Annotated in this window: 53 protein-coding genes (2 of these 53 cut by a window edge); 24 read left to right on the top strand and 29 right to left on the bottom strand. The window is 71.1% G+C overall.

The features are described 5' to 3' along the window. A protein-coding gene (locus tag ACZ4XD_RS03280; RefSeq protein WP_468037676.1) for an MOSC domain-containing protein crosses the window boundary here: on the top strand, window positions 1–353 show its final stretch. Its footprint begins 478 nt before the window's first position; only the last 353 of its 831 coding nucleotides appear in the window; the start codon falls outside the window, past its left edge; the stop codon is at window positions 351–353. Window positions 354–404: 51 nt separating this feature from the next. Next, entirely contained in the window at window positions 405–968 is a 564-nt protein-coding gene (locus ACZ4XD_RS03275; protein WP_042147818.1) for a DJ-1/PfpI family protein, read from the top strand. A 37-nt stretch (window positions 969–1,005) separates the two neighbouring features. Here the strand turns inward: ACZ4XD_RS03275 and ACZ4XD_RS03270 are convergent, their stop codons facing one another. From ACZ4XD_RS03270 to ACZ4XD_RS03255, 4 genes are all read right to left on the bottom strand, one after another. After that, window positions 1,006–3,144, bottom strand: coding sequence for a protein kinase domain-containing protein (locus ACZ4XD_RS03270; protein WP_468037674.1), 2,139 nt, complete (start codon window positions 3,142–3,144; stop codon window positions 1,006–1,008). Window positions 3,145–3,204: 60 nt separating this feature from the next. Next, window positions 3,205–5,451, bottom strand: coding sequence for a protein kinase domain-containing protein (locus tag ACZ4XD_RS03265; protein WP_468037672.1), 2,247 nt, complete (start codon window positions 5,449–5,451; stop codon window positions 3,205–3,207). A gap of 7 nt (window positions 5,452–5,458) precedes the next feature. Then, window positions 5,459–6,523 (bottom strand): serine/threonine protein kinase, encoded by a 1,065-nt coding sequence (locus tag ACZ4XD_RS03260; protein WP_468037670.1) that lies wholly within the window; start codon window positions 6,521–6,523, stop codon window positions 5,459–5,461. 152 nt (window positions 6,524–6,675) lie between these two features. Then, window positions 6,676–7,140, bottom strand: coding sequence for a hypothetical protein (locus tag ACZ4XD_RS03255; protein ID WP_468037668.1), 465 nt, complete (start codon window positions 7,138–7,140; stop codon window positions 6,676–6,678). A gap of 481 nt (window positions 7,141–7,621) precedes the next feature. Between ACZ4XD_RS03255 and ACZ4XD_RS03250 the strand changes: the two genes are divergently transcribed. Then, the gene (locus tag ACZ4XD_RS03250; RefSeq protein ID WP_468037666.1) at window positions 7,622–9,391 is read left to right on the top strand and encodes an acetyl/propionyl/methylcrotonyl-CoA carboxylase subunit alpha; all 1,770 of its coding nucleotides are present in this window, start codon (window positions 7,622–7,624) and stop codon (window positions 9,389–9,391) included. A gap of 108 nt (window positions 9,392–9,499) precedes the next feature. Here the strand turns inward: ACZ4XD_RS03250 and ACZ4XD_RS03245 are convergent, their stop codons facing one another. Further along, the gene (locus ACZ4XD_RS03245) at window positions 9,500–10,684 is read right to left on the bottom strand and encodes an alpha/beta hydrolase (RefSeq protein WP_468037664.1); all 1,185 of its coding nucleotides are present in this window, start codon (window positions 10,682–10,684) and stop codon (window positions 9,500–9,502) included. 349 nt (window positions 10,685–11,033) lie between these two features. On the opposite strand from ACZ4XD_RS03245, the gene ACZ4XD_RS03240 reads away from it, so the two are divergent. Next, window positions 11,034–11,669, top strand: coding sequence for a TetR/AcrR family transcriptional regulator (locus ACZ4XD_RS03240; RefSeq protein WP_468037662.1), 636 nt, complete (start codon window positions 11,034–11,036; stop codon window positions 11,667–11,669). A gap of 58 nt (window positions 11,670–11,727) precedes the next feature. Here ACZ4XD_RS03240 and ACZ4XD_RS03235 read toward each other — a convergent pair whose 3' ends face one another. Both ACZ4XD_RS03235 and ACZ4XD_RS03230 read right to left on the bottom strand, forming a co-directional pair. Further along, window positions 11,728–12,714: a DeoR/GlpR family DNA-binding transcription regulator gene (locus ACZ4XD_RS03235; protein WP_468037660.1), complete on the bottom strand. Its 987-nt coding sequence runs from the start codon at window positions 12,712–12,714 to the stop codon at window positions 11,728–11,730. Between the two features lie 289 nt (window positions 12,715–13,003). Then, entirely contained in the window at window positions 13,004–14,590 is a 1,587-nt protein-coding gene (locus ACZ4XD_RS03230; protein ID WP_468037658.1) for an NAD(P)H-quinone dehydrogenase, read from the bottom strand. On the opposite strand from ACZ4XD_RS03230, the gene ACZ4XD_RS03225 reads away from it, so the two are divergent. From ACZ4XD_RS03225 to ACZ4XD_RS03215, 3 genes are all read left to right on the top strand, one after another. Further along, window positions 14,589–15,026, top strand: coding sequence for a gamma-glutamylcyclotransferase family protein (locus ACZ4XD_RS03225; RefSeq protein ID WP_042147793.1), 438 nt, complete (start codon window positions 14,589–14,591; stop codon window positions 15,024–15,026). The genes ACZ4XD_RS03230 and ACZ4XD_RS03225 overlap by 2 nt on opposite strands. 155 nt (window positions 15,027–15,181) lie before the next feature. Next, entirely contained in the window at window positions 15,182–16,003 is an 822-nt protein-coding gene (locus ACZ4XD_RS03220) for a purine-nucleoside phosphorylase (protein ID WP_468037655.1), read from the top strand. Between the two features lie 285 nt (window positions 16,004–16,288). Then, window positions 16,289–17,971 carry a phospho-sugar mutase gene (locus ACZ4XD_RS03215; RefSeq protein ID WP_468037653.1) on the top strand — a complete coding sequence of 561 codons (1,683 nt, stop codon included), beginning with the start codon at window positions 16,289–16,291 and terminating at the stop codon, window positions 17,969–17,971. A 400-nt stretch (window positions 17,972–18,371) separates the two neighbouring features. On the opposite strand, the gene ACZ4XD_RS03210 is transcribed toward ACZ4XD_RS03215, so the two are convergent. After that, window positions 18,372–18,995, bottom strand: coding sequence for a PH domain-containing protein (locus tag ACZ4XD_RS03210; RefSeq protein ID WP_468037651.1), 624 nt, complete (start codon window positions 18,993–18,995; stop codon window positions 18,372–18,374). 213 nt (window positions 18,996–19,208) lie between these two features. On the opposite strand from ACZ4XD_RS03210, the gene deoC reads away from it, so the two are divergent. The 3 genes from deoC to ACZ4XD_RS03195 are packed head-to-tail and all read left to right on the top strand — an operon-like array spanning window position 19,209 to window position 22,504. Then, window positions 19,209–20,204: a deoxyribose-phosphate aldolase gene (gene deoC / locus ACZ4XD_RS03205; protein ID WP_468037786.1), complete on the top strand. Its 996-nt coding sequence runs from the start codon at window positions 19,209–19,211 to the stop codon at window positions 20,202–20,204. Window positions 20,205–20,211: 7 nt separating this feature from the next. Continuing rightward, window positions 20,212–21,642 (top strand): aldehyde dehydrogenase family protein, encoded by a 1,431-nt coding sequence (locus ACZ4XD_RS03200; RefSeq protein WP_468037649.1) that lies wholly within the window; start codon window positions 20,212–20,214, stop codon window positions 21,640–21,642. Further along, window positions 21,635–22,504 (top strand): aldehyde dehydrogenase family protein, encoded by an 870-nt coding sequence (locus ACZ4XD_RS03195; protein WP_468037647.1) that lies wholly within the window; start codon window positions 21,635–21,637, stop codon window positions 22,502–22,504. The genes ACZ4XD_RS03200 and ACZ4XD_RS03195 overlap by 8 nt, the downstream gene beginning before the upstream one ends. Window positions 22,505–22,635: 131 nt before the next feature. Here ACZ4XD_RS03195 and ACZ4XD_RS03190 read toward each other — a convergent pair whose 3' ends face one another. After that, complete coding sequence (locus tag ACZ4XD_RS03190; protein ID WP_468037645.1) at window positions 22,636–23,037, bottom strand: hypothetical protein; 402 nt, start codon at window positions 23,035–23,037, stop codon at window positions 22,636–22,638. Window positions 23,038–23,194: 157 nt separating this feature from the next. On the opposite strand from ACZ4XD_RS03190, the gene ACZ4XD_RS03185 reads away from it, so the two are divergent. Then, entirely contained in the window at window positions 23,195–23,839 is a 645-nt protein-coding gene (locus tag ACZ4XD_RS03185) for an ATP-binding protein (RefSeq protein ID WP_468037643.1), read from the top strand. Window positions 23,840–24,075: 236 nt separating this feature from the next. On the opposite strand, the gene ACZ4XD_RS03180 is transcribed toward ACZ4XD_RS03185, so the two are convergent. Further along, window positions 24,076–24,873 (bottom strand): SigE family RNA polymerase sigma factor, encoded by a 798-nt coding sequence (locus ACZ4XD_RS03180; protein WP_251084176.1) that lies wholly within the window; start codon window positions 24,871–24,873, stop codon window positions 24,076–24,078. Window positions 24,874–25,099: 226 nt separating this feature from the next. Between ACZ4XD_RS03180 and afsQ1 the strand changes: the two genes are divergently transcribed. The 5 genes from afsQ1 to ACZ4XD_RS03155 all read left to right on the top strand — a co-directional run bounded on the left by afsQ1 (window position 25,100) and on the right by ACZ4XD_RS03155 (window position 29,077). Beyond that, complete coding sequence (afsQ1, locus tag ACZ4XD_RS03175) at window positions 25,100–25,777, top strand: two-component system response regulator AfsQ1 (protein ID WP_026169550.1); 678 nt, start codon at window positions 25,100–25,102, stop codon at window positions 25,775–25,777. After that, window positions 25,774–27,576: an ATP-binding protein gene (locus ACZ4XD_RS03170; protein ID WP_468037641.1), complete on the top strand. Its 1,803-nt coding sequence runs from the start codon at window positions 25,774–25,776 to the stop codon at window positions 27,574–27,576. Before afsQ1 ends, ACZ4XD_RS03170 begins: the two co-directional genes overlap by 4 nt. Beyond that, on the top strand, window positions 27,573–28,199 hold the full coding sequence (locus ACZ4XD_RS03165) for a hypothetical protein (protein ID WP_468037639.1): 627 nt from the start codon (window positions 27,573–27,575) through the stop codon (window positions 28,197–28,199). The genes ACZ4XD_RS03170 and ACZ4XD_RS03165 overlap by 4 nt, the downstream gene beginning before the upstream one ends. Window positions 28,200–28,304: 105 nt before the next feature. Beyond that, window positions 28,305–28,820 carry a VanZ family protein gene (locus ACZ4XD_RS03160; protein WP_468037784.1) on the top strand — a complete coding sequence of 172 codons (516 nt, stop codon included), beginning with the start codon at window positions 28,305–28,307 and terminating at the stop codon, window positions 28,818–28,820. A 44-nt stretch (window positions 28,821–28,864) separates the two neighbouring features. Then, the gene (locus tag ACZ4XD_RS03155) at window positions 28,865–29,077 is read left to right on the top strand and encodes a PspC domain-containing protein (RefSeq protein WP_468037637.1); all 213 of its coding nucleotides are present in this window, start codon (window positions 28,865–28,867) and stop codon (window positions 29,075–29,077) included. 148 nt (window positions 29,078–29,225) lie between these two features. On the opposite strand, the gene ACZ4XD_RS03150 is transcribed toward ACZ4XD_RS03155, so the two are convergent. Further along, window positions 29,226–29,501, bottom strand: coding sequence for a hypothetical protein (locus ACZ4XD_RS03150; protein WP_468037635.1), 276 nt, complete (start codon window positions 29,499–29,501; stop codon window positions 29,226–29,228). A 141-nt stretch (window positions 29,502–29,642) separates the two neighbouring features. Continuing rightward, complete coding sequence (locus tag ACZ4XD_RS03145) at window positions 29,643–30,803, bottom strand: adenosine deaminase (protein ID WP_468037633.1); 1,161 nt, start codon at window positions 30,801–30,803, stop codon at window positions 29,643–29,645. Between the two features lie 103 nt (window positions 30,804–30,906). Here ACZ4XD_RS03145 and ACZ4XD_RS03140 point away from each other — a divergent pair, with 103 nt between their 5' ends. Continuing rightward, window positions 30,907–31,722: an alpha/beta hydrolase gene (locus ACZ4XD_RS03140; protein WP_468037631.1), complete on the top strand. Its 816-nt coding sequence runs from the start codon at window positions 30,907–30,909 to the stop codon at window positions 31,720–31,722. 166 nt (window positions 31,723–31,888) lie between these two features. Here ACZ4XD_RS03140 and ACZ4XD_RS03135 read toward each other — a convergent pair whose 3' ends face one another. After that, window positions 31,889–32,932, bottom strand: a complete 1,044-nt coding sequence (locus tag ACZ4XD_RS03135; RefSeq protein ID WP_468037629.1) for a LysR family transcriptional regulator — start codon at window positions 32,930–32,932, stop codon at window positions 31,889–31,891. Window positions 32,933–32,967: 35 nt separating this feature from the next. On the opposite strand from ACZ4XD_RS03135, the gene ACZ4XD_RS03130 reads away from it, so the two are divergent. Beyond that, the gene (locus ACZ4XD_RS03130) at window positions 32,968–34,284 is read left to right on the top strand and encodes an MFS transporter (protein WP_468037627.1); all 1,317 of its coding nucleotides are present in this window, start codon (window positions 32,968–32,970) and stop codon (window positions 34,282–34,284) included. A 60-nt stretch (window positions 34,285–34,344) separates the two neighbouring features. On the opposite strand, the gene ACZ4XD_RS03125 is transcribed toward ACZ4XD_RS03130, so the two are convergent. The 4 genes from ACZ4XD_RS03125 to ACZ4XD_RS03110 all read right to left on the bottom strand — a co-directional run bounded on the left by ACZ4XD_RS03125 (window position 34,345) and on the right by ACZ4XD_RS03110 (window position 38,072). Next, a complete protein-coding gene (locus tag ACZ4XD_RS03125) occupies window positions 34,345–34,737 on the bottom strand; it encodes a Uma2 family endonuclease (RefSeq protein WP_468037782.1) in 393 nt (130 codons plus the stop codon). Window positions 34,738–35,062: 325 nt separating this feature from the next. Then, a complete protein-coding gene (locus ACZ4XD_RS03120; protein WP_468037625.1) occupies window positions 35,063–36,340 on the bottom strand; it encodes a thymidine phosphorylase in 1,278 nt (425 codons plus the stop codon). A 152-nt stretch (window positions 36,341–36,492) separates the two neighbouring features. Further along, window positions 36,493–37,449 (bottom strand): S41 family peptidase, encoded by a 957-nt coding sequence (locus tag ACZ4XD_RS03115; RefSeq protein ID WP_468037623.1) that lies wholly within the window; start codon window positions 37,447–37,449, stop codon window positions 36,493–36,495. 242 nt (window positions 37,450–37,691) lie between these two features. Then, entirely contained in the window at window positions 37,692–38,072 is a 381-nt protein-coding gene (locus tag ACZ4XD_RS03110; RefSeq protein WP_468037621.1) for a hypothetical protein, read from the bottom strand. Window positions 38,073–38,460: 388 nt separating this feature from the next. On the opposite strand from ACZ4XD_RS03110, the gene ACZ4XD_RS03105 reads away from it, so the two are divergent. Continuing rightward, entirely contained in the window at window positions 38,461–39,708 is a 1,248-nt protein-coding gene (locus ACZ4XD_RS03105; protein ID WP_468037620.1) for an XRE family transcriptional regulator, read from the top strand. A 2-nt stretch (window positions 39,709–39,710) separates the two neighbouring features. Here the strand turns inward: ACZ4XD_RS03105 and cutA (ACZ4XD_RS03100) are convergent, their stop codons facing one another. Continuing rightward, window positions 39,711–40,034, bottom strand: coding sequence for a divalent-cation tolerance protein CutA (gene cutA, locus ACZ4XD_RS03100; protein WP_468037618.1), 324 nt, complete (start codon window positions 40,032–40,034; stop codon window positions 39,711–39,713). Window positions 40,035–40,060: 26 nt separating this feature from the next. Continuing rightward, window positions 40,061–40,282 carry a divalent cation tolerance protein CutA gene (gene cutA, locus ACZ4XD_RS03095; protein WP_468037616.1) on the bottom strand — a complete coding sequence of 74 codons (222 nt, stop codon included), beginning with the start codon at window positions 40,280–40,282 and terminating at the stop codon, window positions 40,061–40,063. Between the two features lie 265 nt (window positions 40,283–40,547). Here cutA (ACZ4XD_RS03095) and ACZ4XD_RS03090 point away from each other — a divergent pair, with 265 nt between their 5' ends. The 3 genes from ACZ4XD_RS03090 (at window position 40,548) to ACZ4XD_RS03080 (ending at window position 42,442) form a co-directional block, all read left to right on the top strand. Beyond that, on the top strand, window positions 40,548–40,703 hold the full coding sequence (locus ACZ4XD_RS03090) for a tryptorubin family RiPP precursor (RefSeq protein WP_468037614.1): 156 nt from the start codon (window positions 40,548–40,550) through the stop codon (window positions 40,701–40,703). A gap of 77 nt (window positions 40,704–40,780) precedes the next feature. Next, window positions 40,781–41,839: a cytochrome P450 gene (locus tag ACZ4XD_RS03085; protein ID WP_468037612.1), complete on the top strand. Its 1,059-nt coding sequence runs from the start codon at window positions 40,781–40,783 to the stop codon at window positions 41,837–41,839. Window positions 41,840–41,995: 156 nt separating this feature from the next. Continuing rightward, window positions 41,996–42,442 carry a GNAT family N-acetyltransferase gene (locus tag ACZ4XD_RS03080; protein ID WP_468037610.1) on the top strand — a complete coding sequence of 149 codons (447 nt, stop codon included), beginning with the start codon at window positions 41,996–41,998 and terminating at the stop codon, window positions 42,440–42,442. Window positions 42,443–42,567: 125 nt separating this feature from the next. Here ACZ4XD_RS03080 and ACZ4XD_RS03075 read toward each other — a convergent pair whose 3' ends face one another. The 10 genes from ACZ4XD_RS03075 to ACZ4XD_RS03030 form a co-directional block, all read right to left on the bottom strand. Continuing rightward, window positions 42,568–42,987, bottom strand: coding sequence for a cytidine deaminase (locus ACZ4XD_RS03075; protein WP_468037608.1), 420 nt, complete (start codon window positions 42,985–42,987; stop codon window positions 42,568–42,570). Next, window positions 42,984–44,264, bottom strand: coding sequence for an ABC transporter permease (locus ACZ4XD_RS03070; protein ID WP_468037606.1), 1,281 nt, complete (start codon window positions 44,262–44,264; stop codon window positions 42,984–42,986). The genes ACZ4XD_RS03075 and ACZ4XD_RS03070 overlap by 4 nt, the downstream gene beginning before the upstream one ends. After that, window positions 44,261–45,403, bottom strand: a complete 1,143-nt coding sequence (locus ACZ4XD_RS03065; protein WP_468037780.1) for an ABC transporter permease — start codon at window positions 45,401–45,403, stop codon at window positions 44,261–44,263. The genes ACZ4XD_RS03070 and ACZ4XD_RS03065 overlap by 4 nt, the downstream gene beginning before the upstream one ends. Before the next feature lie 23 nt (window positions 45,404–45,426). After that, window positions 45,427–46,983, bottom strand: coding sequence for an ABC transporter ATP-binding protein (locus ACZ4XD_RS03060; RefSeq protein ID WP_468037604.1), 1,557 nt, complete (start codon window positions 46,981–46,983; stop codon window positions 45,427–45,429). Window positions 46,984–47,203: 220 nt separating this feature from the next. After that, window positions 47,204–48,235 (bottom strand): BMP family lipoprotein, encoded by a 1,032-nt coding sequence (locus tag ACZ4XD_RS03055; RefSeq protein ID WP_468037602.1) that lies wholly within the window; start codon window positions 48,233–48,235, stop codon window positions 47,204–47,206. A gap of 228 nt (window positions 48,236–48,463) precedes the next feature. Beyond that, window positions 48,464–49,723, bottom strand: a complete 1,260-nt coding sequence (locus tag ACZ4XD_RS03050; RefSeq protein WP_468037778.1) for an amidohydrolase — start codon at window positions 49,721–49,723, stop codon at window positions 48,464–48,466. 150 nt (window positions 49,724–49,873) lie between these two features. Further along, the gene (locus ACZ4XD_RS03045; RefSeq protein WP_468037600.1) at window positions 49,874–51,082 is read right to left on the bottom strand and encodes a hypothetical protein; all 1,209 of its coding nucleotides are present in this window, start codon (window positions 51,080–51,082) and stop codon (window positions 49,874–49,876) included. A gap of 31 nt (window positions 51,083–51,113) precedes the next feature. Further along, window positions 51,114–52,040 (bottom strand): N-acetylneuraminate synthase family protein, encoded by a 927-nt coding sequence (locus tag ACZ4XD_RS03040; RefSeq protein WP_085924766.1) that lies wholly within the window; start codon window positions 52,038–52,040, stop codon window positions 51,114–51,116. 53 nt (window positions 52,041–52,093) lie between these two features. Continuing rightward, the gene (locus tag ACZ4XD_RS03035) at window positions 52,094–53,311 is read right to left on the bottom strand and encodes a cytidylyltransferase domain-containing protein (protein WP_468037598.1); all 1,218 of its coding nucleotides are present in this window, start codon (window positions 53,309–53,311) and stop codon (window positions 52,094–52,096) included. Window positions 53,312–53,343: 32 nt separating this feature from the next. Next, window positions 53,344–54,663: a DUF6716 putative glycosyltransferase gene (locus ACZ4XD_RS03030; RefSeq protein ID WP_468037596.1), complete on the bottom strand. Its 1,320-nt coding sequence runs from the start codon at window positions 54,661–54,663 to the stop codon at window positions 53,344–53,346. Window positions 54,664–54,850: 187 nt separating this feature from the next. On the opposite strand from ACZ4XD_RS03030, the gene ACZ4XD_RS03025 reads away from it, so the two are divergent. After that, the gene (locus ACZ4XD_RS03025; protein ID WP_468037594.1) at window positions 54,851–55,828 is read left to right on the top strand and encodes a glycosyltransferase family 2 protein; all 978 of its coding nucleotides are present in this window, start codon (window positions 54,851–54,853) and stop codon (window positions 55,826–55,828) included. Beyond that, window position 55,828, top strand: a 1-nt sliver of a protein-coding gene (locus ACZ4XD_RS03020) for a polysialyltransferase family glycosyltransferase (protein WP_468037593.1). It continues 1,355 nt past the right edge of the window; just 1 of its 1,356 coding nucleotides falls inside the window; only part of the start codon is in view: it crosses the right edge, with 1 base visible at window position 55,828; the stop codon falls past the right edge of the window. The genes ACZ4XD_RS03025 and ACZ4XD_RS03020 overlap by 1 nt, the downstream gene beginning before the upstream one ends.

Raw genomic sequence — 55,828 nt, 5'->3', positions numbered from 1 at the left:
ACGACCTCAACCGCCGGATCGCCGCCGCCGGGCGCCCACCGGTCCCGATGGACCGTTTCCGGCCCAACCTCGTGGTGGACGGCTGGGACACCCCGCAGACCGAGGACCGGGTGCGACGGGTCACGGTCGGCGGCTGCGAGCTGGGGTTCACCAAACTCGCCGTCCGCTGCGCGGTCACCCTCGTCGACCAGACGACGGGCGGCAAGGCCGGCCCCGAGCCGCTGCGCACACTCGCCACGTACCGGCGGGTGCCCGAGGGCGGGGTGGCGTTCGGATCGAAGTTCTCGGTGGTGGCGACCGGAAAGGTGACGGTGGGCGACGCATTCGAGGTCACCGAGTGGGGAACCGATTGACCCGAAACGACTCGATCGCCCCGGTCGGGTCCGTCATGAGGAGTCCGCACCATGCCGAAGATCCTGCTCATCGCCGGTGACGCCACCGAGGACCTGGAGTTCTTCTACCCCTACCAGCGGCTGCTGGAGGAGGGGTACGAGCCCTGCATCGCGGCCCTCACCCGCAAGAAGCTCCAGTTCGTCGTCCATGACTTCGTCGACAACTTCGACACCTACGTCGAACGCGAGGGCCACTCCTGGCCGTCCGACCTCGCGCTGTCCGAGGTCGATCCGGCCGACTACGCGGCGCTGGTGCTCCCCGGCGGCCGGGCACCCGAATACCTCCGTAACGACCCCGACTACCGCCGCGTCGTCACCCACTTCTTCGACGCCGACAAGCCCGTCGCCCACATCTGCCACGCGGCCCTCTCCCTGGCCCCGCTCGGCGTCCTCAAGGGCCGCCGCACCTCCGCCTACCCGGCCTGCGCACCGGACGTGGAGCTGGGCGGCGGCACCTTCGTCGACGGCGCCGCGGTGGTCGACGGCAAGGTCGTCTCGGCCCGCGCCTGGCCCGACCACCCCGAGTGGATGCGCGCGTTCCTGGAGGTGCTGCGGGAGCATGCGCCGGTGAAGTAGCAGGCGGGCGGGGAGGGCGGCGCTTGGGGGGCGGGGGTCAGAACACCGGCAGGGCGTAGAGCGAGTCGTCGTTCATGGCGAAGACGCGGTTGCCGTCGGCCACCAGCCACTGGCGGTCGGCCTCGCCCAGCCGGTACTCCACGACCGCGTCGCCGTCCGCCGCGCTCACCGCGTTGACGCGGTAGTCACCGTACTCCTCACCTTCGATCGTCCAGAGGCCGTTCCCCTGCACGACCACGGGCGTGTGGACGTTGGAACTCCCGTTGAGATCCATGCTCTTGCTGCCGTCGCGGGCATTCCACTTGTCGGGGAAGAAGGTTCCATCGTCGACGGACCCCTGGTACGTGGCGTACACGGCGTCCGCGGTGGCGGTCACCGGACCCCACTTGACGATCGGTGGCTTCTCGCGCTGGAACGCGTGTGCCAGCGCCCGCTTCCTGACCGTCCACCGTTCCTTGCCGTCGGTGATCCTGCGGGCCGTCATCGACATGCCGTTGAGGTAGACGGTGTCGCCGAAGAGGGTCGGAATGACGAAGGCTTCGGGCCGGTCGCGCAGGTCCCATGCGCGACGGCCGTCGACAGTGTCGACGGCGAGGGCATTGCCATCGGCAGTGCCCATGACCAGGCGGCCGTGCGCGGCGACACCGGGCATGTTGATCTTGGTGCGGAACGCCTTGTCGAAGGGCACGGTCCAGCGAATCTTGGCGTCGGAATGACTGATGGCGCGGAGCCGGTCGTCCTTCGTCAGCACGTAGACGGCCGTGTCGTCAGCGGCCAGCAGCGATTCCGCCCCGACATCGGCAGTCCACCGGCGCTCCCCCGTGGAGGGGACGAAAGTGCGCAGCGTCCCCTTGCTGTCGACGGCGCCGAGCAGACGGTCCGAAAGGGAGAGATAGCGGCCGGCCCCCTTGATGTCGGGGGCGGCCCAGCGCCGTTTGCCGTCCACGACGTTGTGGGCGGCGATCCCGCCGCCGCGGGTGCCGAAGACGATGACGTCCCGGACGGGCAGGGGTGCGGGGGTGTCCTCGGCAAGGTTGTGCACGGCCCACAGCTCCTTCAGCGTCCCGCCGACGATGAAGTCACCATCATCCGCGTTCAGCAGGTGCGCCTTGGGCGTCTTGACCGCCGGCGGGTAGGCGAAGAGATCGACCTTCTTCTTCCGGGGCTTCGGTGGCCGCGGCCACCAGGCGGCGGCCGCCCCGCCGCCCGCGGTGAGCACCACCCCGCCCGCCGCGAGGCCGGTGAGCAGTCGGCGGCGGGAGACCTGCCCGGGGGCCGCGCCGCCGTCGAGGGCGGTGGTCAGCTCATGGATGCCGCTCTCCCGTTCCTTGATCGCCTGGCTCACCGGGCCGCGCCGCCAGGCCCGTTCGGCGCCGCGCGGTGGTGCGAAGTTCGCGGCGATCCGCGCGGGCGTGGGACGGTCGGCCGGGTCCTTGGCCAGGAGGGGGAGGACGAGCGGGCGCAGCGCCCCCGGGACGCCGGTCAGATCGGGCTCGTCGTGCACGACCTTGTACTGGAGGGCGGCGATATGGCCGCCGTCGAAGGCGCGCCGGCCGCTGGCCGCGTGGACGAGGACGGCGCCCAGTGAGAAGACATCGGCGGGGGCCGCGACCCGGCGGCCCAGGACCTGTTCGGGGGCGCCGTAGCCGGGAGTGACCGGGACCTGTCCGGTGGTGGTGAGGGTCAGGCCGTGCTCGGGGCGGGCGATGCCGAAGTCGATGACGCGCGGACCGTCCGAGGTCAGCACGATGTTCGGCGGTTTGAGGTCGCGGTGGATCAGGCCGGTGGCGTGGATGTCCGCGAGGGTGTGCGCGAGCGACGCGGCCAGGGCGCGGACGGCGGGCTCGTCGAAGGGGCCGTACGCCTCGACGGCCTCGTCGAGGGTCGGACCGGCCAGGAACTCGGTGGCGATCCACGGGCGTCCGCCCTCGGTGTCCGTGCCCAGCACCCGGGCCACGCCCTTGCCGGTCACGGCGGTCGCCGCCTGCGCCTCGCGGACGAAGCGGCGGGCCAGGTTCTCCTCACCGGTGAGCTCGGGCCGCAGGACCTTGACCGCCGCGACAGTGCTTTCGGTGTCCTGGCCGACGTAGACCTTGCCCATGCCGCCCTCGCCGAGCACACCGAGAAGGCGGTACGGACCGAGGCGGAGCGGGTCGCCGGTGCCGAGCGGTTTCATAGCGGGTGTCCTTCACACGAGTTCGCGGCCGGTGCGGGCCTCGGGGCAGGGGCGGCGGGTTCAGCGGAGCGGGTAGGCCGCGAGGAAGTCGGGCCCGGAGGCGATGACCATCCGGCTCTTCTCATGGGCGGTGAACTTCGTCCCGCTGGTCTTGTACAGCTCCTCGGTGGTGTGCGAGGTGAGGCCGACGGCCCGCAGGAACTTGCCGGTGATGCTGTACGAGTAGGCGTACTCGGAGCCGATCACAGGGCGGATGAGATGGTCCGCCGACTTGCCCTCCCAGCTCTTCTCCGTCCACCGCGGCTTCCCGCTGCCGGCGTCGAACGCGACCAGGCCGAGGTCCTCCTCCACCCCGTAGAGCACCCCGTCCTTGAGGGCCGGCGGTCCGTACGTCTTCCCGGGGCGGGTGCGGGAGGTGTCCCACACCTGGCCGCCGTCGCTCAGCCGCAGCGCCCGCAACGGGCCGTAGCCCAGGTAGAGATGCTTGTCATCGGTGGTCAGCGGATCCCGTACGAGCCGCCGGTCGGCGCCCTTCCAGGGCTTGTCCCAGACGGGCTTGCCGGTGCGGAGGTCGCGGGCGACGATCCGGACCGAGGCGTCGTTCATCTGCTGGAGAGTCACCAGGAGGTTGCCGACGACCTTGGCGGACAGGACGTGGTACTCGTGGCTCTTGGCGGAACGGAACGGCAGGGGGTCCAGCCACTTCCGGCTCCCGTTGGTGAGGTCGAGTGCCATCACGAACCAGGGGAGCTGGCGTTCGTACTGCTTGACCTTGCCGCGGGAGACCGCCAGATAGGCCGTGTCGTCGGCGACGGCCAGCAGCCGGCTGATGAGGCCGTAGTAGTCCTGGCGGTCCGACACCGGGGCGAGGTGTCTGCCTTCCTTGCCCGTGGTCAGGTCGACGCGGGCGATGAACCACGAGACGGACTGCGGGAACGCGCTGCCCTCCGCCCGTTCCTCGGCCCGCGCGATCCGGTAGATGTGGGTGCCGTCCGAAGCGACCTGCCAGCCGTCAGTGAAGGCCAGCGGGAACCTCCACCGGGTCTCACCGGTCTTCGCGTCCACACCCTGCGCCCCGTCGGACACCATGACGACCTGGTCGCCGACCGGCAGCGGCACTTCGGGGTTCTGTTCGTCGTCGGGCCCGCTGATCTGCCTCTGCCACACCGAGTCCAGCTTTTTCTTCTTCACCGCGCCGACGCTCGGCCCCGGCTTCGGCTTGGTGTACCCCGGCCCGGTGGCGGGCCCCGGCGTCGACTCGTCCCGTCCCAGCCAGGCCCACACCCCCGCCCCGGCGCCCGCGACACCGAGTACCGAGCCCGCGCCCGCCAGCAGCAGTCCCCGGCGGGACAGCCCGCGGGCGGCGGGGACATCGGCGGACGGCACGGTCGCCGACCGGTCGGACGGTACGGGCAGCCGCTGTGGCACAACCTGCCAGACCTCGCTCGCCCGCCGCCCGATCTCCGCCAGCACCGCATCCGGCAGATGATCGGCGAACTCCCCTCCGCCGTCGTGGAGTTGAGCCGCCAACTCGACGGTGGACGGACGCTCGGCGGGGTCCTTGGCCAGCGCGCGGGACAGGACCGGGACGAGGGCGGCCGGGACGCCGGTGAGGTCGGGCTCGCGGTAGCGCACGCGGTAGAGGAGGTCGGCGGGCTGTCCGTCGCCGAACGGGCCGCGGCCGGTGGCGGCGAAGACCAGGACCCCGGCGAGCGCGAAGACATCGCCGGCCGGGGTGTGCTCCTGTCCGGTGGCCTGCTCCGGTGACATGAACGCCGGGGTGCCGACCGGGGCACCCGTACGGGTCAGCCGATCGTCACCGAGGGCGCGGGCGATACCGAAGTCGATGACCTTCGGGCCGTGCGCCGTGACCATGATGTTCGACGGCTTGAGGTCGCGGTGCACCACATCCGAGTGGTGGAGCTGACCGAGCGCCGCGCACAGCGCCGCCCCCAGGGCACGCACCGACGCCTCGGGCAGCGGGCCGGCCGGCTCCACCGCCTCGTCGAGGGGCGGGCCGAGCACGTACTCGGTGGCCATCCAGGGGGTTTCGGCGAGCGGATCGGCCTCGATGACCTGGGCGCCGTATTGGCCGCCGAGGACCCGGGCGGCATCGGCCTCCAGCCGGAAGCGGGTGCGGAATTCGGTAGTGGTGGCGATCCGGGCGTGCATCGTCTTGAGCGCCAGGGTGCGGCCGCCCGGGGAGCGGGCCAGATAGACGGTGCCCATACCGCCGCTGCCCAGCCGGGCGAGGAGGCGGTAGCCGCCCAGGCCGGGCGGATCGTCGTGGGCGAGGGGGAACGGCATGGCGGCGTCAGTCCTGTGGGGCGGGCGGAACCGGGAGGCCGGCGGCGAGCAGCCCGGCCGACTGGCGGGCGAGGGCCGCGATGATCCGGCCGGGCAGCCAGCCGGGACCGAGCAGGGCGGCGGCGCGCCCGGCCGGGTCCGAGGACCGGAGGAGCACGGTGTCGGGGGACATCGGTCCGGAAGCCGGGGCGGGCGGCGCGGGCGCCGGCTCCGCGGAACGGAGGAGCACGGTGTCGGAGGACTTCGGTCCGGAAGCCGGTGTGGGTGGCGCGGGCGCCGGGGCCGGGTCCGAGCCGCCCGCATCGACGGGATCGAGCAGATCGAGCAGTTCGGCGGGCCGCGGGCGGGCCGCCGGATCCCGGGACAGACAGGCCGTGATGACGGTCCGCAGGGCGGCCGGGAGCTCTTCCCGTTCGGGCACGGTGTGGCCGGTCGCCGCGTAGGCGAGCGTCGCACCGAGCGCGTAGACGTCGCCCGCCGGACGCGGCTGCCCGCCCGTCGCCTGTTCCGGCGGCAGGCTGCCCGACTCCAGGCCCGGCAGTCCGGAGCGCGGGGTGCCGTCCCCGGCGGCGGCCCGTACCGCCCCGAAGCACGTCAGCCGGGGACCGTCGGCCGCCAGCAGCACGGCCGCGGGCGACACGCCGGCATGGGCCAGGTCCTGCCCGTGCCCGATGACCAGGGTTTCGACGAGGGCCACGCCGAGGGCCCGTACGGTGCGCTCGGGCAGCGGGCCGCCGTACACGGTCAGCGCCGCGGGCAGCGGGAGCACGGGCACATACGGGCGGGCGTGCCAGGGCGCGTCACCGGGGGCGGCGACCTCGGTGGCCGGTGAGGACCACGGGCCGAGCAGATAGCGCGAGGTCTCCGCCTCGGCCAGGAACCGGCCGGGGTCGGCGCCCGGCAGCGGCGCGCCGATCAGGACCGTACGGTCGCCGTCCGCGCTCCGTCCGATGAACCGCCGTTCCGGTACGGGTATGCCGGACGCCTCGCCATCCAGCCCCCGCAACACCGCGTAGGGACCTATGGCGCTCCCGCGCGACCGGCCCCCCGCACCCGCAACAGATGCAGGCATGCACCCCATCCCCCGTGTGTCCTACGACATCGCCCGAAGAGCCTACCCAAGCGTGTCGCACGGCCCCGAGGGGGTCGATCCGCCCCGGAACAAGGGGAGTTCGGGCCCGGCCGGGACTGCCCGGCCCCGTCGCCGGACGGGAAGTGAGGGGGTCAGGCGGACGTGGGGGCCACCGGCGGTGCGCCGTTCGGGGTATTTTCCGCGTTTCCGCGCGCATCCCCCGAAAAGCCCTCGCCGTACGCCATGAGCGTCAGCACCAGCAGCCCCAGCACGACCATCATCGCGAGGAAGGCGACCCAGCCGACCAGGCCGACAGCGAAGGCGCCCAGCATGCCGTGCACCACCGCGCAGCTGATGAGGGCGATACGGGTGAAACCGCCGGGGGCGCGGTCGCGCAGGGCGCAGCGGAGCAGGACCACGGCACAGAACACCAGGTAGAGGCCGAAGAGGATGCCCCCCACCCAGGAGCCGGTGGACATCGCGCGGGGCTGGAGTCCGGCCAGCGACATCTGCTGGCGGTCCACGACGATGCTCAGAATCCAGTTCAGCAGCACGATCCCGAACGCCTCCAGGATCAGTACCACCGCCGCGGCCAAGGCCACCGGCCGTCGTGCCACCCGCACCCCGTCCACCTACTTCCGCCGATCGCCCAGCCCGATGCGCCATGTGGGCGCCTGTTGCCGCCGTTACCCCGGTTACCGCGAGTACAGAAGACATCGGGCACGCTACTAATGGGTAATAGCTGGGGCAAGGGTTGTGCACGGGTCGGTATGGACGACTGCGGACAGGAGGGCGACGGCGCGCCGACGGACGAAGTCGACCGCAAAGTTTCCTTCGCCCATTCGTAGGGACTCCACAAAGAATTGACGATCCGCTGGACGCCCGAAGTTCGAGACCTAGGCCACACCAGGACCCGAGCCGGAGCCCAGGAATCCGGGCCTACCCTGGGATACCAGGGGACTTAGGTTCCTCACTGGCGCCCCGAGCACACTCCGTGTGGGCAAGCTCACCCCAGGGAACGGGTCGGCACGCGGTGTCGCCAGTCCCTAAAATCGCCGCATCCAATAGATGCGGCGAAGCGCCAAGGAAGGACCCATCGTGCGCAAGGTGCTCATCGCCAACCGTGGCGAAATCGCTGTTCGCGTTGCCCGTGCATGCCGGGACGCGGGGATCGGCAGCGTAGCCGTCTACGCCGACCCCGACCGGGACGCACTGCACGTACGCGCGGCAGACGAGGCGTACGCCTTGGGCGGTGACACTCCTGCCACCAGTTACCTGGACATCGCCAAGGTCCTGGCTGCCGCCGCCGATTCGGGCGCGGACGCCATCCACCCCGGGTACGGCTTCCTGTCGGAGAACGCCGAGTTCGCGCAGGCCGTCCTGGATGCCGGGCTGACGTGGATCGGCCCGCCCCCGCAGGCCATCCGTGACCTCGGTGACAAGGTCGCCGCGCGGCACATCGCCCAGCGGGCCGGTGCGCCGCTGGTCGCCGGCACGCCCGACCCGGTCTCCGGCTCGGAGGAGGTCGTGGCCTTCGCCAAGGAACACGGCCTGCCCATCGCGATCAAGGCGGCCTTCGGTGGCGGCGGCCGCGGTCTGAAGGTGGCCCGGACCCTCGAAGAGGTTCCGGAGCTGTATGACTCCGCGGTGCGCGAGGCGGTGGCCGCGTTCGGCCGCGGCGAGTGCTTCGTCGAGCGTTACCTGGACCGTCCGCGGCATGTCGAGACCCAGTGCCTGGCCGACAAGCACGGCAATGTGGTCGTGGTCTCGACCCGTGACTGCTCGCTCCAGCGCCGCCACCAGAAGCTGGTGGAGGAGGCCCCGGCCCCGTTCCTGACGCAGGAGCAGAACGCCGAGCTGTACCGCGCGTCCAAGGCCATCCTCAAGGAGGCCGGCTACGAGGGCGCCGGGACCTGCGAATTCCTGGTCGGCCAGGACGGCACGATCTCCTTCCTGGAGGTCAACACCCGGCTCCAGGTCGAGCACCCGGTCACCGAGGAGGTCACCGGCCTGGACCTGGTCCGGGAGATGTTCCGGATCGCCGACGGCGAGAAGCTCGGCTACGACGACCCGGCGGTCCGCGGCCACTCCTTCGAGTTCCGGATCAACGGCGAGGACCCGGGCCGCAACTTCCTCCCGGCCCCGGGCACGGTCACGCGGTTCGACGGGCCGTCCGGCCCCGGCGTCCGCCTGGACGCGGGCGTGGAGTCCGGCAGCGTCATCGGCCCGGCCTGGGACTCGCTGCTGGCCAAGCTGATCGTCACCGGTGCCACGCGGCAGCAGGCCCTCCAGCGCGCCGCGCGGGCGCTGGCGGAGTTCACCGTCGAGGGCATGGCCACCGCCATCCCCTTCCACCGCACGGTCGTCCAGGACCCGGCGTTCGCCCCCGAACTCACCGGCTCCGCCGACCCGTTCACGGTCCACACCCGCTGGATCGAGACCGAGTTCGTCAACGAGATCCCCCCGTTCACCGCCCCCGGCGTGGACGAGGGCGAGGCCGACAGCCGCGAGACGGTCGTCGTCGAGGTCGGCGGCAAGCGCCTGGAGGTCTCGCTGCCGTCCTCGCTGGGCATGCCGCTGGCCCGGGCCGCGGTCGCCGGCGGTGCCAAGCCGAAGCGGAAGGCCGCCAAGAAGTCCGGCAGCGCCGCCTCCGGCGATGCGCTCGCCTCCCCGATGCAGGGCACCATCGTCAAGGTCGCCGTCGAGGAGGGCCAGCAGGTCACCGAGGGCGAGCTGGTCGTCGTCCTGGAGGCCATGAAGATGGAGCAGCCGCTCAACGCGCACCGCTCCGGCACCATCAAGGGCCTGACCGCCGAGGTCGGCGCGGCGCTCACGTCCGGCGCGGTGATCTGCGAGATCAAGGACTGACCTGACGGCATTCCGCCAGACGGACGAGGGGCTCCCGGCACACCGCCGGGGGCCCCTCGCGTCCGTTCAGGGCCCCCTGGGGCGGACGACGGGACTTCGCGGACCCCCCTAGGAGTTCCCCACCACATCATCCGGAAAGCTCAGCGACCGGCCCATCCATTCGAGCGCGGCGGGCAGTTCGCGCCGCCAGGTGGCGAAGTTGTGGCTGCCGTGGTTGAGGACGACGGATTCCGCCCTCATCGGCGGTTTGACGGCGTCGAGGAAGGCCCTGGCCGCCGGATAGTTCTTCTCGCCGGTGCGGCTGGTGCCCACCAGGACACTCACCCGGGGCGCGGGCAGCTGCCGCAGACGCCACATCAGGTCGTATTCCTGGCGGCGGCGCACCCGGTCCCGCCCCTCGCCGAAGAGGTTGCCGGTGGTGGGGTCGTTGCTGACCTTGTAGTCGGGCGACAGGGCGGCCGCAGCGGTGTACGTACGGTCGTGCCGCATGGCGAGCTGGAGGGCGCAGCTGCCGCCCGAGGAGTAGCCCAGCAGACCCCAGGCGCCGGGGTCGTGGCCGACGCGGTAGTGCGAACGGAGCGCGTCCGGCACATCGCGGGCGAAGAACGTCTCGGCCTGCGGTCCGCCCGGCACATCGACGCACTGGGTGTCGCGGGGCGGGGCGATGGTGGGCCGCAGCATCACGATGACCGTCGGCTGCATCTTGCCGGCCCGGATCAGCCGCCCGGCGGTCTGCGGCAGCCGCAGATGCTGGCCCAGCAGGAAGATGCCGCCGGGATAGCCGCTGAGCGCGACGACGACGGGGAACCGCTGGCGGTCGTACCCGTGCTGGAAGTACTGCGGCGGCAGATAGACGTAGGCCGGGTTCACCGCCCGGGTCCGCTTCCCGACGATCCGTACGGTCTCGACCTTCCCGGCCTGCTCCGGCGCCCCCTTGGGTAGACCGTGCACCTTGTCCAGCCCCTCCGGCCCCGAGGGCTGCACCAGGCCCTTCGACGGGTCGCCGACGGGCCCGACCGCCCCCTGGTCGCCCCATTTGCCGACGGCGGCCGGGGCGTCGTCGTACAGGCCGAGCAGTTCGTGCCACGACCCGTAGAACTGGAAGTTGGCGTTCACCACGAGGCCGAGCGCCGCGACGATGGCCAGCTGGGTCGCGAAGATCGAGCCGAGCCGCCCCAGCAGCGCCCGCGGCCCGCGCCCGGCGAACCGCGGCCACAGCCAGAGCGTGAGGCCCACACAGACCACGGCGACCGCGATCATGGCGTACAACAGCGATCGGCTGGTCAGTCCCATGACGTTTTCCCCAGATGTCCCGCGCCGCGCCCGCTTCCCCGGCGGTCCGTCACGGCGTCCTCCCGGCCCTCCGGAAGACCCCGGAAAACCTCATTGCGCCTGGTTTGATGGCGCTTGCCGGCCCGGCGTTGCGGGGCCCGCGAGGTGTTCGGCCGCGCGCCCACCGGAGGATGCCGGGACTTCATCCCCGGTCTGCCGGACGGCCACCGGGCGGGCGCGGCGGGGGCGTTCCGATCATGCGGAGGTGCCCTCCGGTAAGCCTTGCCCACCGCACCGGGACAGCCGCCGAGGACGCAATGGCATCCTGGAGCCACCGGGCCGCAACCGGCCGGGTCAAGGGAGGACGGCGATGGCGACCGAGACGGCAGGGCAGCCGCAGACGACGGGCCCGGCGGCGACCGCACCGGCGCGGACGCCTGACGTACGCCCCATGCGGGCCGATGCCCGCCGCAATTACGAGCGGCTGCTGACCGAGGCCCGTACCGCCTTCACCGAGCACGGCACGGACACCTCGCTGGAGGACATCGCCCGCCGCGCCGGCGTCGGCATCGGCACCCTCTACCGCCACTTCCCCAACCGCACCGCCCTGATGGGCGCGGTCTTCCAGGGAGAGGTGGACGCCCTCTTGGCGCACGCCAGGGAACTGGCCGACGCGCCGCAGCCGTGCGCCGCACTGGTCGAATGGCTGCGCGCGATCATCACCCACGCCACCACCTACCGCGGGCTGTCCCGCGCACTGATGACGGCATCGGCGAACGACAACTCGGGCATGGCCCGGTGCAGCGTGCCGATGCGGGAGGCCGGCGGCGCGCTGCTGACCCGCGCCCAGCAGGCCGGGGCCGTACGCCCGGATGTGAGCATCAGCGATCTGATGCAGCTGACCAACGGCATCGCACTGGCCGTCGAGGAATCCCCGGACGACCCCAAGCTCGCCGACCGGCTGCTGACGCTCACGCTGCGCGGGCTGAAGGGGGAGAACCACTGAGCAGCGGTCCCCCGCGCCGGGCCGGCGCGCCACGGTGACGCGCCCCCGACATCCGTGCTCAGCGCCGCCGCGGTGCCAGGTCAGCGACCCGGCCGCCGGCGGCCTCACTCAGGGACGGGGCCGAGCGGAGCTGTGGACCACCGGCCCCGCCGCCCGGCGCATGGCTGCGCCGCTGACCCGGGAGCGGGACGTCCCGCCGGGGTCCTCTGCGCTCCCCCGGGCCACCGTCCCGCCCCGGCTGCCCCGGCCCGTGGCCCACGCCCGAGCCGTTGGCGACGGCGATCTGGACGCCCTGATCGGCCAGCGCCTGGAGTTCCGTGGCGGCGCGGTCGTCATGGCCCGGCGGCTCGTCCGTGACCAGCCGCGTGATCACATCCGTGGGCACGGTCTGGAACATGGTGTCGGAGCCGAGTTTGGTGTGGTCGGCGAGCACCACCACCTCCCCCGCCGCCTGCACCAGCGCCCGGTCGACGCTGGCGGAGAGCATGTTGGACGTGGACAGACCGCGCTCGGCGGTCAGCCCGCTGCCCGACAGGAAGGCGCGGGAGACCCGCAGGCCCTGGAGGGACTGTTCGGCACCGCTGCCGACCAGCGCGTAGTTGGAGCCGCGCAGGGTGCCGCCGGTCATCACGACCTCGACGCGGTTGGCATGGGCCAACGCCTGGGCGACCAGCAGGGAGTTGGTGACGACGGTCAGCCCGGGGACCCGCGCGAGCCGGCGGGCCAGCTCCTGCGTGGTCGTTCCCGCGCCGACGACGATGGCCTCGCCCTCTTCGACGAAGCCGGCCGCGAGATCGGCGATGGCCGTCTTCTCCGCGGTCGCTAGATGGGATTTCTGTGGGAATCCTGATTCGCGGGTAAAGCCTCCCGGCAGGACCGCACCGCCGTGCCGGCGGTCGAGCAGTCCTTCTGCCTCCAGCGCCCGCACATCCCGCCGTACGGTTACTTCGGAGGTCTGGACGACGCGGGCGAGCTCCCGGAGCGATACGGCTCCATTGGCGCGCACCATTTCAAGGATCAATTGGCGACGTTCTGCAGCGAACACGAAACTGACAGTAACGCCAACGACCGTCTGTTTTCAGCAGGTTGCACCAATTAACGGAAGTTGTGCGCAACGCGGAGCGTGACGTGGTATGCGGTATGCATATGTCGTGCGGGGGTCGAACTACCGGGCGGAACGAGCCGCGTGAGCCCTGGTCAGTCGCCTTGACGGGGCCCGCGGCGGCCGGGAATGGAGCGCTCCGGTCCCGGCCCCGGCGCAGGGACGTTTCATCCCCAGTGCGCACGGCGGGCACAAACATTTGAATCGGCCGCCGCCCGCCCGGCGCCCCCGGTTACTCGCTGGCGGCCTTGCGCGTGTGCAGCTGGCGGGCGACCTCGGCGATCGAGCCGGACAGCGACGGGTAGACCGTGAAGGCGTTGGCGATCTGCTCGACGGTCAGATTGTTGTCGACCGCGATCGAGATGGGATGGATCAGCTCACTGGCGCGCGGGGAGACGACCACACCGCCGACGACGATGCCGGTGCCGGGGCGGCAGAACAGCTTCACGAAGCCGTCGCGGATGCCCTGCATCTTGGCGCGCGGGTTGCGCAGCAGCGGGAGCTTGACGACCCGGGCGTCGATCCGGCCGCTGTCGACATCGGCCTGGGAGTAACCGACAGTGGCGATCTCCGGGTCGGTGAAGACGTTGGCGGAGACCGTCTTGAGGTTCAGCGGGGTGACCGCGTCACCGAGGAAGTGGTACATCGCGATCCGGCCCTGCATCGCGGCGACGGACGCCAGCGCGAAGACGCCGGTGCAGTCGCCGGCCGCATACACGCCCTGGGCGGTGGTGCGGGAGACCTTGTCGGTCCAGATGTGACCGGAGTCCGTGAGCTTGACGCCGGCCGCTTCCAGGCCGATGCCCTCGGTGTTGGGGATGGAGCCGACCGCCATCAGGCAGTGCGTACCGGAGATCATGCGGCCGTCGGCCAGGGTGACCTCGACGCGGTCGCCGACCCGTTTGGCGGACTGGGCCCGGGAGCGCGACATGACGTTCATGCCGCGGCGGCGGAAGACGTCCTCCAGGACGGCGGCGGCGTCCGGGTCCTCCCCCGGCAGCACGCGGTCACGGGAGGAGACGAGGGTGACGCGGGAGCCGAGCGCCTGGTAGGCACCGGCGAACTCGGCGCCGGTGACACCGGAACCGACCACGATCAGCTCTTCGGGCAGCTCGTCGAGGTCGTAGACCTGCGTCCAGTTCAGGATCCGCTCGCCGTCGGGGAGCGCGTCCGGGATCTCGCGGGGGTGCGCGCCGGTGGCGATCAGCACCGCGTCCGCGATCAGGCCCTCCGAGGTGCCGTCGGCGGCGGTGACCGTCACCTTGCGGGAGCCGTCCGGCGCCTGGCCCGGCTCCAGCCGGCCGCGGCCGCGCATGACCCGGCCGCCGGCGCGGGTCACGGACGCGGTGATGTCATGCGACTGGGCGAGTGCGAGGCGCTTGACCCGTCGGTTGACCTTGCCGAGGTCGACGCCGACGACCCGGGCGGGCCGGTCCACGTGCGGAGTGTCGTCCTCCACGATGATGCCGAGCTCTTCGTACGAGGAGTCGAAGGTGGTCATCACCTCGGCCGTGGCGATCAGAGTCTTCGACGGCACGCAGTCGGTCAGCACCGACGCCCCGCCCAGACCGTCGCAGTCGACGACGGTCACCTCCGCGCCGAGAGAAGCCGCCACCAGGGCAGCTTCGTATCCGCCGGGTCCGCCACCGATGATCACGATCCGAGTCACGTACTCCATTGTCCCGCACGCCCGTATGTCACTCTCGCCCGGGGGCGCCCTCGGCCCCTGACGAGCACCGGAGCGCGCCGCACCGGGTCTCCCGTCCGGACCTCCGGTACCACGAGCCCGGCGGGCAACCTCCCGTACCCTCGGAACCATGTCGCTCTACGCCGCGTACGCCGGCAACCTCGACGCGCGGCTGATGTCCCGCCGCGCACCGCACTCGCCGCTGCGCGGCACCGGCTGGCTCAGCGGCTGGCGGCTCACCTTCGGCGGCGAGCAGATGGGCTGGGAGGGCGCGCTGGCGACCGTCGTCGAAGCACCCGGCGCCCAGCTCTTCGTCGCGCTCTACGACATCGCGCCCATGGACGAGGAGTCCATGGACCGCTGGGAGGGCGTCGGCATGGACATCTACCGCCGGATGCGGGTGCGGGTGCACACCCTCGAAGGCGACGAGGCGGCGTGGATCTATGTCCTCAACGGCTATGAGGGCGGTCTGCCGTCGGCCCGCTATCTGGGCGAGATCGCGGATGCCGCGGAGTCGGCGGGCGCGCCGCACGACTATGTGATGGAGCTGCGCAAGCGGCCCTGCTGACGGCGTCACCGCGCCGGCCGGGGCGGGCAGGCCGCCGTACGGGTGCCGCGACGCGCCCGGGACGCCGCTTTTGGCAGATGCCACAACAATCCGATCCCAGCACCGTGAGCAGCGACATCTACGCGCGTAGGGGATTACCGGCTACCCTCGTCCGCGTGAACGCATCTGTTACTCCGGACATCGCGCGCGACCCCCAGGGTGCCGCCGCCGACGCCGCCGCCCGTCTGCGTGAGCTGACCGGCGCCGAGACCCATGACGTCGCCCTGGTGATGGGCTCCGGCTGGGCGCCGGCCGCCGAGGCCCTGGGCGCGCCCGAGCACGAATTCCCCGTCACCGAACTGCCCGGCTTCCCGGCGCCGGCCGTCGCCGGGCACGGCGGCACGATCCGCTCGTACCAGGTCGGCGCGAAGCGGGCGCTGGTCTTCCTGGGCCGTACCCACTACTACGAGGGCCGCGGGGTCGCCGCGGTCGCGCACGGCGTCCGCACCGCCGCCGCGGCCGGCTGCAAGACCATCGTGCTCACCAACGGGTGCGGCGGTCTGCGCGAGGGCATGCGCCCCGGCCAGCCGGTCCTCATCAGCGACCACCTCAACCTGACCGCCACCTCCCCGATCGTCGGCGCGCGCTTCGTCGACCTGACGGACCTGTACTCGCCGCGGCTGCGCGCGCTGTGCAAGGAGGTCGACCCGAGCCTGGAGGAGGGCGTCTACGCCCAGTTCCCCGGCCCGCACTACGAGACCCCGGCCGAGATCAAGATGATCCGGACCCTGGGCGCCGACCTGGTCGGGATGTCCACGGTCCTGGAGGCCATCGCGGCGCGCGAGGCCGGCGCCGAGGTGCTCGGGCTGTCGCTGGTGACGAACCTCGCCGCCGGCATGACGGGCGAGCCGCTCAACCACGAAGAGGTGCTGCAGGCCGGCCGCGACTCCGCGACCCGGATGGGCAGCCTGCTCGCCCAGGTGCTCGGCAAGCTCTGAGCCACCGCGGCGCCACGGCGCCGCCGGACGACGACGGCTGACGGCCACGGCGGGTGCCCCACCCGCCGGGCCGCCCCGTCCGCACCGCACCCGGGCCCGCCGCCTGCCCGCCGGTCCACCCCACCGCGCGGCGCGGCCCCCTCCGCGCGCTGCCATCCAGTGGCATTGGCCGGTTTCGCGGCTCCCCGTACCCGCGTACCGGGTATGCGTGACGAGCCGAGAGGGCCCTGCCTCCTCAGCCGTCCGCAGCGCGCCCCCACCCGCATCCACCGTCAGGAGCATCACGTGGCTACCGATCCCGCGGAGCTGACCCACCGGGCCCAGGCATGGCTGGCCGAGGACCCCGACCCGGAGACCCGGGACGAGCTCGCCAAGCTCATCGCAGCCGAGGACACCGACGAGCTGGCCGCCCGGTTCGCCGGCACCCTCCAGTTCGGCACCGCCGGGCTGCGCGGTGAACTGGGCGCGGGCCCGATGCGGATGAACCGCTCCGTGGTCATCCGGGCCGCGGCCGGCCTCGCCGCGTACCTCAAGGCGCAGGGCCACGGCTCGGGCCTGGTGGTCATCGGCTACGACGCCCGCCACAAGAGCGCCGACTTCGCCCGTGACACGGCGGCCGTGATGGTCGGCGCGGGCCTGCGCGCCGCGGTGCTGCCGCGCCCGCTGCCCACCCCGGTCCTGGCCTTCGCGATAAGGCACCTGGGCGCGGTGGCCGGGGTCGAGGTCACCGCCAGCCACAACCCGCCGCGCGACAACGGCTACAAGGTCTACCTGGGCGACGGCTCCCAGATCGTGCCGCCCGCGGACGGCGAGATCGCCGCCGAGATCGCCGCGGTCCGCTCGCTGGCCGACGTCCCGCGCCCCGAGGCCGGCTGGGAAACCCTCGACGAGACGGTCCTGGACGCCTATCTGGCGCGTACGGACGCGGTGCTGACGCCCGACTCCCCCCGGGACACGAAGGTCGTCTACACGCCCATGCACGGCGTCGGCCGGGACACCCTCGTCGCCGCCTTCGCACGGGCCGGATTCCCGGCGCCGACGGTCGTCGCGGAACAGGCCGAGCCGGACCCGGACTTCCCGACGGTCGCCTTCCCCAACCCGGAGGAGCCGGGCGCGATGGACCTCGCGTTCGCCACCGCCCGCGCGCAGGGCGCCGCCGGCCCCGACATCGTGATCGCCAACGACCCCGACGCGGACCGCTGCGCCGTCGCCGTCCCCGCCCCCGGCACGCCGGACGGCTGGCGGATGCTGCGCGGCGACGAGGTCGGCGCGCTGCTCGCCGCCCACCTGGTGCGCAAGCAGGCGGCCGGCACCTTCGCGACGACCATCGTCTCCTCCCAGCTGATGTCCCGTATCGCGGCCGCCGCCTCGCTCCCGTACGAGGAGACGCTGACCGGCTTCAAGTGGCTGGCCCGGGTGGACGGTCTGCGGTACGCCTTCGAGGAGGCGCTCGGCTACTGCGTCGATCCGGCGGGCGTCCGCGACAAGGACGGCATCACCGCGGCCCTGCTGATCACCGAGCTGGCCGCGGAACTCAAGCAGTCCGGGCGCACCCTCGGCGACCTGCTCGACGACCTCGCGCTGGAACACGGGCTGCACGCCACCGACCAGCTCTCGGTCCGCGTCGAGGACCTGTCGCTGATCGCCGACGCGATGCGCAGGCTGCGCGAGCAGCCGCCGACCGCGCTGGCGGGCCTGACCGTGACCCGCGCCGACGATCTGAACCGGGGCACCGAGACGCTGCCGCCGACCGACGGGCTGCGCTACTACCTGTCCGGTTCGCCGGAGGCCGGGATCGAGGCCGCCCGCGTGGTGGTCCGCCCCAGCGGCACCGAGCCCAAGCTCAAGTGCTACCTGGAGGTCGTGGTCCCGGTGTCCTCGGCCGAGGCCCTGCCAGAGGCCCGCACGAAGGCCGTCACGGCACTGGCGTCGATCAAGCGGGATCTGGCGGGGGCGGCGGGGATCTGAGGGGGGCGGGGCGCCTTGGAGGGGTGCATTGCCTCTCCTGAGTCCGCTCCCGGCGGGCCCTGGACGCCGTACCCGCCACCCCCGGCGGGCCCAGGATCACCCCTCCCGTACCCGCCCACCCCCCGAAGGGGGGTGGGCGGCGGGGAAACAACAACACCGGGGTGGGCGGCGGGGAAACAACCCTGGGGCGCGCCCCCAAACCCCGCCCCCCTAGGGCCCCGCCCCCCTAGGGCCCCGGCCCGCCTAGACCCCCGGGGCGGCCACGGCCCACCATTACGGCCAGGCCGGCCCGCAGTGGCTACACCACCACCACGGCCAGGCCCACAGCGACTACAGCCCCACCCTCACCGCCAGGCCCACAGCGGCTACAGCCCCACCACCACCGCCAGCCCCGCGCCGGCTACAGCGCCACCATCACCGCCAGCCCCACCGCGCCCACCACGAGCGGCGCGAGGACCGCGTACGACCAGCGCACCACCGGCTCGCCCTGGGCGCTCTCGCGGTGGGCCGCGCGCTCCTTGATCTCGCGCAGCTCGTCGAGGGTCTGGTCGGCCATGGCGCGCGGCACCGGGCCGGCGTCGGCGTCGAGCCCGAACCGGGGCCGGGCCGCGGAGCCGCGCGCCGCCTGGCGGCTGACCTTCTTGCGCTGCCGCAGCGAGACCGGGACGGCCCACAGCTGGTACTTGCCGCCGCTGGTGAACACCTCGGCGGAGAACGCCGCCCGCAGGTCCTCCACCGCGCCCCACGGCAGCGTGATCGTACGGAACGGGTTACGCACCGTCAGCCGGTCGTCGCCCGCCCTGACCAGCGGCCGCAGGGTGAAGGCGACCACCAGCGGCACCCCGAGGAGCAGCGCGAACGCCGCCGTGAGCTTGGTGTGCACGTCGCCCCGCAGCAGGGCGTCGCCGCCGAGCCAGAGTCCGAGCAGGAGGAGCAGCGCGCCGCCGGCGAGGGCCGCGGGCGAGCGGTAGCTGCGCTCCGCGTACTGCTGCTGGGGCGAAGAGGTCCGGTCCTGGCTCGTCATGGGGCCGATTCTGCCCGACCGTCCGTATGCCGGACATTGCGTTACGGCATCATTCGGGCGCGGGGTGCGGCCGCGTCGGGCCCCGGTGGCGGGCCTCATCCGGCGCCCCCACCGGGCACGTTGCCCGAAGCCGCCGCCGCCCGCCCGGTCGGATTCGGACGGCTGAAGGGGATGACATGGTGCTACGCGCGTAGATATGCTCCCCTCGTGACCATGCCCATCACTGTTCCCGCATACGGCAAGGAAGCCGCGGGGCGTCTGGCGTCAATGGCGGACGTGACCGCCGACGACGGTGCGCTGCGCCGCTTCCTCCACGGCCTCCCGGGCGTCGACGCGGTCGGCCTCGAAGCCCGCGCCGCCACCCTCGGCACCCGCTCGATCAAGACGACGGCGAAGGCGTACGCCATCGATCTCGCCATCTCGATGATCGACCTGACGACCCTCGAAGGCGCGGACACCCCGGGCAAGGTCCGGGCACTGTGCGCCAAGGGCGTCCACCCGGACCCCACGGACCGCACCAGCCCCAAGGTCGCGGCGATCTGCGTCTACCCGGACATGGTCGCGACGGCCAAGGAGGCGCTCGGCGACTCCGGCATCCATGTCGCGTCCGTCGCCACCGCCTTCCCCGCCGGCCGCGCCGCGCTGCCGGTCAAGCTCGCGGACACCCGGGACGCGGTCGCGGCCGGCGCCGACGAGATCGACATGGTGATCGACCGGGGCGCCTTCCTCTCCGGCCGCTACATGGACGTCTTCGAGGAGATCAAGGCCGTGAAGGAGGCGTGCGCCCGTCCCGACGGAAGCGCCGCCCACCTCAAGGTCATCTTCGAGACCGGCGAGCTCCAGACCTACGACAACGTGCGCCGGGTCTCCTGGCTGGCGATGCTCGCGGGCGCCGACTTCATCAAGACCTCGACCGGCAAGGTCGCCGTCAACGCCACCCCGCCGGTCACCCTCCTCATGCTGGAGGCGGTCCGGGACTTCCACGCCACGACCGCTGTGCAGGTCGGGGTGAAGCCGGCCGGCGGCATCCGGACGACCAAGGACGCGATCAAGTACCTGGTCATGGTCAACGAGACGCTCGGCGAGCCCTGGCTGACCGCCGACTGGTTCCGCTTCGGCGCCTCCAGCCTCCTGAACGACCTGCTGATGCAGCGCCAGAAGCTCAGCACCGGCCGCTACTCCGGCCCCGACTACGTCACGGTGGACTGAGGCTCCCATGACCTTCGATTACGCCCCCGCACCCGAGTCCCGCTCCGTCGTCGACATCGCGCCGTCCTACGGCCTGTTCATCGACGGCGAGTTCGCCCCGGCCTCCGACGGCAAGGTCTTCAAGACCGTCTCCCCGTCGACCGAGGAGGTCCTCTCCGAGGTCGCCCAGGCCACCGGCGACGACGTCGACCGCGCCGTGACGGCCGCCCGCAAGGCCTTCGAGAAGTGGTCCGCGCTGCCCGGCGCCGAGCGCGCCAAGTACCTCTTCCGGATCGCCCGGATCATCCAGGAGCGCTCGCGCGAGCTGGCCGTGCTGGAGTCGCTCGACAACGGCAAGCCGATCCGGGAGTCCCGGGACGCCGATCTGCCGCTGGTCGCCGCGCACTTCTTCTACTACGCGGGCTGGGCCGACAAGCTCGACCACGCGGGCTACGGCCCGAACCCCCGCCCCCTGGGCGTCGCCGGCCAGGTCATCCCCTGGAACTTCCCGCTGCTCATGCTCGCGTGGAAGATCGCCCCGGCGCTGGCCACCGGCAACACGGTCGTCCTCAAGCCCGCCGAGACGACCCCGCTGTCCGCGCTGTTCTTCGCGGACATCTGCCGCCAGGCGGGCCTGCCGAAGGGTGTCGTCAACATCCTGACGGGAGACGGTTCCACGGGCGCCGCGCTGGTCGCGCACCCGGACGTCAACAAGGTCGCCTTCACCGGCTCCACCGAGGTCGGCAAGGCCATCGCCCGTACGGTCGCCGGCACGGACAAGAAGGTGACCCTGGAGCTGGGCGGCAAGGCGGCGAACATCGTCTTCGACGACGCCCCGCTCGACCAGGCCGTCGAGGGCATCGTCAACGGCATCTTCTTCAACCAGGGCCACGTCTGCTGCGCGGGCTCCCGTCTGCTGGTCCAGGAGTCCGTCCAGGACGAGCTGCTGGACGCCCTCAAGCGCCGGATGCGGACCCTGCGGGTGGGCGACCCGCTCGACAAGAACACCGACATCGGCGCCATCAACTCCGCCGAGCAGCTGGCCCGGATCACCGCGCTGGCCGACGCGGGCGAGGCCGAGGGCGCCGAGCGCTGGTCGCCGTCCTGTGAACTCCCCAGCACCGGCTACTGGTTCGCGCCGACGCTGTTCACCGGTGTCACCCAGGCGCACCGCATCGCCCGCGAGGAGATCTTCGGCCCGGTGCTGTCCGTGCTGACCTTCCGCACCCCGGCCGAGGCCGTGGAGAAGGCCAACAACACCCCCTACGGGCTCTCCGCCGGCATCTGGACGGAGAAGGGCTCGCGGATGCTGTGGATGGCGAACAGGCTGCGCGCGGGCGTCATCTGGTCCAACACGTTCAACAAGTTCGACCCGGCGTCGCCCTTCGGCGGCTACCAGGAGTCGGGCTACGGCCGCGAGGGCGGCCGGCACGGTCTGGAGGCGTACCTCAATGTCTGAGCTGACTGGCCGACTCTCCGTCTTCAAGACCTACAAGCTGTACGTCGGGGGCAAGTTCCCCCGGTCCGAGAGCGGGCGGGTGTACGAGGTGACCGACTCCAAGGGCACATGGCTCGCCAACGCGCCCCTGGCTTCCCGTAAGGATGCCCGGGACGCGGTGGTCGCCGCCCGTAAGGCCTTCGGCGGCTGGTCCGGCGCCACGGCCTACAACCGCGGCCAGATCCTCTACCGCATCGCCGAGATGCTGGAGGGCCGCCGCGACCAGTTCACCGCCGAGGTCGCCGCGGCCGAGGGGCTGTCGAAGGCGAAGGCCGCGGCCCAGGTGGACGCCGCGATCGACCGCTGGGTCTGGTACGCGGGCTGGTCCGACAAGGTCGCCCAGATCGCCGGCGGCACCAACCCGGTGGCCGGCCCGTACTTCAACGTCTCCGCCCCCGAGCCCACCGGTGTGGTCGCGGTCCTGGCCCCGCAGGAGTCGTCGTTCCTCGGCCTCGTCTCGGTGATCGCCCCGGCGATCGTCACCGGCAACACGGTGGTCGTGGCGGCCGCCGAGAACGCCCCGCTGCCCGCCCTCTCCCTGGCCGAGGTGCTCGCCACCTCCGACCTCCCGGGCGGCGTGGTCAACATCCTCTCCGGCCGCACCGCGGAACTGTCCGCCCCGCTCGCCGCCCACCAGGACGTCAACGCCCTCGACCTCGCGGGCGCCGACGACGAGCTGGCGAAGGACCTGGAAACGGCCGCGGCCGACAACCTCAAGCGCGTCCTCCGCCCGACCCGGGTCAACTGGACCGCCGACCCCGGCACCGCCCGTCTGCTGACCTTCCTGGAGACGAAGACGGTCTGGCATCCGATGGGTGTTTAGGACTGCTGCGGCGTCCTGGCGGCGTCCGCGGAACGACAGTGCGGGGCCTCTCCTTCGTGGCGGGGCCCCGCACTGTTGTGGCACCGGCACGCGGAGCCGGCCATGTCGCCGAACGCCTCAACGGGGCCCCGTCACCCCGGCAGCACCCTCGTCACCTGCCCGACCAGCGGCAGGTCCTTGAGCGCGGCGCCGTTCGAAAGGGCGCCGGTCAGCAGGGTGGTGCCCACCGGCTTGAAGTCGGCGATCTGGGTGCTCACGGCGTTGGCGAGCGGGTCGACGGAGGTGTTGGCCAGCGGGTCCAGCTTGAGGTTCTTGACCGGGCCGAGGCCGCCGGCCGCGGAGTGCAGCAGGGCGCCGGTCAGTCCGGAGGCCGCGGCACCGGTGTCGGTGGCGAGGTCCGAGGCGGCGGGCGCCGCGCTCGCCGTCGCAGCACCGCCCGCCGCGAGCGCCGCACCGGCGGCGGAGATCACCAGTCCCGCCCGCAGCAAGGCGCGCGGAACACGGCTGGGCTTGGGACGCGCATGGGAGGGCATGTGCCACCTGCCTGTGGATCGAAGGGGTTCGAAGTGCTGTGCGAGACAGCGCAATCGGGTAATCAATTGACTGCGTAGCGTAGTTGAGGGGCGGGAGTCGATCCACCTCGCGCGCCAGGGGTACCCCACACGGCGCAATACGCGACAATGGGTGCCCGTGAGCTCCCACACCACCACCCGGCCGACCGCCGCCCGGGTCGTTCTGCTGACCGGCCCCTCGGGTTCCGGCAAGACGTCCCTGGCCGCCCGCAGCGGCCTCCCCGTCCTCAATCTCGACGACTTCTACAAGGAGGGGACGGACCCGACACTGCCGCAACTGCCCGACGGCGGCGGCGCCGACTGGGACGCACCGCTGTCCTGGGACGCCGGTGCCGCCCTCGCGGCCATCGGCGCACTGTGCCGTACGGGGCGCGCCGATGTCCCGGTGTACGACATCGCGACCAGCGCCCGGGTCGGCGCGTCGGGGCTCGACCTCGGCGGCGCCCCGCTGTTCATCGCGGAGGGCATCTTCGCGGCCGAGGTCATCGGGGACTGCCGGGCCGCCGGGCTGCTGGCCGACGCGCTGTGTCTGCGCGGCCGCCCCACCACCACCTTCCGCCGGCGGCTGGCGCGGGATCTGCGCGAGGGCCGCAAGTCAGCCCCGTATCTCGTCCGTCGCGGCCTGCGGCTGCTGCGCGCCGAGCGGTCGGTCGTCGCCCGGCACACCGCCCTGGGCGCACACCCCTGCGCCAAGCCGGAGGCGCTGGCCCGTATATCGGCCGCGGGGGCGCCGGACGCGGTGGGCGCGGCCGTCCGTTCCTGACGGGCGGGGCGGGGCCGCGACGGCACCTGCACGGACACGACGAGCAGATACGGAGAAGCGGGTTCGGACAGACCCCCCGGCCGTCCGAACCCGCTCTTTTCTTCCCCCTGCTCCCCCGTACTCCCCCCGTATCCCCCGATACGCCCGGCCTCCGTGGATCACTCCGCTTCGGCCGGTTCCCCCGTATCCCCGTTTCCCCCTCGGGCGTTCCCCCTGCCCCCGGGCTCCCCCCGTCCTCAGGCCACCAGCTCGCCGAAGGACTCCTCCTCGTCACGGCCGAAGCTGAGGACCTCGTCCTCACGCAGCCGGCGCAGGGCGCGCCAGATGCTCGACTTCACCGTGCCGACACTGATGTTGAGAATGTCCGCGATCTCCGGGTCCGTACGGCCCTCGTAGTAGCGCAGCACCAGCATCGTGCGCTGCGTCTCGGGCAGCCGGACCAGCGCCTGCCACAGCACGGCGCGCAGCTCGGTCCCGCGCATCGCGTCGGCGTCGGCGGCCGTCTCCGGCAGCTCCTCCGTCGGGTACTCGTTGAGCTTGCGCCGGCGCCAGGCACTGATGTGCAGATTGGTCATGGTGCGGCGCAGATAGCCGCCGAGCGCCGCCTTGTCACTGATCCGGTCCCACGCCCGGTAGGTCGAGAACAGCGCGCTCTGGAGCAGGTCCTCGGCCTCGTAGCGGTCGCCGGTCAGGTGGTAGGCGGTGGCGTACAGGGAGGCGCGGCGCTCCTGGACGTAGGCGGTGAAGGCCGCTTCGGCCTCGGCCGCCTCCGACGCGGAACGCCGTTCCCCCGTGGCCTCCCCGTACTCCGCTCCCCCGGTGTTTCCCCCGTTTTCTCCCCTGTGGGCGGCCTTGCCCCCGTGCCCCGGGTCGATTTCCACCGTCATCGCGTCGATGGCCACCATGAAGGGCGGCCGCTGACGCCCGGTGCTGCGGGTGCAGCCCCGTACGGCACCGGACTTCTCGCCGGACCGGACGACATCGTGGAGTCGCGTGATAACTGCGCTGGAAGTGCTGCCGTGCAGTGTGTTCATCTCGCGCCCCCCGTCGTAGAGCCAGCTCGTTCGGTGTGTCCCGGGTTGTTGATCTCTCCCGGTGCCCAAAAGACTGCCAAGCCAGTTTCATCGCGTTGTCCGTCGACTGTCACAGGCCTGTCACAGGCGTCTGCGCGGCGCGTCGCGGGGGCCTCACACGGTGGGCCTTGTGTACGAGAGCGCCACTGGTCGATGTCCCGGCGTCCCATGGGCCAGAATGGCTGACGTGCCTTTCCTGTTGCTGATCGAGGACGACGACGCCATCCGCACGGCCCTCGAACTCTCGCTGTCCCGCCAGGGTCACCGTGTGGTGACCGCGGCGACGGGCGAGGACGGCCTGAAGCTGCTGCGTGAGCAGCGCCCGGACCTGATCGTGCTGGATGTGATGCTGCCGGGCATCGACGGCTTCGAGGTGTGCCGGCGGATCAGGCGTACGGACCAGTTGCCCATCATCCTGCTCACCGCGCGTAACGACGACATCGACGTCGTGGTGGGGCTGGAGTCCGGCGCCGACGACTATGTCGTCAAACCGGTCCAGGGGCGGGTGCTGGATGCCCGGATCCGGGCCGTGCTGCGCCGCGGCGAGCGGGAGTCCAGTGATTCGGCGACGTTCGGCTCGCTGGTGATCGACCGGTCGGCGATGACGGTCACCAAGAACGGCGAGGATCTGCAACTGACACCGACCGAGCTGCGGTTGCTGCTGGAGCTGAGCCGCCGGCCCGGTCAGGCGCTGTCCCGCCAGCAGCTGCTGCGGCTGGTGTGGGAGCACGACTACCTGGGCGACTCGCGCCTGGTGGACGCGTGTGTACAGCGGCTGCGGGCGAAGGTGGAGGACGTGCCGTCCTCGCCGACCCTGATCCGTACGGTCCGTGGCGTCGGCTACCGGCTGGATTCGCCGCAGTGAGGGAACGTTCCGCGGCCGATACGACGGACGACTGCACGGACGACAGCGCGGGCGCCGAAGCCGGGAACGCGTCCGGGCCCGCGGCGGGCCGGCGGACGCAGCGGGTGCTGCGGGGGCTGCGCCGGGCGTCGGGGCTGCTGCGCTGGACCAGTCTGCGGCTGCGGCTGGTCGTGGTCTTCGGGCTGGTGGCGCTGACCGCGGCGGTCTCGGCGTCGGGCATCGCGTACTGGCTCAACCGCAACACCGTTCTGGAGCGCACCCAGAACGCCGTCCTCAACGACTTCCGCAAGTCGCTGGAGGACAGCACGCGGTCGCTGCCGCTGCGGCCGCGGTGTGCCGAACTCCAGGACGCGGCGCGGCAGATGGCGGCCGGGCCGCAGGACTACGCGGTACTGCTGATCGGGGTCGACCGCGAGGGCAAGGACTGCGCGGCCACCACGAACAAGAACCTGCTGACGCTCAACAGCGTGCCCCTGTCGCTGCGTACCGCGGTCGACGAGGTGCGCCCGGTCGACGAGTCCAACCGCTACGCGCACCACTTGTACTGGCAGCGCAGGGAGGTCGGGGACGCCCCCTATCTCGTCGCCGGGGCGAAGGTGATCGGCGGCGGGCCCACCGGCTACATGATGAAGTCGCTGGCCACCGAGCGGCAGGACCTCAACTCGCTGGCCTGGTCGCTGGGGATCGCGACCGCGCTCGCGCTGGTCGGCTCGGCGCTGCTGGCGCAGGCCGCGGCGACGACCGTGCTGCGGCCCGTACAGCGGCTGGGACACGCCGCGCGGCAGCTGGGCGAGGGGCGGCTGGACACCCGGCTGCGGGTGACCGGTACGGACGAACTGGCGGATCTGTCCCGGACGTTCAACCGCACGGCGGAGCGTCTGGAGCACCGGGTCGAGGAGTTGAGCGGGCGCGAGGCGGCGTCCCGGCGGTTCGTCGCCGATATGTCGCACGAGCTGCGGACGCCGCTGACCGCGATCACCGCGGTCTCCGAGGTGCTGGAGGAGGAGGCGGACTCCCTCGACCCGATGATCGCGCCGGCGGTGCAGCTGGTGGTCAGCGAGACCCGGCGGCTGAACGATCTCGTGGAGAACCTGATGGAGGTCACCCGCTTCGACGCGGGGACGGCCCGGCTGGTGCTGGACGACGTCGATGTCGCGGACCAGGTGACCGCCTGTGTCGACGCCCGGGCCTGGCTGGACGCGGTCGAGCTGGACGCGGACCGCGGCATCGTGGCCCGTCTGGACCCGCGGCGGCTCGATGTGATCCTGGCGAATCTGATCGGCAACGCCCTCAAGCACGGCGGCTCGCCGGTGCGGGTCTCGGTGCACACCGAGGAGGTGCCGGGTGACGGTGCGGGCGGCAGGACGGGCAGCACGGCGGTCACCGGCGGTCCGGCCGCGCCCCACGCGTCCGGCGGCCCGGAAGCCGGTACGGAGCAGGAGGGGCCGGAGCGGTCCGGCCAGGAGTCGGAAACGGGGCGGCCCGGGGGCGGCGAGCTGGTGATCCGTGTACGGGATCACGGCCCCGGCATCCCGGAAGAAGTCCTTCCGCATGTCTTCGACCGCTTCTACAAGGCGAGCGCGTCCCGGCCGCGGTCGGAGGGCAGCGGTCTGGGCCTGTCGATCGCGCTGGAGAACGCACATATCCACGGCGGGGAGATCACCGCGGCCAACCTCCCCGAGGGCGGCGCGGTCTTCACCCTGCGGCTGCCGATGGACGCCACACCGCTGACGGACGGCGACCGCAGGGACCGCGGCACGGCTCGCGCGGCCGACGAGGGCACGGAGGACGGGCGATGACGCCGATCAGGCGGACGGGGCGGCGCACCGCCGCCGTGGCGGCGCTCACGCTCGTCGCCGCGGGCTGCGGCATCCGGGGCACCTCGGTACCGGTCGACGCGGGCGGCGCGCCCTCGCGGGTGAGCTGCAAGGCCCCGGCGAGCGAGCCGGCGCCGAACCCGCCCGGCAGGTCCCAGGCCACCGTCTACCTGGTGTGCGGCTCGGCGCTGGCCCAGGTGGAGCGGGCGGTGTCGGTGCCCAAGGGCTCGGCGACCACCGATCCACGGCTGCCGGCCGCCCGTGCGCTGCTGAAGGAGCTCCAGCGGCCGCCGTCGTCCGACGAGGACCGGGCCGGCTTCAGCACCGCGCTCCCCCAGGACCTGAAGGTCACGGCGCCGCGGGCGGGCGATGCCGCGGACACGCTGCGGCTGAGCATCCGGCCGGAGGACCTGCCGTCGTTCGCCCTGGCGCAGCTGGTGTGCACCTACGGCGCGAGCCCGGCGCTGGGCAAGCAGCACGCGGCCGTGCTCGGCGGACCGGGCGATGCCACCGCGCACCGCTACGACTGCTCGGCGGATGTGCTGGCCAATCCCGACATAGCGGAGAACGCCGGGTGGGGCGACCCGTTGGCGGAAGAGGACTGACCCGGCGCACCAAGACGGGCTCAATTGGCCGGAACCGCAGCCACCGCCGGGCGCGTCCTGGCCTGTGTGCAGCGTCATGGCCCCGGCACCACCGCCGTTCCCCGTATGCGCGTCACCGGACTTCTTCTCCTTGTGGCGCATCTGCTGATCGTCGCCTGGCTGACGTTGCGTCCCCGCACGGTGCCCTGGGTGTCCGCCACGAATCTCGAACCGCTGGCGACGATCCGGGCCGAGCTGGCGTACGGCCCGTCGTGGGAGGCCGTGCAGCATCTGGGCGGTTCGGTGCTGCTGCTGGCGCCGCTGGGTGTGCTGCTGCCGCTCTCGGCCGGGCGGCTGAACGTTTCGCCGCTGGTGTCGCTGACCCGCACCGTGTTCGCCGGCGCGATGATCTCGCTGGCCATCGAGCTGCTCCAGTCAGGGGTACCCGGCCGGGTCCCGGACATCGACGCGGTGCTGCTCGGCTCCCTTGGTGTGGCCCTGGCGCACCTGGCGGTCGTCCCCGCGGCCCGGCGCCGGCTGCGTCGCCAGTACGGGGATCTCGGGGAGGTAACCCCGAGGATCCCCAGGGTTGAACTGGCCCCGCAGGCTGATGTTCTCTCCGGCAGCCGGACCTACCTTTGAGACATCGGGCAAACGCCCCATCGAGTCGCAAAGGAGCCGCCGCCATGGCCGCCGCACTGGTCCGCCCCAGCAACAACCGAATGATCGCCGGAGTGTGCGCGGGCCTGGCCCGTCGCTTCGGTACGACGCCGAAGACGATGCGTGTGCTGTTCGTGGTGTCGTGTCTGCTGCCCGGCCCGCAGTTCCTGGTCTACCTGGCGCTGTGGATACTCCTCCCCTCGGAGGGGAAGGCCGCCACCGGCGCCGCCGCCTGGTGACCGGCCCGCCGCCCGGCCCGCGGGCCGGCCCGGCACCCGCCGCCCGGTTCCCTGACGGCACATGACGATGCCCCGGCCGTACGCACGAGGGCGTTCGGCCGGGGCACGGCGCAGAAGGTGTCCCTAGGGGACGAGCCGCGTGGCGGGATCAGCCACCCAGGGGGAGGGTCTTGGTGACGGCGCTGGTCGGCAGGCCGCCCAGCAGCTTGTTGCCCTGGGAGTTGAGCTTGGTCTTGACGTCGTTGCCGGCCGGCTTGGACTTCGTGAGCCCGGAGACCGTCTTGGCGGCGTCCTTCACCGGCAGGCTCTTCAGCACTCCGGCGGCGTCGACCGACGGGGCCGCGCTGGCGACGCCCGCGGCGGTGACGACAAAAGCGGCACCGAGCGCGACGGTACCGAGAGTCTTGATGGTTCCCTGCTTCATCGAATTACGTCCTCGTGATGGGGGCTTGACCGGCAAATCAACCTACTGAGGCGGCAACCGGCGCCGCAAACAGCCACGAGGAAAGAAAAAACGGCCGGTGGACATTCCACCGGCCGTTGCGCTATAGGCTCGCGTGATCCCTTACGCAGAGTCAGAAGCGCTGTTCGCAGGGGGCGTTGCGGCCGCCGGACGGAACAGCCATTCGGCCCGGAGTTCCGCGTAACCGGGCTTGATGACGTCATTGATCATGGCCAGACGTTCATCGAAAGGAATGAACGCTGATTTCATCGCATTGACTGTAAACCACTGCATGTCATCGAGCGTGTATCGAAATGTCTTGACCAGGTGCTCGAATTCCTCGGTCATGCTGGTGTGGCTCATCAGCCGGTTGTCGGTGTTGACCGTGAGCCGGAACTGAAGGCGGCGCAGCAGGCCGATGGGGTGCTCGGCGTAGGAGGGGGCGGCGCCGGTCTGGAGGTTGGAGGTCGGGCACATCTCCAGCGGGATGCGCTTGTCCCGTACGTACGAGGCGAGCCGGCCGAGCTTGACCGAGCCGTCGTCGGCGACCTCGATGTCGTCGATGATCCGGACGCCGTGGCCGAGGCGGTCGGCGCCGCACCACTGCAGGGCCTGCCAGATCGACGGCAGACCGAAGGCCTCACCGGCGTGGATGGTGAAGTGGTTGTTCTCCCGCTTGAGGTACTCGAACGCGTCGAGGTGGCGGGTGGGCGGGTAGCCGGCTTCGGCGCCCGCGATGTCGAAGCCGGCGACGCCGGTGTCCCGGTAGCGGTTGGCGAGTTCGGCGATCTCCAGGGCGCGGGCGGCGTGCCGCATGGCGGTCAGCAGCGCGCCGACCCGGATGCGCCGGCCCTTCTCGCGGGCCCGCCGCTCGCCCTCGCGGAAGCCCTCGTTGACCGCCTCGACGACCTCTTCGAGGGTCAGGCCCTGCTCCAGGTGCTGCTCGGGCGCGTACCTGACCTCGGCGTAGACCACACCGTCGGCGGCCAGGTCCTCGGCGCACTCGGCGGCCACCCGGACCAGTGCGTCGCGGGTCTGCATGACGGCGCAGGTGTGCGCGAAGGTCTCCAGGTAGCGCTCCAGCGAGCCGGAGTCACAGGCCTCGCGGAACCAGACCCCGAGCTTTTCCGGGTCCGTTTCGGGCAGTCCCTCGTAGCCGATCTCACGGGCCAGCTCGACGATGGTGGCGGGGCGCAGGCCGCCGTCGAGGTGATCGTGGAGCAGCACCTTGGGGGCGCGGCGGATCTGTTCACTGGTCGGCAGGGTGGTGGTCTCGCTCGTCATCTCGGCACTCTAGCCCCTACGCGCGTAGATCTCATCGAACGATACCTAACAGTGACCCGTCCGCGGGGTGGCCGGCAGGCCACCTTCTGCCATCGTTCTGCACATGGCTCAGCAAGCACTGCCGGTGCGTGAGGCCCGGCTGGGAAAACCGCTGGGAACGGCCGGCAAGGAGGGGGCGCGTGAAGCGCTCCGGTGGAAGGGCGGCGGGCGGGGCACCGGCCGGGAGGTGAGCGGGGTCGCGCTTTTACTGCCCGGCGGCGGACCGACCGGGGTACGGCGCCCGTCGCCGGTGGCGGCACTGGCGGTGCGCCCGCTGGCGGTCCGGCTGGCGAAGGCGGGGCGCCCTGAGGGCCTGACGGCCCATGTCGTGCGCTACCGCTGCCACGGCTGGAACGGGGCCGCGGCCCATCCGGCGCGGGACGCGGACTGGGCCCTGGAGGAGGTGGTCCGCCGCTACGGCGATGTCCCGGTCTGCCTCGTCGGTACGGGCATGGGCGCCCGCGCCGCCCTGCACGCCGCAGGCCATCCGGCCGTCAACTCCGTACTGGCGATCGCCCCTTGGCTACCCGACCCGCACCGGGACAGCGAGCCGCCCGATCCGGTGAAACAGCTCATCGGCCGCCAGGTCCTGCTCGTCCACGGCACCAACGACGAACGCACCGACCCCGACCTCTCCTACCGCTACGCCGAGCGCGCCAAGAAGGTCAACCGCGACATCTGCCGCTTCGAGGTGCACTCCGACGGCCACTCACTGCATCAGCACCGTGCCGAAGTCCTCGCCCTGGCAACGGACTTCCTGCTCGGCTCGCTGTTCGCCCGCGGCTACGCGCGGCCGGTGAAGGACGCACTGGCCGCACCACCGCCGCTGGGGCTGCGGATGCCGCTGGCGGCGGGGTTCGGGGCGTCATTGCGGCAGTGAGGGCCGAGGCCAGGCGGCGGACCCGTCACGTCGCGGCGGGCGGGCCCCGCCACGTCACGGCGGGCGGGCACCGTCACCTCACGGCGGGCCGGCGGGTCGCCTCGTAGCGGGCGGGCAAGGTCACCTCACAGCAGGCAGCGCCGTCACCTCGCGGCCGGCGGGCCCCTCACCTGGGCAACAACCGCCCCCGTCGGCTCAGCAGGAACTTCTTGAACGCGGCCACCGGTGGGGTGTCCGGATGGCCGTCGAGCCAGGCGACGCCGATCTCGCGGACCGCGCGCGGTGCCGTCACGGTGAGCTCGGCGACGCCGGGGCGGGGGACGGCCGGCGGGGGGAGCAGGGCCACGCCGAGCCCGGCCGCGACCAGCCCGCGCAGCGTCTCGGCCTCCTCCCCCTCGAACGCGACCCGCGGGGTGAAGCCCGCCTCGGCACACAGCGCGTCGGTGATCCGGCGCAGCCCGTAGCCCGGTTCGAGGGTCACGAACAGCTCGCCGGCGGCCTCCGCGAGCCGGATCCGCTTCCGGGCCGCCAGCGGATGGTCCTCCGGCACGACCAGGCGCAGCTTCTGCTCGTCGAGCCGGCGGGCGACCAGGTCCGGATAGTCGGGCACCGGCGAGGTCAGACACAGATCGAGGTCGCCGGCGCGCAGCCGCTCGATCATCGCCTCGCCGTAGTTCTGGACGAGCTGGAAGCGGACGCGCGGGTGGTCGGCGCGGAAGCTGCTGATCAGGCCGGGCACGGTCTCCGAGCCGAGGGTGTGCAGAAAGCCGAACGCCACCTTCCCGGCCGCGGGATCGACATCGGCCCGTACGGACTCCGTCGCCCGCTCCAGGTCCGTCAACGCCCGCTCGGTGGCGGCGAGAAAGGCGCGGCCGGCCGGGGTGAGGGAGAGGGTGCGGCCGTGCCGGGCGAAGAGAGCGACGCCGAGGTCCTCTTCCAGACGGACGATGGCCCGGCTGAGCGTCGGCTGCGGCATGCCGAGCTCCTGCGCGGCGCGGGTGACGTGTTCGTGCCGGGCGACGGCGGTGAACTGGGCGAGCCGCGGGGCGAGCGTCACCGCCCACGAGTCGGCGCCGAGCTCGGCCACCTCCCCCGTGTCCACCACTGCGCGACCCGAACCAGCGGTGTCTTTTCTGTTGCGACCTTGCAACAGAGGCCCTTGTGAGCTGCGATCATGTGCCACAGCATCGATTATGCCGTTTCCATGCATTGGACGCATGAAACCCAGAGGTCTACTTTCGAAACATGCCTCCCGCTGATACCGGGGCGTCCGTAACAGACCGTGCGGCCGCCTCTCCCCAGTCGTCCCCCGACTCCTCCTCCACCGCCGCGCCCGACCCCGAAGCGGGCAAGCTGCGGCCGGGCGGCCCCGGCTACCGCCGGATGAGCTTCGCCCTCTTCGCCGCCGGAGTGGCCACCTTCGCCCTCCTCTACTCCACGCAGGCGCTGCTGCCCGCGATCTCCGCCGACCTCGGGGTGAGCCCGGACCAGGCGAGCTGGACCGTGTCGGCGGCGACCTTCGGCCTGGCGCTCGGCGTGATCCCGCTGAGCGCGGTCTCCGAGCGCTTCGGCCGGCGCACGCTGATGATGTGGTCCCTCGCGGTGGCCGCGCTGCTCGCGATGCTGGTGCCGTTCGCCCCGTCGCTCGGTGTGCTGATCGCGCTGCGCGGCGTTCAGGGCGTCGCGCTGGCCGGGCTGCCGGCCTCGGCGATGGCGTTCCTGGCCGAGGAGGTACGGGCCAAGGCGCTGGTGGCGGCCATCGGGCTGTTCGTGGCGGGCAACAGCATCGGCGGGATGTCCGGCCGGATCGTGACCGGCTGGGTCGCCCAGGCGTGGGGCTGGCGCGCGGCGCTCGCCGCGGTGGGTGTGCTGGCCGTGGTGTGCGCGGTGGCCTTCCGGCTGCTGGTCCCCAAGGCCCGGCACTTCGTGTCCCGTTCGGTGGGCCCGCGGGCGCTGGCCCGTACGCTCGGCAGCCACCTCGCCGACCCCCTGCTGCGCCGTCTGTACGCCATCGGCGGGCTGTTCATGACGGTCTTCGGCGCGGTCTACACGGTCATCGGCTACCGCCTGGTCTCCGAGCCGTTCAACCTCCCGCAGGGCATCGTCGGTTCGATCTTCGTGGTCTACCTGGTCGGCACGGTCTCCTCGGCCGCGGCCGGACAGCTCGTCGCCCGGGTGGGCCGCCGCGGCGCCCTGTACCTGGCCGTCGGCACCACCTCCACGGGTCTGCTGCTGACGCTCTCCGCTTCGGTGGGCGCGGTGCTGGCGGGCCTGATCCTGATCACCGCCGGTTTCTTCGCGGGCCATGCGGTGGCCTCGTCCTCGGTCAGCCGCACCGCCAAGACGGCGCGCGCGCAGGCATCGGCGCTGTACCAGTGCGCGTACTACGTCGGCAGCAGCCTGGGCGGCGCGCTCGGCGCCGCCGCCTTCCACGCCGTCGGCTGGGAGGGCACCGTCCTCCTCGGCCTCGCCGCGATGCTCGGCGCCGCCTCGATCACCCTCTACGCCACCCGCAAGGCCGTGGCCGAACGCCGCCTCCTCCACCTGGAGAAGGCCGCGTAACGCCCCGCAGTCCGAAGGGCCCGCTCCTCCACCTGTCCTGGTAGGGCGGGCCCTTCGTCGTCAACTGACGTGAAAGGGCGCCGTGTCGACGATCATGTCGAACGGCTCGGGGAGATGGAGCGGCTCGCCGAGGGGCGTGACGCGCTGGATGCGGTAACGCGTGTGATCCGGCTCGCCGTGGAGGGTGACAGTCGGGCCGTCGGGCGACCAGAGGTCGATGAGCAGGTAGAGGGGTACGCCTGCGGAGGCGTAGCCGGCGGGTTTGTGGAGCCGGTCGTGGACCGCGGAGGTCAATGAGGTGATCTCGACGACCAGTTCGGCAGCGGCGGCCGGGATGAAGCGTCCGGGGCCTCGGACCACGGCACCGGGGGCCACGACGAGGTTGGGGACATAGAGGCCCTTGCCGGCCGGGAACGACGAGGGCGAGTTTCTGGTAGGCGCCTCGGTCCTCAGAGAGCGCCTGTTGGTATAAGGCCCGGCTGAGCTCGGCGGCGATCACGTTCTGCCGGACATCGCGCGGCGGCGCCACGGTGACGATGCCGTCGATGATCTCCACCATGCAGCCCTCAGGCGCCTCGGTGTCCTCCCAGATCCGGACGAGGGCCTCCCATACGCAGCCCTCCCGCGGGAAATGCTCGGCGGTAAGTGCGATCACGGCTGGCTCCTCCTCTTCGGCACACACCCGACTGCACCACGCCGAACGGGACCGGCGCCGGTGCACCGATCCCGTTCACCCATCCGAGCCGTGTCATCAGCGGCCTCCGGCCGCGGGCCCAGGTCAGCCGATACGTTCCAGCACCACCGGAGTGGCGGCGAACTCCGCGTCCTCGGGGCCGACGAGCACGCCGCCGTCGAGGGCCTCCAGGGCGTAGGGGAACTTCTCCGGGGTGTCGGTGTGCAGGGTCAGCAGGGGCTGGCCCGCGCTGACGGTGTCGCCCGGCTTGGCGTGGAGTTCGACGCCCGCGCCGGCCTGGACCGGGTCCTCCTTACGGGCGCGGCCGGCGCCCAGGCGCCAGGCGGCGAGGCCGACGGCGTAGGCGTCGAGGGTGGTGAGGATGCCGGAGGAGGCGGCGGTGACGACATGCTGTTCGCGGGCCACGGGGAGGGCCGCGTCGGGGTCGCCGCCCTGGGCGCTGATCATGCGGCGCCAGTGGTCCATGGCCGAGCCGTCGGCCAGCGCCTTGGCCGGGTCGGCGTCCTTGAGACCGGCCGCGTCCAGCATTTCGCGGGCCAGCGCGAGGGTCAGCTCGACGACGTCCTGCGGGCCGCCACCGGCCAACACCTCGACGGATTCCCGGACTTCGAGGGCGTTGCCGGCGGTGAGACCGAGCGGGGTGGCCATGTCCGTGAGCAGGGCGACCGTCCGCACCCCGTGGTCGTTACCCAACTCGACCATGGTGGAGGCCAGTTCGCGGGCGTTGTCGAGGTCCTTCATGAAGGCCCCGGAGCCGACCTTGACGTCCAGGACGAGGGAGCCGGTGCCCTCGGCGATCTTCTTGGACATGATCGAGGAGGCGATGAGGGGGATCGACTCGACGGTGCCGGTGACATCGCGGAGCGCGTAGAGCTTCTTGTCGGCGGGCGCGAGGCCGTCACCGGCGGCGCAGATGACCGAGCCGACGTCGCGGAGCACGTTCAGCATCTCCTCGTTGGAGAGCGTCGCGCGCCAGCCGGGGATGGCTTCGAGCTTGTCGAGGGTGCCGCCGGTGTGGCCCAGGCCCCGGCCGGAGAGCTGCGGGACGGCCGCGCCGCAGGCGGCGACGAGCGGGGCGAGCGGGAGGGTGATCTTGTCGCCGACGCCGCCGGTGGAGTGCTTGTCGGCGGTGGGGCGGGGAAGAGACGAGAAGTCCATGCGCTCGCCGGAGGCGATCATCGCGGCCGTCCAGCGGGCGATCTCCGTGCGGTTCATGCCGTTGAGGAAGATCGCCATCGCCAGGGACGACATCTGCTCGTGAGCGACCTCGCCACGCGTGTAGGCGTCGATGACCCAGTCGATCTGATCGGGGGTCAGCTCACCGCGGTCGCGCTTGGTGCGGATGACGGAGATGGCGTCCATGGGCGGTTCCTTTCGAACGGGTAGGTACGTTCTACACGCATAGATGCGGGGGTGGCCAGGGAGGGCCGGAAGGCAGTCGCCGGTGGGCGGTGCGCTGGGCACCGCCCACCGGCCGGAGACCGCGGCTCCGGCAGCTGACGGCCTCATCCGTCTCATCCGTTCGCCCGGCTCGCCCCTTGGGACGGGGACCGGACGGACCGTAGCCACGCCACGGCGTCGGTGAGCGCATCGGCATCCCCGGGCGTGTGCTGGTCCGGAGCGATGGGAGCGTTGCCGTAGAGACGGCCGGTCCGATCGGCCTCGCGGGCCACGGTGAGAACGAGAACGGCGCCATCGGTCAGGTCGATGGCGACGTTCCCGGTCGCCAGTCCGGCAGTGGGCGCCCCGAAGGTCCGTACCCGCGGCATGCCGAGGAACGCGATGAGGGTGGCTTCCCCGGCGCTCATGGTCCTTCCGTCGGTGAGGACCGCGACGGGCGGCTCGGGTTCGCCCAGCCGATACGGGTGAGGGGTCGCCGAGAGCGGCTCGTCGCCCACGTACACCACACCGTCCCGGAGCAGCCAGCGTCCGGACACCTCGCCCGCGGCGTCGACGAAGGATCCCAGGTGGCCGTGCCCGAGCAACGGAGCGAGCACTGTGAGCATGGGGTACATCGAGCCGCCAGTATTGCCGCGCAGGTCCACGACCCAGCCGGTCGGCTGGTGACGGTTCAGGTCGCGCACGGCGACGGCCCCTGCTCGTATGTACCGCCTCTCGGCCTCCGTGACCCCCTCGGCCTCCGGGACAGTGAGGTACGCGAAACCCCCGTCGATCAGACGCCCGGTGGGCATGGGCTCGGCCGACGCGGCTTCCTGGGCGCGCATCTCCTCGGCGTCCTGAGGGCGGAGGAAGAAGGTGTGCGGATCCCCGAGCAGGTCGAGCACAGCGTCAATGACCCCATAGGTCTGTGCCGTCGCGGTCGCGTCCGCGATCCGCGCCTCCGCTTCGCGCCGTACCCGCGCCCAGTCCATCCGGTCGCGGTTGAGCGCGTGTTCCTCCAGCAGGTCCAGGACCGCGTCCAGGTAGTCGCGTACCGGTGACGTTTCCCCGGACGGAGTTGCTACGGACATGTCGCCAGCACCCCTGTTTCGGACAAGATCCCACGGTCTCCGACGCGTCGAAGCTAGCAACGTCCGGGCAGGGCAGGCACCGGGTTTAGCGCGGTGCCGGTCCCCCGGGGCGCACTCGGCGGACGATGGATGGGCCGGGGTGGCTCACGCAGCGGGTACGGCTTCCGCCGAGTCACGTACCGACCCTGGCCTCCTCCGCCCTGCGCACAGCCGCGACGGCATGCCCGCACGCCGCGCCCGGCTCATCCGAATGCCTCCGCCGGAAGCCGTAGCCTGCTGCCCTCGTCGTTGATGTCCTGGTCACCGTGACCGCCATCGGCCCTGGGGCCGTCATCGTCATCCGACACGGGCAGGCGCGCGCCTCTGCTCTCCGCGACCCGGCGTACGTCGGCGAGGGAGGTGGCCAATTCCAGGGCCAGAAGGTGGATTTCGCCGGGTGTCCACGCCCGGCCCGCGAGGATGCGGTGCGCCTCCTCGCCGAGTTCGGCGGCGGCGTCGAGCTGCGCCTCCTCCACCTCGTCGGCGAGCCGGGATACGTAGCCTGTCCCGTCGCCTACGAGGAAGCACGGCTTCCCGTCGGGGCTCGACCAGGGCAGGAGCCGCGCGGTGTTGTTTGGACTCATCAGCCTGCCGCCTCCAGACCGTGCATCCATCGCGAGGCACGATGACGCCCCGACCTGGAATTTAACAACCGAAACAGTGGTTCGAAGATGCGAGCGATAGAGTTCGGCATGTCGACCTGTTTTCCTCAGGTTGGCCGCTCCCCCGGGCCGTCCCAATACGGTCGCGGCGATCCCTTCGCCACAACTGTCGTGCCGTGGCAAGCAGTCGTCTTCCCATCCATGGGTATCCCCATCATGGGTAGGCTGCCGGCCAGACCATTGCGGCACACTGTCACCAGCAGGCGCGACGGGACCCTCTATGACGGCTTACCAACCGGCTACAGCGTTACCACGAGACTTACTGAGCCGGGACGACGTGAGAGCCGCGATTGCGGCTCACGATTTCGGCATGGTCTTCCGATTCGCACGTAGCGAGGCCGGAATCAGCTATTCAAAGATTGCGGCTGAGTGCGATATCAAACCCGAACGAGTTGGCGCTCTGGCGCGCGGGCACGGCAGCGTCACGAGCTTTGGAAAAATCGCAAAGATCGCAGATGCACTACGCATCCCGGGTGCCATGCTCGGCCTCGCTCCACGCATGTGGGAGCCAATCGCGCAACCTGGCCGCCCGCCCGTCGTGTCCGCACACACCCTCACCGAGAGCCAGGACGGAGAAGACACAGTGCGGCGTAGGGAATTCTTCAAGGCATCGACTGGCGCTGGTTTGGCTGTCGGTCTGCCAGAGTTCAGCCAGATCAGCATCAGCCGACGGATCGGCGGCGCCGTCCCCGACCAGCTGCGCAGGCGCACGGCACGCCTGCGACGCCTTGACGACGTTCTGGGTGGGGGTGACACCTACCGCGTCTATCTCGGCGAGCAACTGGCCACCAAACGCCTGATCCGAGACTGCGAGTACGACGAGAAGACGGGTCTCGCCCTCCTCTCGGTGCTCGCCGAACAGGCTCAACAGGCCGGGTGGGCCGCATTCGACAGTGGCAACCACGCCGATGCCCACAGCCTGTACCTAGAGAGCTACCAAGCTGCCACCCAGGCTGGAGATACCGCCCTCGCAGGCAACGCGTTGGCCTTCCTCTCCTATCAGAAGATCGGTGGAGACCGGGAAGCAGGAATCGAGACCGCCCTCACTGCATGCCGCACTGCTGGTCCCGACGCTCCACCTGGCGTACGTGCGCTGCTGCATGAACGACTTGCCTGGGCTTACGCCGTCGCAGGGCAGGTGCACGGGACGGAACAAGCTCTCAACGATGCGGAAACTGCACTCGACGAACTCGACGGGATGCTGCAACCGGATTGGGCGGCATGGGTCGACCGCAACGAACTTCAGATCATGGCTGGTCGCTGCTGGACAGAGCTGCGCCGCCCGCTCCGCGCTGTGCCCGTACTGGAGGACGCCCTGGCCAAGTACGAGGACACCCATGCCCGCGATAAGAGCCTCTACCTTTCTTGGCTCGCGGACTCATACATGTCTGCCGGAGAAGTCAAGCAAGCGGCAAGCACCGCCCGACACTCCCTGGAACTCTCGGCCGGTGTGGCGTCCGTGCGCCCACGCCAACGCATCGAACCGACCCTGCGCAGACTCAGCTCTCATCGCGAACTGCCCGCAGTGGCCGAGGTGCTGGAACTGGCACGGGCCTGACGTCAGTCCGGTGCCGTGGTCGTCTCCAGCCAGTGCAGATACGCATTCGCCCCGGCAACGATCGGAACTGCGGAGACTTCCGGGTTTTGCCAGGGGTGGTGCTTGAGCAAATGCGCCTCGACCTCGTCGTACCGGTCTGCGCGGACCTTGAGGACGAGTTGCCACTCCTCGCCCGAGCCGAACTCGCCCTGATGCCAGAACACCGACCCGACCGGCCCGACGATCTGCGCCCCGGCTGCGAGCCGTGCCGAGACGACCAACTGCGCCAGCTTCACCGCCGCTTCGCGATTCTCCGTTGCCGTGGACACCTGAAGAAAGTCAGTCATGCGGCGACTGTAGTGGCGAAGTGGCATCAGGTCTGACCGCGAACTACCCGCAGTGGCCAAGATACTAGGACTGGCCCGGCCCTGAGGACGAGTTGCCCTTCCTCGCCCGAGCCGAATTCGCCCTGGTGCCGGCACACCGACCCCGCCGGGCCGACGGTCTGCGCCCCGGCTGCGAGCCGTGCCGAGACGACCGACTGCGCCAGCTTCACCGCCGCTTCACGGTTTTCCGTGCGGGAGAGCCACCGCACCGGAGCAGTGACCGGAAGCCTTCGACCGCCCCACAGAACATGTTCATGTCACGCAATGCGTGGCTAAACCACCGCATTCGGCGCCATCCGCCCCCTTCTGACGCCCGTATTGGGTGTCAATAGATGGATTAGTGGTGATTTGCCGAGATGTGAATATGGATGAATTCGAAACGCGAATGAGGCAATTCAGGTAGTGATGTGGATCACTTGACACATTCACCGGACAGGTCTTCACTTTCCATGACAGTTGAGGCAGTTGAACTGAATGCCGGGAATTCTGACCGGTCGCTATATCTTCTGCCGTCGAGTAGGTATCTCGTTCGCCATGCAGATGGAGGTGCTCATGAAACTCGTTCGCATCGTCAAGAAGTTCCGCCCGGAAAAGAGTCTCAAGGCATACGCCTGGTACGGCTGGATTTAACTGGACAGTTTCCCTGCCGGGCTCGCGTCGGTCAGGAATTCTGGCCGGCGCGAGCTGCCTACCCACGGAGTTCATCTATGCCTGTGCACCGCGTCGGCGAGAGCGGTCGGGTCATCGAGTTCGCGCCGAGAATCGACGAACTGTTAAGCCGCTATCGTGGTGCATCGCTTTTCCGTCTGGAGCCCGACACGATCGGTATATCCGACGCCGAACTGATGGACAGCTTACTCCGTAGCAGGCCGGCCAACGCGGAGGAGAGGCCCACCTTCAAACCCGTCCAGGGACGGATCGTTACCCGTACGGATGCTTCCACCTTTATGCAAGCCGTGGGCTCGGACGTACGGAACGCGCTGCAACGTCCCCTCGATGAGGCGGTCGACCTGACCGGCCGCTGGCCGCATGTGGCGCACGTTTACCTGCGGAATCTCGTTTTCGGAAACGAACGTCTGCGATTCCGGGTTCTGGTCGACCGCAGGCTGGAGTTGACACCGAAACTGACCTGGTCGGCCGTCGCCTCCGGTGCCGCTTTGCTGGGCAGGCCCGGGCAGGGCGTGCCGCTGTCAAAACTTGCCGCTCTCGTGCTCGATTCCAAGACCTACGCTGACCGGCGCTATGCCATGTACCTGTATCGGCGGGTGGCAGCACCGGTGTGCTTCACCGTATCCGCGCTGGTCACCAACGCCCTGTGGCTCGGGGCTCCGTTCAGCGATGACGTATCGAATCGGAACATCCTCCTTGAGGCACTCCGGCTGCTTCCCCCCTCATGGAACATCTTGCGCATGGCTTCTCCGGAGTTCTCGGACGTGGACGCACAGCTCGGCCCGAAAGACGATGTCCTGCTGCTTCCCCTGCTGAGCCACCGCGACCCCAAGCTCTGGGACGAACCCGACGCGTTTCATCCCGACCGCTGGGAAGAGCTGGACGGGGACAACCACCCCGGATATCTCCCCTTCGGCCACGTCAGCGAACGATGCTGGGGCCGGCATATGGTCCTCCCCCTGGCCGAACGGCTCCTGGACATCGTGCGCCGGGACGGACTGGTGGTGAGTCCGGGCCAGACCAGGGGGAAGGTCGAACTCGACGGTTTGCTCGAAGTGTCCGAAGTACAGATGACCCGCCCGATGGCTCGACCGTGACGGCTGACCATCCGTCCCACGTGAACGGCCGCGATGACACGAGTTCGACCTCAGTAACCCAGGTGCCCGCCCGGCCCCTTCATGCGGCTGCCACAGACGTTCGGCGGCGTGGCAAACGGAGTTGACGTGCGGAAGGGACTCGGGTCTTCTGCTGCGATGTCTGATCTTCGTATTCAGCAGCCGGATGGCGATGCTGCCCTCAAGGACTGGCAGTACGTCCACAACGTGATCATCCCGACCCATCTTCTTTCGCTGGAGGAGGTGCGGGAGCGGGCACAGCGTCACCACTTGGAGGTCGCGTACGCCGGTGACGAACTCATCGGATGCAGCACGGTGCGGCCGCCTGCCGAGGGCACGCTGACGGTGACCGTGATCGCCCGCGTGCTGGAAGCTCATCGTGGTCAGGGGTTCGGGGAGGAGCTGTACGCGCGCGGGCTCAGCCGGGCGCGGGAGCTGGGCGCCGAGGTGATCGAGACCGTGGTCCTGTCCTCCAACGAGGACGGGCTGCGGTTCGCGCGGAAGCACGGGTTTGTCGAGACCGAGCGGTATCTGCTGCCGGGGGACAGCATTCCGTGGATCGACTTGCGCCTTGACCGGTTCTGACGCTCCTGGCGGGGGGTGGGTGGCGGGGGTGGAGCCGCTTGCCGGACGCTCGCGGCTCCATGCCGTACCCGCGCTGAGCCGTACCGCGCGGAGCCGTACCGTGCGAAGCCCCTCAGCCCGCCCCCTCACCCCCTCAAATGTCCCGGCCCGAACGCATCCGGCAGCAGTTCCGACAGCGGTCGGATGCCTGCCGCCGTGTCCACCAGGAGCTCCGGCCCGCCGTGTTCCCACAGCAGTTGGCGGCAGCGGCCGCAAGGGACGAGCAGGTCGCCCGCGCCGTCGACGCAGGTGAAGGCGGTCAGGCGGGGGGTGGGGCCGGCGCTGTCGGGGCGGCCCGCGAACAGGGCGGAGATCAGGCCGCATTCGGCGCAGAGGGCGAGGCCGTAGGAGGCGTTCTCGACGTTGCAGCCGGTGATGGTGCGGCCGTCGTCCACGAGGGCGGCGGCGCCTACGGGGTAGCCGGAATACGGGGCGTAGGCCCGGGACATCGCGTCCCGGGCCTGCGCGCGCAGTGCGGTCCAGTCGACCGGCACCGGTGGTGTCATGTGCCTTGTCCTCGGCGGTAGGGCTTGCCGTTCGCCTTCGGCGGCCGCAGCCGCTGGGAGAAGAGGGCGAGTACCAGCAGGGTGGCGATGTACGGGCTCGCCTCGACCAGTTCCAGCGGAACGGTGTCGGCCAGGAAGTACCAGATGACCAGGACGGCGGCGGCTATGCCGGCGACCACGGCCTGGGTGCGCTTGAGGGCGCGCAGCCGGAGCAGGGCGAGCACCGCGAGGAGGGCGGCCAGGCCCAGCAGCAGTGCGTGGACGGTCGGGCCGCCGCTGCGCAGCTGCATGGCGTCCATGAAGCCGAACAGGCCCGCGCCCATCGCGACGCCGCCCGGCCGCCAGTTGCCGAAGATCATCGTGGCGAGACCGATGTAGCCACGGCCGCCGGTCTGGCCGTCCTGGAAGAAGTGCACCCCGATGGAGAGGAAGGCACCGCCGAGGCCGGCCAGGGCGCCGGAGACCAGCACCGCCGCGTACTTGTACGAGTAGACGTTGACGCCCAGGGTCTCGGCCGAGATCGGGGCCTCGCCGCAGGAGCGCAGCCGCAGTCCGAACGAGGAGCGCCAGAGTACGTAGAAGGTGCCGATGAACAGGGCGACGGTGAGCAGGGTCAGCCAGGAGACGTTGGTGACCGCGGCGCCGAGGATGCCGGCGACGTCGGAGACCAGGAACCAGTGGTGGCCCTCCAGGGTGTTCAGCGCGTCCGACAGGCCGGGGACGGTGAACGTCGGCATGTCGGGCATCGGCGGCGACTGCTTGTCGTTGCCGCCGGCCAGCATGGCCGCGCTGCCCTCCTGGCCGAACCACAGCGTGGCCAGGTACTGGGTGGCACCGAGCGCCAGGATGTTGACCGCGACACCGGAGACGATGTGGTCGACGCCGAAGGTGACGGTGGCGATGGCGTGGATGAGGCCGCCGAGCGCGCCGCCGATGACGCCGGCCGCTGCCGCCGCCCAGGGGCCGTGCTGCCAGCCGACCCAGCCGGCCGCGAACGAGCCGAGCATCATCATGCCTTCGAGGCCGATGTTGACCACGCCGGCCCGCTCGGACCACAGTCCGCCCAGACCCGCCAGGCCGATCGGCACGGCGGCGCTCAGTGCGGCGCCGAACTGGCCGGTGGAGGTGAGGTCCGCGGTGCCGGTGACGGCCCGGAGGACGGAGACGGCGACCAGGCCGATGGCGATGATCAGCAGGATCCAGGGGTAGGTCAGCTTGCGCCGGCCCCCCTTCCCGGGGACCGCGAGCTTCGTCGCGGTCTTGAGGTCCGTACTCACGCCGACACCTCCGGCTTGCCGCTCTTGTCAGACTTGTCGGCGTTGTTCGTGCGGGACAGGGCGGCCAGCTCCTCGCCGACCTTGCGCTGCTGAAGGCTCAGCCCGTAGCGGCGCACGATCTCGTAGGCGATGACCACGCAGAGGACGATGACGCCCTGCATGACGCCGACGATCTCCTGGGCGTAGCCCTCGAACTCCAGCCGGGAGCCGGTGCGGTCGAGGAACGCCCACAGCAGGGCACCGAAGGCCATGCCGATGGGGTGGTTGCGGCCGAGCAGCGCGATGGCGATACCGGTGAAGCCGATACCGGCCGGGAAGTCCGTGCCGTACTGGAAGGACTCGCCGAGCAGGGTGGGCATACCGACCAGACCGGCCGCGGCGCCCGACAGCAGCATGCTGCACAGCACCATGCGCTTGACGCTGACGCCGCTGGCCTCGGCGGCCGGCTCGGAGGCGCCCACGGCGCGCAGGTCGAAGCCGAAGCGGGTGCGGTTGATCCCGAACCAGTAGAGCGCCCCGGCCAGGACCGCGATCACCACGAAGCCGTAGACCGGCTTGGGGTGGGTCGGGAAGGAGAAGAAGTGGCTGGACTCCGGCAGGAACTTGGTGTGCAGGAGGTTGCCGTCCTTGATGGCGAGGCGGCCGTCCTGGAGGAAGTAGCCGATGATCGACGCGGCGATGGCGTTCAGCATGATCGTAGTGATCACCTCGCTGACGCCGCGGGTGGTCTTCAGCAGACCCGCGATGCCCGACCAGATGGCGCCCACCAGCATCGCGATGACGATGAGCAGGATGATCTGGAGCGCGCCGGGGAGGGCGATGGCGCCGCCCACGGCCGCGGCGGCGAAGGCCGCGAGGCGGTACTGGCCGTCGACGCCGATGTTGAAGAGGTTCATGCGGAAGCCGATGGCGACCGCCAGCGCCGAAAGGTAGTACGGCACCGCCTTGTTGATGATCCAGACCTGGCTGTCGCTGTAGTGGCCGTAATCGGCCATGATCGCGTAGGCCCGGAAGGGGTTCTCGCCCGAGGCGAGGAACACCAGGGACGAGATCACTATCGCGGCGACGATGGCCAGGACGGGCGCGGCGATCGCCAGGATCACCTTGTCGCGGGTGGCGCTCTTGGCGATGGCGTCCACGGTGGGGTTCTTGGTGGAGGTGCTCACTGCTCGTCGCCCTCCTGGTCACCGGCGTCGTGCGACGCACCGTCTTCCGGCGTGCCGTCTTCCGGCGCACCGTCTTCCGAAGCACTGAGGTGGCCTCTGGAGGCACCGGTCATGGCGGAGCCCAACTCCTCCGGGGTGATGACGGCGGGGTCCGCGTCCGCGACCAGCCGGCCCCGGTACATCACCCGCAGGGTGTCGGACAGCCCGATCAGCTCGTCCAGGTCGGCAGAGATCAGCAGCACCGCCAGGCCCTCGCGGCGCGCCTCGCGGATCTGTTCCCAGATCTGCGCCTGCGCACCGACGTCGACCCCGCGGGTGGGGTGCGCGGCGATCAGCAGCTTGGGGTGGTGGCTCATCTCGCGTCCGACGATCAGCTTCTGCTGGTTGCCGCCGGAGAGCGAGGACGCGGTGACCTCGATGCCGGGGGTGCGCACGTCGTACTGCTCGACGATGCGCTCGGTGTCCTTACGGGCGCCGGGGATGTCGAGGAGCTTGCCCTTGCTGTTGGGGCGCTCGGTGACATGGCCCAGGATGCGGTTCTCCCACAGCGGGGCTTCCAGCAGCAGGCCGTGACGGTGGCGGTCCTCGGGGATGTAGCCGATGCCGCCCTCGCGCCGGGCGCGGGTGGAGGCGCCGGACAGGTCCGTGCCGTCCAGGGTGATCGTGCCGTGGTCGGGGCGGCGGGTGCCCATGACGGCCTCGACGAGCTCGGCCTGGCCGTTGCCCTCGACACCGGCGACGCCCAGCACCTCGCCCTTGTGGATGGTGAAGGAGATGCCGTCCAGAACGGTGCGGACCACGCCGTCGGAGTCCGTCGCGGAGAGGTGGACGTCGCTGACGCGGAGCATCTCCTCGTCCGTGACGGTCGATTCGCGGGTCTCGGGGGACGGCAGTTCGCTGCCGACCATCAGCTCGGCCAGCTGCTTGGGGGTGGTCCCGGACGGTTCGACCGAGGCCACGGTGGTGCCGCGCCGTATGACGGTGATGTCGTCGGCGACCGAGAGCACCTCGCCCAGCTTGTGCGAGATGAAGATGACGGTCAGGCCCTCGGACTTGAGCTCCCGCAGGTTGTCGAAGAGCGCGTCGACCTCCTGCGGGACCAGGACGGCGGTCGGCTCGTCGAGGATGAGGGTGCGGGCGCCGCGGTAGAGGACCTTGAGGATCTCCACCCGCTGGCGGTCGGCGACACCGAGGTCCTCGACCAGCACGTCGGGCCGGATGTTCAGCCCGTACGCGTCGGAGAGTTCCTTTATCTTCGCGCGGGCGCCGGCGGCGATGCCGTGCAGCTTTTCCGCGCCGAGGACGGTGTTCTCCAGGACGGTGAGGTTGTCGGCGAGCATGAAGTGCTGGTGCACCATGCCGATGCCGCGCGCGATGGCGTCGCCCGGGGTGTGCAGGGTGACCTGCTCGCCGCCCAGCGCGATGGTGCCCTCGTCCGGCTTCTGCATGCCGTAGAGGATCTTCATCAGGGTGGACTTGCCGGCACCGTTCTCGCCGCACAGGGCGTGGACGGTGCCGCGGCGCACGGTCAGATGGATGTCGTGGTTGGCCACGACGCCGGGGAACCTTTTGGTGATTCCGCGGAGTTCTACAGCGGGGGCGTCCGGGACGGCGGGGCCGCTGCTCGTGGATGCTGCGTTGATGGCGCACTCCCCTCGGGGATGAAGGAGCGGAAAGGACGGAAAGTCAGGGACCGGAAGGTCACAAGGGGGGACGTGGGGCTCGCCCCCGGGGTCCGGCGCTGCGGAGACCCGGGGCGGCGGTGGTCCCGGGCTACGGCGTCTCCTTGACCTTCACCTTGCCCTCGATGATCTTCTTCCGGGCCGCATCGATCCGCGGCTGGATGTCCTTGATGAACCCGCCCGAGGTGGCGAGCGACACCCCGCTGTGCTTGAGGTCGTAGGAGTGGATGCCGGTCAGCGGCTTCCCGTCCTCGGCGCTCTTGATCAGGTCGAACACGGCCACATCGACGTTCTTCACGACCGAGGTGAGGATCCGGTTCTTGTAGCGGGCCAGACCCGGCTGCTGGTACTGGTCCGAGTCCACGCCGATCGCCCAGGCGCCCTTGACCCTGCTGATCGCCTCGATGGTCCCGGCGCCCGACTGCCCGGCCGCCGTGTAGATCACGTCGATCCCGCTGTCGAGCATGCCGCCGGCCTTGGCCTTGGCGGCCGCCGGGTCGTTGAACCCCTTGTCGTTGTTGGGGTACAGGTACTGCGAGGTGACCTTGGCCTTCGGGTCGGTGTCACGGACCCCCTGCTCGAAGCCGGCCTGGAACTTCTGGATCAGCGCGTTGTTCACGCCGCCGATGAAGCCCACCTTGTGGTTCTTGCTCTTCAGCGCGGCCGCGACCCCGGCCAGATACGAACCCTCGTGCTCGGCGAAGACCATCGCATCGACGTTCTTGCCCTCGGGCACGGCGTCCACGACACCGAAGGTGGTGGCGGGGAAGTCCTTGGCCACGTTCTGCACGGCCTGGCTGTAGGCGAAGCCGACGCCGATGACCGGGTTGTAGCCGGCCTCGGCGAAGGAGGTGAGCCGCTGCTCGCGGTCCGCCTCGGTCTCGCCGTTCTTGGCGGTGAGCATCTTGACGTTGACGCCCAGCTTCTTGGTCGCGTTGTCCGCACCGCGGGCGGCCGCTTCGTTGAACGAGTGGTCGTCCCGGCCGCCGATGTCGAAGGCCAACCCGACCCCCGCGTGTTTGGCGCGGTTGGCCTCGGCAAAGCTCTGACCGCACGCGGTGGCGGTGAGCGCGAGGCCCGCGGTGGCGGTGGCCGCGGCGGCAATCCTGATGACCCGACGCACGGGGCCTTCCCTTCGCTCTAAGCGCCCCCTTTGGCGCTGGCTTGTCGGGAGATTAACGCGCGTAGACCTGGCGCAAAACCCTCCACTGCGTGGACGTTATCGATTCGAGGCGTAGGGCACCTGAACGAAACACGGGCGGGCAGGCCGCGCGGCCCGTCCCGACAAGCTGCCGGAACGGGCCGTTATGGAGTCATTGCGGACGGTGTCCCCCTATAAGGGACGGGCCGCTCAGTCCGCGAGGTCCCCGTCGAGGAGGGCCGCGCCGGTGAAGAGCTCCACGCCGACCTTGATCGCCTGCTCGTCCACGTCGAAGTCGCCGCGGTGCAGGTCCCGGTGCGTGGGGTCGGCGGGCGGGTGGACGCCGAGGCGGGCCATGGCGCCGGGGACGCCTTCGAGGTACCAGGAGAAGTCCTCGCCGCCGAGGGACTGCTCGGTGTCCTCGACGGCGCCCTCGCCGCGGCGGGCGGCCATCGCGGAGTGCAGCAGCTGGACGGTGACCGGCTCGTTGACCACCGGCGGCACCCCGCGGACGTAGGTGATCTGGGACTTCGCGCCGTGCAGCGCGGCGACCTCGTCGATCGCCGCATGGACCAGGTCCGGGGCCTGCCGCCAGGCGTCGAGATCAAGACAGCGGACGGTGCCGGAGAGTTCGGCGTGCTGCGGGATGACGTTGCAGGCGTGCCCGGACGCCAGCCGGCCCCAGGTGACGGCCATACCGGCGCGGGCATCGACCCGGCGGGCCAGCAGCGCCGGGACGTCCAGGGCGACCCGGGAGGCGGCGGTGACCATGTCGGTGGTCAGGTGCGGGCGGGCGGTGTGGCCGCCGGGGCCGTCCAGCTCGACCTCCAGCCGGTCACAGGCCGAGGTGATCGCTCCCGTACGGAGCCCGATCCGGCCGGCGTCGACCCGCGGGTCGCAGTGGACGGCGAGGATCCGGCCGACGCCCTCCAGGGCACCGGACTCGATCGCGTCGGAGGCGCCGCCGGGCAGGATCTCCTCCGCGGGCTGGAAGAGCAGGCGCACGGGGCGCGGCAGGGCGCCGGTGCGGGCCAGCTCGGCCAGGACCAGACCGGCGCCGAGGACGACGGTGGTGTGCACGTCATGGCCGCAGGCGTGGGCGCGGCCGGCGACCGTGGAGGCGTAGTCGACGGTCTTGGTGTCCGGGATGGGCAGCGCGTCGATGTCCGCCCGCAGCGCCAGCAGGGGGCGGTCGGGGGCGGCCGCGACGGCCCGTCCGTCGGCCGTGGCGTCCCGGGTGCCGATGTCACAGATCAGGCCGGTGCCGGTGGCCAGTACCCGGGGCCGCAGGCCGGCCCGCTCCAGCCGTTCCTTGAGCGTCGCGGTGGTCCGGAACTCCTGGTTGCCGAGTTCCGGGTGCCGGTGCAAGTCGCGCCGGAAGGCGCTGAGTTCGGCGCGCAGCGCCTCGGGAAGGGCGCCGGGAAGCTGATCCCCGGCGGGGGTACGGACGGCACTGACCTCTCGGGACATCACGTGGTTCACCCGTGGAAGGTTACGGGCCCGAAGGGGGCAACTGTCCTTCGATCAACAAAAGTTCAGCCCGTTAGGGGAAGAAAATCAGGCCGCTCGGCGCATGGATGGCTTATGCGACGGGTATGCATTAAGGCTTCCCGCGCTCCGTCATCCCGCGGCCATCGGCTGGGTGAACGGCAGTCGCTGCACGTCGCGGGCGGTGCCGGTGACCCCGTCGAGGAAACCCTGGGCCCGCGGTGAGGCGTTGGCCGTCAGCCACTCCGGATCGATGTCGCAGACCGCGACCTTGACCTCGGTCCCCTTCAGCGCCAGCGGCAGGGTGTGCACCACGGTGGAGGGGAAGCTGACGATCAGCCGTCCGATGGGGCCGCGCCGGGCGATCAGTTCGAGCGGCAGATCGGGCCGGACGATCTCCAGCCCGGTCTCGCCCACGAGCCGGCGCAGCTTCTCGGTGCTCTCCTTGCGGTGCGCGAAGTAGCGGGTGGCGCCGTGCGTACGGGCCAGGCTGCGGACCGCCGCCAGATAGCGCTCGGTGTCCACGACCCCGGTCTCCACCAGCGAGGTGCCGACGATGTCGGCGGCGCGGGTGAGCCGGGGCGGGCCGAAGCGGCTCCGGGTCCAGGCGAACTCGTTGGTGGTGACCTCGACGCCCGGCGGCGCCTCGACGGGCATCGAGCTGAACAGGCCGACGGTGCGCCGCCCGCCCTCGGGAGCCGGGGTGAGCCGGCGCCGGGCGGTGGCCGAGAACGGGGCGAAGATCAGGTCCCGGGCGCCGCGGCCGCTGCCGTTGCGGTGCCAGCGCACCAGCTGTTCCCCGCGGGCGAGTTGGGAGATGAACTCCATGGTGGCGGTGCCGTCGTCGACCACGACCAGATCGCGCGCCCTGGCGAGGGAGAGCAGCAGCTGGACGTAGCGGGAGAACGGGTCGCCGATGACGACGCGGCGGGCGCGGCGCAGCAGCGGGGTGAGGCCGCCGATGGTGCGCATCGGCGCGGTCGGACCGCCGCGGGCCTCCTCCCAGCGCACCGTATGGCCTTCGTCGCGGGCGAGTTCGGCCATCCGCCGCAGCTGGCCGCGGGTCATCGGATCGTGCGGGGAGAGCACGACGACGGTGAGCCCGGTGGCCTGTGCCGTGTGCGCCCATTCCAGGACGTTCAGCAGCTGCACCGGGCTCTCGACGAACGCGAGGGTGTCGGTGTCCCAGGCGGCCGCTCGCGGCCCACCGGAGCGTGCGGTCCGGTGACGCTGCCGCGGCACCCCCCGGAGACGACGGGCGGGAGTATCCGTCGTCTCCGGGGGCGGAACCTCGGCGCCGGGCGTGCCGGGCACGGCGCGGGTCCCTTCGGGTGAGGTCACCTTGGCTCCCGTCGGTTCGTCGGCCGGGCGGTCAGACGGCGGCCGGCTCGGCGGCCTCGGCCTCGGCCACCACGCCGGTGACGCGGCGCAGCTTCTTCATCGGGCCGAGCTCGCTCTCGTAGACCTTCTTGACGCCGTCACCGAGGGACTCCTCGATGGTGCGGATGTCGCGGACCAGGCGGGACAGGCCGCCGGGCTCGACGGAGGCGGCCTGGTCGGAGCCCCACATGGCGCGGTCGAGGGTGATGTGGCGCTCGACGAAGGTGGCGCCGAGGGCGACCGCGGCGAGGGTGGTCTGCAGACCGGTCTCGTGGCCGCTGTAGCCGATCGGGACGTTCGGGTACTCGTCCTGAAGGGTGTTGATCATGCGGAGGTTGAGCTCCTCGGCCTTGGCCGGGTAGGTGCTCGTGGCGTGGCAGAGCAGGATGTTCTCGCTGCCCAGGACCTCGACGGCGTGCCGGATCTGCTTGGGGGTGGACATGCCCGTCGAGAGGATGACGGTGCGGCCGGTGGCGCGCATGGCGCGCAGCAGCTCGTCGTCGGTGAGCGAGGCGGAGGCGACCTTGTAGCAGGGCACGTCGAACTTCTCCAGGAAGGCGACGGACTCGACGTCCCACGGGGAGGCGAACCAGGCGATGCCGCGCTTCTTGCAGTACTCGTCGATGGCGCGGTAGCCGTCCTCGTCGAACTCCACGCGGTGGCGGTAGTCGATGTAGGTCATCCGGCCCCAGGGGGTGTCGCGCTCGATCTCCCACTGGTCGCGCGGGGTGCAGACCTCGGGGGTGCGCTTCTGGAACTTCACCGCGTCACAGCCGGCGTCGGCGGCGGCGTCGATCAGCGCGAACGCGTTCTCCAGGTCGCCGTTGTGGTTGATGCCGATCTCACCGGTGACGTAGACGGGGCGGCCGGGGCCGGCCTCGCGGTTGCCGAGGGTGCGGAGGCGGGAGTTGGTGCTCATGGGGAGGTTCCTTCGCGTTGATACGGGGTGTGTGGGGAGGGGGTCTGGGTGGGTTACAGGGACGGGCCCAGCAGCCAGGCGGCGATCTCGCGGATCGCGCCGCTGCCTCCGGGCGTGGCGGTGACGGCGCGGGCCGCGCCGCGCACCACGTCGTGCGCCCCGGCGACCGCCACGGGCCAGCCGACGAGGTCGAAGCACGGGAGGTCATTGACGTCGTTGCCGACGTAGAGCACGCGCTCGGGCGCGATGCCCGCTTCCTCGCACCACTGCTTGAGGGCGAGGTCCTTGCGGTCGATGCCGTGCAGCACGGGGACCTGGAGCTTGCGGGCCCGTGCGGCGACGACCGGGTTGGTCTCGGTGGACAGGATCAGCAGCTTCAGCTCCGCCTTGCGCAGCGCGGCGATGCCGAGGCCGTCGCCGCGGTGGACCGCGACGATCTCCCGTCCGTCGGCGTCGATCAGCACCCGGTCGTCCGTCTGGGTGCCGTCGAAGTCGAGGACGACGGCGTCGATGTCGTCGCGGGACGGCAGGGCACCGGGGCGCGGGGCGTCCAGCAGCGGTGCCAGGGCGCGGGCGCGGGCCAGGTCGTGCGGGTCGTCGATCTCCAGCACCCGGGCCGGGTCGGTACGCACGAGTTCGGTGCGGCCGAAGAACCGGTGGCCGGCGGCGCGGAAGCCGGCCGCGTCCATGCCGTAGGCGGCGCCGGTCTCCAGCAGGTCCTGGGGGCGGTCCTGGCGGCGCGGCCGGAAGGACTTGTCGTGGTTGACGCCGTGGCCGCCGGCGTCCGCCCCGGTGACCTCGGTCTCGGCGTCCCGCCAGACGAAGCCGTGGAACGGCGCCACGGTCAGCGCGCTGTCGGCGCCGCCCTCGACGACCGCGGCGGCCACCCCGTCGATGTCCTCGCGGACGATGAAGGGGCTGGTGCACTGGACCAGCAGCACCGCGTCGACCGAGGCGCCCTGCTCGGCCTCGTAGGCGTCCATGGCGTGCAGGACGGCGGCCTCGCTGGTGGCGGTGTCGCCCGCGATGTCGCCGGGGCGCCGTACGACGACCGCTCCGGCGCCACGGGCCGCAGCCGCGATCCCGGCGTCGTCGGTGGACACCACGACATCGGTGACCAGGCGGGCGGCACGGCATTCGCGGACCGCGCGGGCCACCAGGGGCACTCCCCCGACGGCGGCGAGGTTCTTGGCGGGCACGCCCTTGGATCCGCCACGGGCGGGTATCACGGCCACCACGGTCGGCGGGCTGCTCTGCGGGTTCGGCGGCATTTCGGGCTCCTTCCGGGAGCTGGCCGGGGCGGTCACAGCTGTCCCCAGCGGCGGATGGCGGGGGCGACGCGCTGGACGCCGTGGCGGTAGGCGCCGCGGGCGGCCTCGCGGACCGTCTCGCGGGCCACCCGGCGCAGTCCGCCGGTCTCCTCGGGGGCGTCCGCGTGGCCGGCGATCGGCTCGCCGTGCGGGTCCAGGCCGTGCCGGGCGAGGATGCCGGGGAGGTAGCCGGGGGCGGTGCGGGCGGTGTAGTAGGGGGTGACCGGCGGCAGCCGGTCGGCGGTGCGCAGCGCGCTGACCCGGGCCCGGGCCACGTCGAAGGACTGCTCGTAGTCACCGTCCGCGGCGACGCCCTGGCGGGCGAGCCACTGCGGGTCCGGCTCCGGGCGGTGTCCGGCGTCCAGCTCGTCCCAGGAGGCCAGGCAGCCGGAGCCGAGGAAGTGGTGGTTGCCGAGGACCTCGCGGATGCCGAGGTCGGTGAGGACGGCGGTGGGGATGCCGCGGTGCAGCGATTCCAGGGCGGCGGTCGAGCTGACCGTCACCAGCAGGTCGGTGCGGTCCAGGACCTCGCCCATGTTGCCGTACACCAGGCGGCAGTTGGCGGGGAGTCCGCCGGGGGCCTTGGCGGCGAGCTTCTGGTAGGGCAGTTCCTCGATATGGGTGGTGTGTTCGCCCGGCTTGCTGCGGAGCTTGATCAGCACTTCCCGGGCCGGGTGCCGGCGGGCGTGCTCGACCGCTCTGCGCAGCAGGTAGGTGCGGTCGGCGCGGCTCTCCGGGACGGACGGCTGGGCGGCGAACACCACGGTGTAGGGGGTGTGCGCGCCGGTGTAGCGCGCGCCGCCGAGGAACGGCAGGGCGCATTCGACGACACCGCTGTCGTCGGCGCCGACCCCGCGGTACACCTCGCGGAACCGGTCCGCGTCGTGCCGGGAGTTGGCGAGGACGACATCCGCGCCGTGCCGCAGCAGCAGCCCGTCGGCGAGCTTCTCGTAGACGACACCGACATAGCCGGTGACGACGACGGGGCGGGATTCCGCGCCTCGCCAGGCGTGCGCGAGGCCGTGCAGCATTGCCTGCACCGCTCCGCCGACGCAGGCCAGCACGATGACGTCGTAGCGCGTACGGTCGATGGACCGGACGAAATCTACGCCCCTGATTTCGCGCAGCGAGTCCGCACGGGCGCCGACCTCGTCGAGCTGGCGGACCGTGGGAGTGGCGCGGCCGCGGAGGAGGTAGCCGTCGAGCCGGATGTCCGATTGGATTCGGTACGCTGTCAAAGCGCCCCATTTCCACCGGGTATCCGAGTCGGCGAGTACGGCGACCCGCGGCGAAGAGTAGGTACGTGATGGCACGTCCAAGACGCTAGGAAGGCATTCCGTTGGACGGGCCAACTGGGCCGCAACAAAGGGTTAACAGCGGGTCGACGAATGGCTAACCGGCCCGATAGTCGACCTGGTTAACCATCCCGCCATTCTTCGTTCACCTTGAGGTCCGCACCCGGTAAAGACGAATGCCGTCTCCGCACCTAACGTCACCCGGGTGGTTAAGCTCTCCGTCATCGTGCCGTTCTACAACGTGCAGACATACGCGCCCGACACCCTGAAAAGCCTGGCGGCCAATGCCCGCGAGGACTTTGAATTCCTGCTCGTCGACGACTGTTCCCGCGACGAGACCCCGGAGATTCTCGCGCGTGCCGAGCGCGAGCTGCCGGGTGCCAGACTGCTGCGGCACGAACAGAACGGCGGCCTGGCCACTGCCCGGAACACCGGCCTGGACGAGGCCCGCGGCGAATACGTCGCCTTCCTGGACGGGGACGACTGGCTCGCCCCCGGCTACTACCCCGAACTCCTCTCCACCATCGAGGAGTTGGGATGTGACTTCGTCCGTACCGACCATGTCCAGTGCACCGCCCGCGCGCGCACCGTCCACCGGGTCCCGCACGGCCGGCGCGGGGTGGTGATGGACCCGCGCGAGGTGATCCTGCCCGCCGACCGCTCCACCTCGGTCGACTACGCGTTCGCCTGGGCCGGGATGTACCACCGGCGGCTGCTGGACGACGGGGTACTGCATTTCAAGGACGGACTGCGCACCGCGGAGGACCGCCCGTGGATCTGGCGGCTGCACCGCGAGGCGAAGTCCATGGCGGTGGTCGGACTGCTCGGTGTTTTCTACCGGCGCGGTGTGGCTTCTTCCCTGACCCAGATCGGTGACGTGCGGCAATTGGACTTTATTCGCGCCTTCGATCAGGTGATCGAAGAAACGGCACAGGACCGCGATGCGGATCTTCTGCTGCCGAAAGCGGTGCGCACATATTGCGCCATCATTTCTCACCACCTCGGTTCGATCGAACGGTTCGAACCGCAGGTCGCCCGTAAATTGCGCACGATGAGCGCCGCGGCCATGAAACGCATGCCGCAGGACGTACTGAAGGAAGCCCTGGATTCGATGGATGTGCAGCGCGCGTCCCGGCTGCGGCGGCTGCGCCGTCGCCCCGTCCCGGCGGAGGTCGCCGCCTGA

Source organism: Streptomyces sp. NPDC029466 (assembly GCF_055574515.1).
This window is presented reverse-complemented; position numbering and strand designations above follow the sequence as displayed.

What these genes read in the sequence shown, in the direction of transcription:
- ACZ4XD_RS03085 (WP_468037612.1), top strand. Translation starts at nt 40,781, where the DNA reads ATGCCTGTGCACCGCGTCGGCGAGAGCGGTCGGGTCATCGAGTTCGCG.
- deoC (WP_468037786.1), top strand. Translation starts at nt 19,209, where the DNA reads ATGCCCATCACTGTTCCCGCATACGGCAAGGAAGCCGCGGGGCGTCTG.
- ACZ4XD_RS03090 (WP_468037614.1), top strand. Translation starts at nt 40,548, where the DNA reads ATGCCGGGAATTCTGACCGGTCGCTATATCTTCTGCCGTCGAGTAGGT.
- ACZ4XD_RS03210 (WP_468037651.1), bottom strand. Translation starts at nt 18,995, where the DNA reads ATGACGAGCCAGGACCGGACCTCTTCGCCCCAGCAGCAGTACGCGGAG.
- ACZ4XD_RS03275 (WP_042147818.1), top strand. Translation starts at nt 405, where the DNA reads ATGCCGAAGATCCTGCTCATCGCCGGTGACGCCACCGAGGACCTGGAG.
- ACZ4XD_RS03190 (WP_468037645.1), bottom strand. Translation starts at nt 23,037, where the DNA reads ATGCCCTCCCATGCGCGTCCCAAGCCCAGCCGTGTTCCGCGCGCCTTG.
- ACZ4XD_RS03200 (WP_468037649.1), top strand. Translation starts at nt 20,212, where the DNA reads ATGACCTTCGATTACGCCCCCGCACCCGAGTCCCGCTCCGTCGTCGAC.
- ACZ4XD_RS03035 (WP_468037598.1), bottom strand. Translation starts at nt 53,311, where the DNA reads ATGCCGCCGAACCCGCAGAGCAGCCCGCCGACCGTGGTGGCCGTGATA.
- ACZ4XD_RS03040 (WP_085924766.1), bottom strand. Translation starts at nt 52,040, where the DNA reads ATGAGCACCAACTCCCGCCTCCGCACCCTCGGCAACCGCGAGGCCGGC.
- ACZ4XD_RS03260 (WP_468037670.1), bottom strand. Translation starts at nt 6,523, where the DNA reads ATGCCTGCATCTGTTGCGGGTGCGGGGGGCCGGTCGCGCGGGAGCGCC.
- ACZ4XD_RS03180 (WP_251084176.1), bottom strand. Translation starts at nt 24,873, where the DNA reads ATGAACACACTGCACGGCAGCACTTCCAGCGCAGTTATCACGCGACTC.
- ACZ4XD_RS03265 (WP_468037672.1), bottom strand. Translation starts at nt 5,451, where the DNA reads ATGCCGTTCCCCCTCGCCCACGACGATCCGCCCGGCCTGGGCGGCTAC.
- ACZ4XD_RS03130 (WP_468037627.1), top strand. Translation starts at nt 32,968, where the DNA reads ATGCCTCCCGCTGATACCGGGGCGTCCGTAACAGACCGTGCGGCCGCC.
- ACZ4XD_RS03115 (WP_468037623.1), bottom strand. Translation starts at nt 37,449, where the DNA reads ATGTCCGTAGCAACTCCGTCCGGGGAAACGTCACCGGTACGCGACTAC.
- ACZ4XD_RS03195 (WP_468037647.1), top strand. Translation starts at nt 21,635, where the DNA reads ATGTCTGAGCTGACTGGCCGACTCTCCGTCTTCAAGACCTACAAGCTG.
- ACZ4XD_RS03145 (WP_468037633.1), bottom strand. Translation starts at nt 30,803, where the DNA reads ATGACGAGCGAGACCACCACCCTGCCGACCAGTGAACAGATCCGCCGC.
- ACZ4XD_RS03230 (WP_468037658.1), bottom strand. Translation starts at nt 14,590, where the DNA reads ATGGTTCCGAGGGTACGGGAGGTTGCCCGCCGGGCTCGTGGTACCGGA.
- ACZ4XD_RS03240 (WP_468037662.1), top strand. Translation starts at nt 11,034, where the DNA reads ATGGCGACCGAGACGGCAGGGCAGCCGCAGACGACGGGCCCGGCGGCG.
- ACZ4XD_RS03150 (WP_468037635.1), bottom strand. Translation starts at nt 29,501, where the DNA reads ATGAAGCAGGGAACCATCAAGACTCTCGGTACCGTCGCGCTCGGTGCC.
- ACZ4XD_RS03140 (WP_468037631.1), top strand. Translation starts at nt 30,907, where the DNA reads ATGGCTCAGCAAGCACTGCCGGTGCGTGAGGCCCGGCTGGGAAAACCG.
- ACZ4XD_RS03225 (WP_042147793.1), top strand. Translation starts at nt 14,589, where the DNA reads ATGTCGCTCTACGCCGCGTACGCCGGCAACCTCGACGCGCGGCTGATG.
- ACZ4XD_RS03105 (WP_468037620.1), top strand. Translation starts at nt 38,461, where the DNA reads ATGGTCTTCCGATTCGCACGTAGCGAGGCCGGAATCAGCTATTCAAAG.
- ACZ4XD_RS03165 (WP_468037639.1), top strand. Translation starts at nt 27,573, where the DNA reads ATGACGCCGATCAGGCGGACGGGGCGGCGCACCGCCGCCGTGGCGGCG.
- ACZ4XD_RS03120 (WP_468037625.1), bottom strand. Translation starts at nt 36,340, where the DNA reads ATGGACGCCATCTCCGTCATCCGCACCAAGCGCGACCGCGGTGAGCTG.
- ACZ4XD_RS03050 (WP_468037778.1), bottom strand. Translation starts at nt 49,723, where the DNA reads ATGTCCCGAGAGGTCAGTGCCGTCCGTACCCCCGCCGGGGATCAGCTT.
- ACZ4XD_RS03135 (WP_468037629.1), bottom strand. Translation starts at nt 32,932, where the DNA reads ATGCATGGAAACGGCATAATCGATGCTGTGGCACATGATCGCAGCTCA.
- ACZ4XD_RS03270 (WP_468037674.1), bottom strand. Translation starts at nt 3,144, where the DNA reads ATGAAACCGCTCGGCACCGGCGACCCGCTCCGCCTCGGTCCGTACCGC.
- ACZ4XD_RS03160 (WP_468037784.1), top strand. Translation starts at nt 28,305, where the DNA reads ATGCGCGTCACCGGACTTCTTCTCCTTGTGGCGCATCTGCTGATCGTC.
- ACZ4XD_RS03110 (WP_468037621.1), bottom strand. Translation starts at nt 38,072, where the DNA reads ATGAGTCCAAACAACACCGCGCGGCTCCTGCCCTGGTCGAGCCCCGAC.
- ACZ4XD_RS03155 (WP_468037637.1), top strand. Translation starts at nt 28,865, where the DNA reads ATGGCCGCCGCACTGGTCCGCCCCAGCAACAACCGAATGATCGCCGGA.
- ACZ4XD_RS03075 (WP_468037608.1), bottom strand. Translation starts at nt 42,987, where the DNA reads ATGACACCACCGGTGCCGGTCGACTGGACCGCACTGCGCGCGCAGGCC.
- cutA (WP_468037618.1), bottom strand. Translation starts at nt 40,034, where the DNA reads ATGACTGACTTTCTTCAGGTGTCCACGGCAACGGAGAATCGCGAAGCG.
- ACZ4XD_RS03080 (WP_468037610.1), top strand. Translation starts at nt 41,996, where the DNA reads ATGTCTGATCTTCGTATTCAGCAGCCGGATGGCGATGCTGCCCTCAAG.
- ACZ4XD_RS03245 (WP_468037664.1), bottom strand. Translation starts at nt 10,684, where the DNA reads ATGGGACTGACCAGCCGATCGCTGTTGTACGCCATGATCGCGGTCGCC.